The sequence below is a fragment of the Paenibacillus xylanexedens genome (genome assembly GCF_007676705.1).
GTDB lineage: Bacteria > Bacillota > Bacilli > Paenibacillales > Paenibacillaceae > Paenibacillus > Paenibacillus xylanexedens_C.
Window position 1 is genome coordinate 1,499,456 of the sequence record NZ_VEBF01000002.1, and the last position, 57,671, is coordinate 1,557,126.

Below are 57,671 nucleotides of genomic sequence, written 5' to 3' on the forward strand. Positions count from 1 at the left end.
TCCGGGGCAAACTTGCGATCGGCATCAATACCATATCTGATCGTCTGATCCCGCAAGCACTTCAGCAATTTCGCACCACACATCCACAGGTTACCTATAAAATTCAGCAAAATGAGTCTGCACAATTATGCCGATTGTTGGAGGATGGCAAAGTCGAACTTGCCTGTGTACGCATGCCTGTCCAGACAGAACGCTATGAAGTGCTTCACCTGCCACAGGAGCGACTCTTTTATATTTCTTCGACACCGCTGGAACACCCTTCAGAAATGGAGCTAGGAGCGGAGATGGGAACTTATTTCGAACAGCTTACAGGCATCCCTCTACTGCTTCCAAGTACAGAGGGACTCGGCATGTTCGAGCTAATTCTGGACAGGTTTCGGGAGCACCAAGTTACTCCCTCCATCATGGGTGAGTGCTCAGACATTAATATGTTGCTGGAGTTGGTCCGACTTGGCTTCGCCAGTTCCATCGTGCCTCATACGGTACTGCAGCTATACCAAGAGCACCCTTTCCACGTATATCGCATTCAGGATCAGCATTCCACGGTTGGCTCGGCGCTGGTCTGGCTACAGAACCGCTATCTGTCCAAGTCCGCACAACACTTTGTGCAATTGGTGCAGGATATGATTCCCGTGGTGTAGAACTTGATAAGAAAAAAAGCAGCAGCTTTACCGGAATGTATTCCGGTAAAGCTGCTGCTTCATTTTTATAGTTAAGCTTTAGCTGTGAACAACAAGTCTTTTTCTTTGATCGTAGTGCGACCAGCAGATTGAATGGACTCATACTGATGCATATTCGTAATAATAACAGGTGTAATCGTCGTGTAACCGGCTTTTTCGATCTCTTCCCGGTCAAACTCCATCAGTACATCACCTACGGTAACCTTCGCACCTGCTTGAACTTTAGGAGAGAAGAATTGACCTTTCAGCTTAACAGTATCAATCCCGATATGAATCAACATCTCTGCTCCGGTATCACTTACCAGACCAATAGCATGTCCACTCTTCGATAACGAGAATACTGTACCGTTGATTGGAGATACCACACGTCCCTCAGATGGTTGAATCGCGAATCCTTTACCCATAATCTCTTCAGAGAATGCAGGGTCTGGAACTTCGCTCAGCGGTTTAACTTCACCTGTGATCGGGCTGAATACTTGCTCATCTTGTGCTTTTGCTTCTTCAGTTACAACAGAAGTCGTTGCTGCTGATTTTGCAGGCTCAGCTGCTGGTGCTGCTGGCTCAGTTGCATTTTCTTCCTGGAACCCAAGAATGTACGTCAGTACTGCCGCAGCTACGATGGCAATCAAACCACCAGCCAGAGCATAGAGCAGTGTGCTAATTGCTGGACTGATAAATGCTGCCACACTCGGCAGACCTGCAAGTCCTGTAATAACGTACGATTTAACATTGAAGATACCCATGAATCCACCGGCAATCGCTCCCCCGATAAGGGCTGCAATAAACGGTTTTTTGAACTTCATGTTGATACCGTACATCGCTGGTTCCGTAATCCCCATGATAGCCGTAAGACCTGTGGAATAAGCAAGGGATTTGGTTTTGCTATTTCTCGATCTGAGACCTACACCAAATGCCGCGCCACCTTGTGCCAAGTTAGCTGCAAACATCAGTGGAATGATAAAGTCGTAACCCAGTGTTGTCATTGAACCAACAACGATCGGCAACAAAGCATAGTGCATACCTGTAATGATCAGCAGTGACATCGTACCACCAATCAGGATACTTGCGAAGATGGACATGTTATCGAACAACCATGAAATACCACCGGACAAACCATTACCAAGAACCGTACCCAATGGACCTACTGTCATCAACGTCAGTGGAACCATAATTAACAGTGTTACTGTTGGAACAACCAAGAGTTTAAGTGAAGCATGTGTTACACGATCAACGGCCTTCTCTACATAAGAAGCTATCCAAATGGCGAGAATGATCGGAATTACTGTGGAGGAATACGTTGCGGCAATGACTTTAATGCCCGCAAATGTCGAATCCCCTTCAGCAAGTAACGCGGTAATCGTTGGATGCATAATACCTGCTGCAAGTGCCGCGCCAATGTACATATTGCTACCCAGCTTACGTGCAGCACTTATCGCCAGAATGATTGGCAGGAAGTAGAATGCACCGTCACCGATTGCAGACAAAATGATGTATGTCGAGCTGGTATCGGACAACCACCCCAGGGCAACCAGGATAGCCACGATCCCTTTGATCATACCTGCACCTGTAATCGCTGGCAGAATCGGTGTAAATATACCGGAAATGAAGTCGAACAACGCACTTACCGGATTTCTCTTTTTCTTCTCCCCAGTTGAAGCACTTGATGTTGCATTATCTGCGTTTGGAGATTTGGACATGTTGCCAACAAGTGCGTTATACACGACAGGTACATCATTACCGATGATGACCTGGAACTGTCCACCGTTCTCCATAACACCCATAACGCCTGGTGTATTTTTCAGCGTCGCTTTGTCCGCTTTTTGGTTGTCATTGAGGTTGAATCTGAGTCTTGTCATACAGTGTGTGACTTGATCAATGTTCTCTTCGCCACCAACAAGCTTCAAAATATCCTTGGACAATTGTTGTGTATCCATTGTGTTTTGCTCCTTTTATGTGTAATGAAGGTTAAAAAAAAACCTAAACACTGAATAATGACAAAGCAGAAAAGCTTATCATTATTCAACGTTTAGGTTTTGCCTTTTTAGCAGTAACAATCCCAATTTTATTCGATTGTTTGTTCATTTCTGACAACTCGTTCAATATGAATGGTCAGATACAGTATTTCTTCCTTGGACAACACCCGATTATAGATCTTACGAGTATAGTCACTGATCCTTACTGCACATGCATGTGCTTCCGGATACTGCTTGCTCACCAAGTCATGAAGTGGATTATCTTCTTCTTTATCTTCAATCGCCATTCCTTGCAACACACGTTGGGCAAAGAACTTCAGATGAGTTAAAAATCGATAATAACTCAATGAATCTTCATCAAGCTCGATTACAAAACTACGTCTTACAATGTTAAGTATGTCCTTAACGATATTCGTAATGCTGATCGTTTCCCTCATCTCACCGTTCATCTGGGCATTAACCAGATGCATCGCAATGAATGCGCATTCGTCTTCGGGAAGCAGGACACCTAACGTTTCCTCAATAATCTGTAGCGCCTTGAGTCCAATGGCATATTCCTTCCGGTACATGCGCTTGATTTCCCAAAACAGTGCGTTACGGATCTGCAATCCTTGACGATGTCGATCAATGGCAAAATGAATATGATCCGTCAGTGAAATGTAGATGCTTTCATGCAGCTTCTCACCTAACACCGTCTCGGCATAACGGATAATCTCATCCGAGCACTCGACATATTCAACCGGGATATCAGACAGAAGTGTTTTGAGTTTCTGTGATACTTCCTTACTTTCAAGCGAAAATATTTTTTCGACGAGACTCTCGTCTATCGATTCACCAGTATGCTTTTTGAAGGCAATTCCACGTCCCATAACGACCAGTTCGTTTCCTCCCGGATCAATTACGGTAACTACGTTGTTGTTCAGCACCTTCTCAATTTTCATTTCTTCACATCACCTTGCACCGTCAAAGTAGTAAAAGGCAAAACCAAAGCAGGTCACGAGATATGCCCTGCTTCTGGTTTTGCCTGATTGAACAGTAACAATCCAGTTATTCATTAGCCTTAGGCCCATCTTACCATATAATTATCCATATGACAATGTTTTTGTGAAAGCGGTTAATGTGCATTAATGTGACATAAGAAGGTGCATGTACAACCATGCTTTAAGAACTAATATTTACTCGTTGTTGTTCTTAAGACTTGCGCCATTCGTACCAATAACTTCTTTGTACCAGTGGAATGATTTTTTCTTGTAACGATCCAGTGTTCCTGAACCATCATTGTTGCGATCTACATAGATGAAGCCATAACGTTTCTTCATTTCGGCAGTTGAAGCACTCACCAGGTCAATACAGCCCCATGACGTGTAACCCATCACTTCTACGCCATCTTCAAGAGCTTCTCCCACTTGTACTAAGTGATCATTCAAATATTGAATACGGTAATCATCATTCACTGTTTTATTGCCATTTTCGTCCGTAATCAGCTCATCTACTGCTCCTAGACCATTTTCGACAATAAACAATGGTTTTTGATAACGGTCCCAGTATTTGTTCAGGGTTACGCGTAGTCCTTGCGGATCAATCTGCCAGCCCCACTCGCTCGCTTTGAGATAAGGGTTTTGCACACCTGCGAACAGGTTTCCTTTTCCTTCAACCCGTTTCTCCGGATCACCTGTCTCACAGATACTTACATAGTAACTGAACGAGATAAAGTCTACGGTATGCTTCAGAATTTCAGCATCGCCGTCTTCAAACTTGATATTGATATTATTCGCTTTGAAATAACGGTTAATGTATTTCGGATAGTAACCACGTGCATGGATATCAGCAAAGATATCATTGCGCTGTTCAGCATGCATCGCTGCAACCACATCATCCGGATTCGGAGTCAGCGGATACGTAGGCATGCTCAGTACCATACAGCCGATTTTGGCTTCAGGCATAATTTCATGACCCAGTTTAACAGCCAGGGCACTGGCTACCAGTTCGTGATGGATCGCTTGGTACAGATCCTGCTTGGACAGTTCTGCTTTTGGCGTGTAGATCCCGCCGCTCATGAATGGCTCCTCCAGAATGGAGTTAATCTCATTGAATGTCAGCCAGTATTTTACTTTACCTTTGAAACGGTTGAAAAGCACTGTTACATAACGCTCGTAGAACTCGATCATTTTACGGTTAACCCAGCCATCATACGTTTTGGACAAGTGCAGGGGTGTCTCATAGTGAGAAATCGTTACGAGTGGTTCAATACCGTATTTGTGACACTCATCGAACAGGTCATCATAGAATTGCAGACCTTTCTCGTTTGGCTCCAATTCATCACCTTTAGGGAAGATACGGGACCAAGCGATGGATGTACGGAACACTTTGAAGCCCATTTCGGCAAACAGTTTAACATCCTCTTTGTAACGGTTATAAAAATCAATCCCGATCAGTTTCAGGTTGTCCTCTGTAGGACCTTCCGTTCTCGGTGTTGTAATCCCGTGAGGCATGACATCTTGAACAGACAGGCCTTTGCCATCTGTATTATAAGCTCCTTCAAGTTGGTTGGCTGCTACAGCGCCGCCCCATAGGAAATCCTTCGGAAATGGTGTAGTCATATCAATCATTCCTCTCTAAATTAACGATATTTTCATTCTTTGTCTAAATGCAATACTCTATCCTTTGCCGACAGGAAAAAGCGGACAATCTCCAACTAAAAGGGCCATCAGGAATATTAGATTCCTTGAATGCCAACTTTCGTGTTAGGTTTTGCCCGCTTTTTATGCGGTAACAATCCTGAAAACGGGAGAACTACAGTTGCTCACCATTGCTTGCAATCACGTTTTTGTACCAGTCAAAGGAATCTTTCTTGGAACGTTTCAGTGTTCCGTTACCTTCGTCATCCAGATCGACATAGATGAAACCATAACGTTTGGACATTTCGGAAGTCGACATACTCACAAGGTCAATCGGGCCCCATGCTGTGAATCCAATCAGATCCACACCGTCTTTGATAGCTTCTTTCATTTGTTCAATGTGTTTTTTCAGGTAATCCACACGGTACGAGTCATGGATAGAACCATCTTCTTCAACACGGTCATATGCACCCAGACCATTTTCAACGATGAACAATGGTTTCTGGTAACGATCCCAGAAGTTATTCAGGGTTACGCGCAGACCGATCGGATCGATCTCCCAGCCCCAGTCGGACGCTTCCAGATAAGGGTTTTTCACGCCGCCAGTCAGGTTACCCGCTGTTTCTTCCTTGTCTGCGGATGCAGATTTGGTTACGGACATGTAGTAACTGAAGGAGATGAAATCAACGGTATTGTTCAGCAAGATCTCATCATCGCCTGCTTCTTTTTGAATCACGATGTTGTTTTCTTCAAAATAACGAGCCATGTAGTTCGGGTATTTACCACGAGCATGCATATCCGTGAAGAAGAGGTTGATCTGATTCTCATGTTGAGCCAGACGAACATCTACCGGATTACATGTTGCTGCATAAGTTTCCATACGTGCAAGCATACAACCCACTTGGGAACCAGGGATAATTTCGTGTGCAAGCTTCGTTACCAATGCACTTGCTACAAATTGATGATGCAGCGCTTGATAAGTTGTTTGCAGCTTGTTGTCCACTTTATCGATCAGAATGCCGCCACCAGTGTACGGGCTGAACAGCATGACGTTAATTTCATTAAACGTCAGCCAGTATTTCACTTTATTTTTATAACGGTTAAACACCGTTTCTGCATAACGAACGTAGTGCTGGATCACTTCGCGGCCAGCCCAGCCATTATATTTTTGTGTCAAGCCTAGCGGGGTCTCATAGTGAGACAATGTAACGAGTGGCTCAATACCGTATTTCAACAATTCGTCGAAGACTTCATCGTAGAATTTCAAACCAGCTTCATTCGGCTCTTGGTCATAACCGTTCGGGAAAATACGGGCCCAGTGAATGGACAAACGGAAAACTTTGAAGCCCATTTCAGCGAACAACGCAATATCTTCTCTAAAGTGATGATAGAAATCAATACCAAAACGTTTCGGGAAACGTTCTTCAATTTTGCCGGAGAGGATCTCTTCAATTCGGGAAGAGGAAATTTCCATGGCATGTCCGCCTGTACGCTTCTCTTTCGGAACATGAGCGATCATGTCCGCTGTGGAGAGGCCTTTGCCGTCCTTATCGAATGCACCCTCCAATTGATTGGCAGCTGTAGCGCCGCCCCATAGGAAGTTTTCGGGGAATCCTTTTTTTGCCGTGGTCATGAACAACAACCTCTTTTCGAAATTTATTTTGGTTTTTCCAGGTAACGAACTGTAATTCAGAGCAGAAAACAAGAAAAACCTAAACTCAAGGTAAAATAGCACCAAAAAAAGGGGCTTTCATTTCACCATCAGTTTAGGTTTTGCCTGTCTTCACAGTTACAATCCATCAAAAGATGTTATTGCGTATTCTGTTTGTGTTTGCTCTTGTTATGTAAGCGTAACATATCTATTTTGCAAAATCAACTTCACTGGATCTTATGATCGTTCGCACACTCTCTCCATCGGAAAATTAACGCGGCATACGCATAATGGCTGCCCTTAATGCCTGCGCTCCTTCCTCTGTTTCTAGGTAAGCAGCGGGACTTTGGTCCCCTAAAGCCGGGATATCTTTCGCCAGCCATTCAAAAGCGTACTCCCCCATTTCACACCAAAGCACCCGACTTATATCCGCCGGAATCCCTTGTACTCGCGCACGTTCTGCCCAAGTGGGGTCCATCTTCTGTTCAAGTTCTTCAAACCGTTCAGAAAATGAGTCCCATCTTGCCTGCTTAAACTCCCTGAAATAAATACCTTTCATACTCATGTAATTTCACTCCCCATATCGCCATTTGTAACCCTGTGGTCCTATTTAAAACAATTCATCCTAAAGCCGCTTGAAACGACTTCTGTAACAGGTAGACTTAATTTTAAATGTTTTTTCGGGGGAAAGACTAGTACAGGAGGATTCAGAAAATGACTCACGAAGAAAATACATCCGGTTGGGATGCGATTGATAAAGCCATCGGTGATCTATACGGTGAACAAGAGCCAAGACACTACGGCACTGCCCTTCCGTATATGCTCGGCGGACCTGATCCACTTGATGGTATCAGCGTCTATGCTGTCGATAAACCTATGCATCATTGGCATTTTGTCACCTATGGTTTCTCTGAATTATATGAAAAAGAGATGCAGGATTCATCCAAGAGCGGGTATGGATTCGAGCTCACGTTTCGTCTTACACGTAATGAAGAAGAAACCGAACCGCCAGCTTGGGCGCTGAATCTGCTACAGAATGTAGGACGTTACGTGTTCAACAGCGGAAATATATTTCAGCCAGGAGATTATATGGACACCAATGGTCCGATCTGTCTGGAGTCGGATACACTGCTGACAGCTCTCGCTTTTATAGAAGACCCTGATCTGCCCGAGTTATCAACACCTAATGGTTCAGTGAAGTTTATTCAGATCGTGGGTATTTCAGGTCGTGAACTGGAGATGATTCAAACTTGGAATACGCGTGGCTTTCTCTCTGCATGTTCCCATTTCATGCCCAAATATGTAACGGATCTCATGAGAAATTCGTACGCAGATATTCCTTCGGTTATGCAGGCGGTCCAACATGGAATTGAAGAGGACGGGTCCAGCACAGCCTTTTTATTCATACAACAACTGAGTTGGGAGTCCTCACACAAAAAAATACTGCAAAAAACGGTTCCGGCCAAACTCCAGCTTGGAGCCAAACAAGCCGTACTAGTTGGCACCATCCTTCGCAGCCGAATTTCGAAAGGTGCCTCTCTATCCTTGATCGGACCGGATACTAATATTCTGTTCGAAGCAGGAGAACAGCCAGCCGTATTGGAATCGGACAGACAAATTACCCTGACGGTGAACACGCAGATTGTTGAGGAACTGGCACAGAACCTTCGTCCGGTTGAAGGGACATTCGAGATGGTTTCGTTAGATCATATTATCGTTCAGATTGTTAAAACAGAGATTAAGAACCAGGAAGGACACGTCATTCAAACGATTGGGTAAGACACCCTCAGATTCAGTAAAAGAACAACGTTTGTATTCAGCGATTGTGCAGCAAGGAGGAAATAACATGTCTGCCGTTACACTTGCCTCACGGCACAACGAGTCCGTTACTCGCACGCATGTAGCAGGAACGGCTCCGTTCGAATATTCACCAAAATCCAGTCTGGACAGGCTTCGCAAAATCAATCACTTTCTGATTCATGCATTCCAGAACAGTATCTCGGATATCAAAGAGAATTTAACGGGCACCTATCTTTTTCTACTCACAGATACGGACGGTGTGTTACTCTCCATGGATTACAGTTCAGATCTTGAAGCTGTGGTGGAACATTCCCCTATATGTCCGGGTATGATCTTCACTGCAAAGAGCTGTGGAGTTAACGCCATATCAGAAACGATGGATAACAATAAGCCTGTACTGCTGCTGCCCCAGCAGCATGAAAGTCCTTATTTTCAAAGCTGGCATTGTTACGCCGCACCTCTGTTCATGGGATCGCAACATTTCGGTTATCTGGATGTGTCCACCATTAATGCAGATATGCAAGGTGAACTGATCGCCATTGCCAAGCTAATTCCAGCGTACATGCAGAACTGTTATCAGAGCCAACAGACTGCTGAACTGAGCGACAAACCGGCGGTGGAGTTCACCGAGCGTCAGTTAACGATTCTGGAGATGATAGCCGGAGGCCTCACGGTAAAAGCCATTGCTTTGAAATTAAAGATCAAGGAATGCACCGTGAATCATCACAAAAAAGTGATTTTTAACAAATTAGGTGTGCAATCCAGCACAGAAGCTGTTTCAATTGCCAGCCGAATGTCTTATGTATAGAAGACCCCTATAGATTCCTATAGGTAGTAAATGAGAACGTTTGTGCTACAATTTAGGAAACAGCAACATGTAGAGAGAGAAACAAACACACACATTTCAGGAGGGTAATATGACAATTCCAAAAAAAGCTTCTTTATTCGCCATGCTCATTATGATTATGCTGGTAGCAGCCGCTTGCGGTGATAAAGCAGATAACAACGCTGAAACAGATGATTCTACCCCGACAGAAACAACGACTGGCACTGATACTGACACGGCAAGTACGGAAAATACAAAGAACACAGAGAACACAGAGCCAGCTGGCGAAGAGTCCAAAGAAACCGATAATTCCCAAGACGTTGAGCTGGGGACGACGGAAAAAGGTTCTTACTCCAATGACTATTTCGGCGTATCTCTGAAATTCCCGGAAGCATGGGAGTTCCAGGATGCTGCAGGCATGAATGAGCTGACAAGTGCTTCATCCGAAGCGATTGCTGGTGATGATGAAACGAAGAAAAAACAAATTGAACTGTCTCAGACCAAAACATTGAATCTGCTTATGGCTTCTAAGTACCCATTGGACGGAGGTCAAGTTGGCCCTTCCGCTATGGCCATTGCTGAGAAAGTAAGCTTGTTGCAAGGCATTCGTACAGGTAAAGACTACTTGGAAGCAACCAAGAAATTCATGATGGATAGCCAGTTCCCTTACGATTATAAAGAAATGACAACGGAAACCATCGGTGGTAAAGAGATGGATCTGATGCAAATCACGATGGATGCAGGTGACGGTTCAACGATTACTCAGGATTACTATAGTACGATTATTGAAGGCTATGCTTTCAACTTCATCTTCACTTACATTGATGATAAGACCAAAGCCGAGATTGATACCATCAAGAAATCGGTTCAATTCAAATAATCGCTTTCGATTACTGCCATTATACAAAGCACACATAACTCAACCCCGACAATGATCTATGGAGATCATTGTCGTGGTTCTTTTTTTACTGAAAAAAGATGTCCTGCACTAGCTAGATATGGCTACCCAGTGCCCTTCCGTGATCTCTACCCACTTGGAATGTTCGAGATTATAACGGTCCTCTACTTCAATATTTTCTTTTGTTGTTTCTTTTACAACATGTCTCTTTTTCTTCGCTTCTACCGCCGGATCAGGTACAGGAATAGCAGATAGCAATGCCTTGGTGTAGGCATGTTGCGGGTTGGAATAGAGTTCTTCACTCTCTGCCAGCTCAACAATCTTCCCGTTATACATCACCGCCACTCGATCACTGATATGTTTAACCATGGACAAGTCATGGGCGATGAAGAGATACGTCAAGCCTAATCGTTGCTGCAATTCTTCAAGTAGCTGTACGATCTGAGCCTGTATCGATACATCCAGGGCAGACAACGGCTCATCACATACGATGAATTCAGGTTCCACAGCCAGAGCTCGTGCAATACCGATTCGCTGTCTCTGCCCACCCGAGAATTCATGCGGGTAACGTTGCGCATGGGTGGGATCGAGACCTACCATCTCCAGTAATTCCTCCACCCGCTTCTCCCGCTGAGATGCAGTACCTGCAAGTTGATGTATATCAAGCGCTTCTCCAATGATATCCATAATCCTCATTTTGGGATTCAGAGATGCATAGGGGTCTTGGAAGATGATCTGCATATGTCTGCGCATCGTTTTCATCTCCGAAGCTGACAAGCGATTGAGCGGGACTCCTTTAAACAGTACATCTCCACCCGTTGGCTCATGCAACCGCAGAATCGCACGCCCCGTGGTTGATTTTCCGCTGCCGGATTCCCCCACAACGCCAAGTGTCTCTCCTTGACGAATATGGAAGCTGATATCATTCACGGCCTTTAAGGTGTTGCCTTTCCCCAGATTAAAATGTTGTCTGAGCGATTTCACCTCAAGCAACGGCTGATCGTCTTCCAGATCTCTCGGGACCAATGATACAGGTTTCGGCTTTTTCTTTTGATCCAGGCGTGGTAATGCATTCAGAAGTCTGATGGTATACGGGTGTTTGGGATTAGCAAAAATCTCTGTTGTTGTCCCGGTTTCCACAATCTGTCCTTCTTTCATAACAACAACCCGATCACACATGCCTGCTACTACGCCCAGATCATGCGTGATCAGAATAATTGATGTACCCAGTTGGTCCTGCATATCTTTCATCAAATTCAGAATCTGAGCCTGAATGGTAACGTCCAGTGCGGTTGTCGGCTCATCGGCAATGAGCAATTCAGGGCGACAAGCAAGTGCAATACCGATCATGACCCGCTGGCGCATGCCTCCGGAGAATTCATGCGGATATTGGTTGTAGCGTATTTCGCTACGAGTTATCCCCACCCGTTCCATCATCGCAATAGCCTGCTTCTTGGCTTCCCTTTTGGACACTTTCTGATGTTTGATCAGACTCTCGGAGATCTGTTTACCTACTTTAATGGTCGGATTAAGAGAACTCATCGGGTCTTGAAAGATCATGCCAATATCGCGCCCACGGATGCTTTCCATCTCTTTCTGCGTTTTATTGGCCAGGTCGACCCCTTTAAATAGAATCTCTCCATTTTTCATCTGCGAAGGCGGGGAAGCAAGCAGCCTCATAATGGAACGTGCTGTTACACTCTTTCCACTGCCCGATTCGCCTACAATGCCCAGCGTCTCGCCTTTGTGCACTTCAAAACTCACTTCTCGCACTGCCTGAAACTCACTCTCTCCAGAATGAAAAGAGACAGATAGATCGTTAACTTTCAATAAAGGTTCCATGTTATCACCAGCTCTCATCCGTTTTTCACATACACATATGTATACAATTATTACCTTGACAATTGTTTAGACCCTAAATAATATATACTATATCAATCGGAATAATGCAATTTAAACCTGAATGAAAGGAGGCACGCTTGGTTTGAATCTTGCAGAAGGCAGCAGACTCTCGCGGTTGGTGCACAATTTAAGTTTTATTTATGGCAAAATGCTGCTTCATCCTTCCTACCGATATGTTCTGTTCATTCTTGGATTACCGATCAATCTGGTCGTGTTTCTAATATGGCGTTCGAATCGAAAAAATGACGGCTGGGTAGCTGCCAGACAGACGGCTGAGCAAGAACTGCTCGCTTCTTCTTACCGGAACAAGCTGAAGTTGGAAGTGGAAGATCAGCTGCGACGCAAACATCGTTTCTTCCAGCAACAGGTCAGTGAGGAAGAATTCAGACGTCAGACAGAGGAATGGTTGGAAGAGACGGTTCAGAACGAGTTGAGGGAGCGGACTTCTCGCAAACTTCAGGAACAGGGAAGTCACCGTCTAACAATGGCCGATACGTTCCGTTCGCTTTTGGAAAAACCGTGGTTTTTCGCGATATCCATTATTCCCGGCTGTCTGATGTATGGCATCCTGTTTTTGTATGGAAATCCTTATCTAAAGTACATATTTGAAAGAATACTGATGACGGTATTCGTCATTCTGGGCGTAGCAACACTCGTATTTACGATTTTGTATCTGTCTCCGTTCAACCCGGCAGCTAACATTCTCGGAGAGACAGCAACGCAGGAACAGATTGCAGCATTCAATCAGGTGTATGGCTTGGATCAGCCTTATCTTACACAGCTTTGGAACAATATTAAGGGAGTTGCTCTCTTCGATCTTGGCAAGTCTTTTGCGGGAAATGAAGATGTCACAGCAACGATCGCAAGGAAGTTCCCGATTACATTGACCCTCGCGGTCATCTCCCTGCTATTAGCACTTGTCATTGCATTGCCCATCGGTATCATCTCAGCGATTAAGCCTAATTCATGGTTCGATTATACGTTTATGTTTATCGCTCTGATTGGATTATCGATCCCGAATTTCTGGCAAGGACTCATTTTCATTCTGAATTTTTCAATCAAATTGCAGTGGCTTCCCGCTACCTTCAACCCGCAAAATTGGTTGTCGATCATTATGCCAACCATTGTGCTGGGCACGGGACTCACGGCTGCGGTGGCACGGATGACTCGATCTTCTACACTGGAAGTTATTCATGAGGATTATGTGATGACTGCCCGTGCCAAGGGGTTAAGCGAACGTCAGGTCATGCTGAAACACGCTGTACGCAATGCATTGATTCCCATCGTAACTGTGGTTGGACTTCAATTCGGTGCCATGCTGGGCGGGGCAGCAGTGACGGAGAAAGTGTTTAATATCAGCGGTCTCGGCAGCTATATTGTGGATAAGCAATTTATCCCCGATATTCCGAGTATCATGGGCGGAGTAATCTACACAGCAATTACGATCTCCATTATTAATGTAGCGGTTGATCTGCTGTACGCTTTTATTGATCCAAGAGTGCGCTCCAAGATGAAACAATATTAAAGTGTGTGTTGAACTACCTTTTAAAGCAGGTGTACTATGACAAACTCGTCCTTAACACAAGAAATGCGTTTCCGGCTAAAGTCTTCTCGAGAATACAGTCAGGCAAGCTTCGCCTGGATCACGTCCCTTCTCTTGACTGCATTATTGCTGTTCAACAGTTATGACTGGAGCGAGCAGGCGTTCAAACCATTTCTGCTAACGATACTTGGGATCTATGTATTCTTCACACTGGTCCAAAGTATCATCACCTTTCGGATTCGAAGAGACTTGATCCGTACGGGTACGATCTCTACTCTGACCCGCAGGATCGCCTGGATTCAACTGCTTGCCATCATTTCAGGCAATATATTTATCGTAACGGCAGCCTTTCATCTGATTCGAAAAGCCAGGAATGTGGAGTATACCTTTGCAGTGTATATGCTGTTAACCCAGTTGTTCGTGATCGGTGTATCTGCGTTAAATGTTTTCAAACCCTATGTGGCTGACAACTTTCTGCCAGCCATGGCGGTGCTCCTATTTATTCTCGTCATTGACCTGGTCGTACTGATTATCGTATCCCGATATAACGCGACCTCTATCCTCCCTCGCTGGATGATAGGTGTCAGTGTAGTACTGATTCTGACCTCGATCACAGGCAATGTATTTGCACTATTGCTCGGCATTTCCATTATTGGACGAATTCGCAGACAGGGGAAACAAAAATCAAACTTCTGGAATGATCTGTGGGAGCGACTTGCTCCGAATATGACTGCGATGTCCGGTTTGTTTTTCATCATTTTCCTGTTCTCGATATCGATCTGCAGCTTCTTTACCTTTGATTACAGCATGGCTGTGGAAAATAACTACTCGGCTCTGCTTCAATCCCCTTCCCTGGCGTATCCCTTGGGAACGGATGACTTCGGACGATGTTTATTTTCCCGGATTGTATTCGGTGCCCGGATCTCCTTGATCGTAGGCTGCATGTCGACCATCATTCCTGTGTTGATCGGTGGAGTCCTCGGCGCATTCTCCGGCTTCTACGGAAGGCATACGGATAACATCATCATGCGGCTGCTCGATATTCTCTATGCCATTCCGGGAATTCTGCTCGCCATTGCGATTATTGCGGCGTTCGGAGCCAATACGATCAATCTCATTCTGGCGCTAAGTCTGGGATCAATTCCAACGTACGCCCGTACCATGAGAGCCAGTGTACTCTATGTATCTACTTTTGAATTCGTGGAAGCTGCACGTGCACTGGGGTACAACAATCGGACTATTATTTTCAAACACATTATTCCCAACTCACTTGCACCCATGATTATCAAATCCACACTTACAATTGGTGGAGCGGTTATCGCTACCAGCAGTTTGAGTTATCTCGGACTCGGTGTAGAGCCGCATATTCCGGAATGGGGTAACATTCTGAAGCTCGGCAGTACATACCTGGAGACCCACTCTTATCTGGCGATTTATCCAGGCTTGGCTATTATTCTACTGGTTCTTTCGTTTAACTTTCTCGGTGACGGCCTGCGTGATGCGCTTGATCCCAAGCTGGAGAAAGCATAAACGATTCGTTGAACTGATACAGAAAAAAGAATTCACACATCACACATTCAAGATATGGAGGGTAATCCCATGAAAAAACGTACACTGATCTCATTGCTATTAATTCTCGTCATTGTGATATCTGGTTGCAGCGTAAAAACCAAGACGGAATCCCAGGCGGAGACCACACCAGCGGACACAACTGAGACTGCACAAAAACCGGCAGACATTGAACTGCTCGCCATGAGTTCTTCCGAAAATGATGTAAACATTGTCCGCGACCAGCTGACCAAAAACGGCTTCAATGTGAAGCTGAACCTGCAGCCGGATTACGGCAGCTTCAAATCCCAACAGGATGCAGGGAATTATGACGTTGCGTTATCCAGCTGGACAACGGTAACGGGAAATCCCGATTATGCGGTACGTTCCCTTTTCAAAACAGGTGGAGATTACAGTATTCTCGCCGATGGGGAACTTGATAAACTCATCGATCAGGCAGCTACCCAAACGCCAGATCAATACAAGGACACATACAAACAACTGGAAGATCGCTTGGTAACTGACCAGGCTTATATCGCGCCTTTGTACATTTCCCTGAAAAGTCAGGCTGTGAACAAAGACATTCTGAATGTCGACACGGTTCGTCTCTCCAAATCCCGCGCCATGGCTTGGGAACCGATTGAATTCAACGACAGCTCCAAAAATGCCACAGACCCGTTGATTCTGACGCAAAGTGCATCCGTACTGACTTCCCTTGATCCTATCAAAGGTAATGACGGTTCTATCAACCAGTTTAATACCAATATGTACGTACGTCTCGTTAACTTGACGGATGACGATCAGCTGACAGCAGATGGATCACTGTCCCATAACTTCAGTATTGCTGAAGGAAATTCGGACTACTACTTCATTCTCAGAGATGATATCAACTTTGCGAAGATTGATAACAAAAAAGCTGTAGATACAGGAGAACGTGTGGGTGCAGATGATGTCATCTTCTCCCTGGATCGTGCTAAAAATAAAGATTCCGTTCCGGATCACCGGACATACAGTCTGCATGAACACATCAAAGAAGCTGAAGTTGTAACGGATCTGAGTGCATTGCAATCCATCAAACAATCTAGCGGCAACGGTACCATTCTGGAAGCATTGGAACAAGGATTGGGTGGCAAAATTAAAGAACTCGTGACTGACAAAACCAAGGCAGATAATAGTGCAGGTAAATATCAGGTGGTTAAACTGACCACAACTGAACCTTTCCCGCAAGTACTGAACTATCTGGCTCACCAATCTGCTGGCATCGTGTCCAAAAAACAGGTGGAGAGCATCAACACATATGATGTGGCTTCCTTTGATGTCAACAAAGATATTCCTTACGGTGATCAGAACACGGTGACTGAAGGCGCAGCATACAATAACACCCTTTATACTAGCGGACCTTATATTTTGTCTTATAAGAATGACTATGAAGGTGTATTCTTGAAAAACCCGGCCTACCGTAAAGGCACGGAAGATGAGCCGAAAATTGCTCAGGTTAACGTCCGATTCATCGCGGATGCAGACAGCGCCCTCTCTGCTCTTCGCAGCAGTGAAATTCACTTATACTACGGTGTACCTGAAACCAAGTATGACATCATCGAAAATGACAGCAAGCTGAAACTGCAAAGTCTCCCAAGTAACGCTGTCTCCTATCTGTTGTTCAACACGGCCAATCGTGAAGTTGCCAAGAGCAGTGACTTGAGAAAAGCGGTGCTGTACTCCATTAATCAGGATGAGATTTTGAGTTTCTACAAGAACAACAAACTCAAAGCATACTCCACAGTAAGCCCGCTCGTTCAGACCGGGAATGAATTGAAAGCTGATCCTGCAAAAGTAAAAGAATTCTTGAGCAACTACAACGCCTCCAAGTAAACGTACAACAACAAAAAGCTGTCACCAGGATCATGTATTTGATCCTGATGGCAGCCTTTTTTATTCTTCCAGCACACGGCAATCTGCCAGAACATCGGGGTAATTTCGCATGCTGTCCGCTTCAGTAATTTTGCGAATAACTCTGCACGGTACGCCTGCTGCAAAAGAATGCGGTGGAATATCACGAGTCACCACACTACCTGCTCCGATGACACATCCATCTCCAATCGTTACGCCCCCGCACACTGTAACGTTTGCCGAGATCCATACATCGTTTCCAATCGTGACCGGTTTGGCATAACACAGCGACTTCACATCACCGTTCTGGTCCACCATCTGTCTCCGCTCGCTGGCAATGAGGGGGTGGACGGGAGTAACAATGGTGACATTGGGTCCAAAACTGGTATGGTCCCCGATCGTCACTTGAGCGTCATCTTGTATCGTCAGATTGTAATTACCAAAGAAATGATGACCTATCCGGGTGTGCACACCATAATGAAAGAAGATGGGTCCTTGCATAAATCCGCCTTCTCCAATCTCCCCCAGTAGCTGTTGCAATATCTGATTCCTTTCCTCAGTCTGTTCTTCAAAGGTCTGACTGTAACGCTGACTGAGATTATGGGCCCGCCTTTTGATGATCTTTAATTCCGGATCACTTGGACTGAACAACATGCCCTTCATGATTCTCTCTTCTTCACGCATCATGAATCCTCCTCTGCGCTTGTTCCTGCAATTTGTAGAATTAAATCACCAACATGACCTGTGGGTCATAAGGCGTTTGAAAGAATGCCTGACTTCAACGCTTGAAGAACCATTTCTCGTAACCCAGCATCGAAATCATGTTGAAACGAGTCCTGATGTACGATCTCGGGCAACGACGGCATGGGATGATCCTTCCCGTACTGTTTCCATGCCAAGTCCAGCTCTTCTCTCTCCACCCGTTCCTGATAAATGACAATCTGGTGCGGGGCAACGACGGCATTAATCGTTTGCAGGATATGACATACCTGCACTACAAAATCATCTTTGCTCATGTCACGGTGCCAATCAGGTGAATTAGGAAGATATTTGATCTCACCAAACATCCCGTTTTTCCCACGGATCATCTGTCCATTCAACATCATGCCCATACCCGGCGGATATCGGTTCGGAAAATAAATTCCGGCTACATTCTGTTCCTTCATATCAGCATGCTGAGTACAGTATCCGCTAATCGCTGCATTAACATCATTTTCCACGAGAACGTTCAGTTGGAACTCGCTCTCGATCTCCCGTATCAGATGTGAATGGATAAGCTCTTCATGACTGCTCACTGTGATGTCTCCATCCACGGCTTGCCCCGGAATACCGATGCCGATCATATCAATCGACGGATACTCCGCAATGAAACGCGCGATAAGTTGCAGCACATGCTGTTTATCGAAAGCAGGCAAGATACTCTCTTCCTTCAACACAACCTTATTCTCCAGATTCATGACCGTTGCCGAAATTAACTCCTGACCTTTCATCTCTTTGATGTAAAGAACAAGAGCAAGCTTGAAGTTATAATTATATCGATATGCCTGAGCAGGACGACCACCGTTAGACGGAACCACTTTATCCTGGAACAACTCTCCGCCATCACATAATTCCTGAATCAGCGCATTAATGGTAACTACACTAAGATTGGTTAGTAAAGCTAATTGTGGTTTGGTCGCCGTCTCAATCTGCTGCATGACTTTACGCACATTATTCAAATTGATGTATTTCATCATTGTAGCGTTGGCTTTTTTCATAACCCTCTCGTTTCTACTCTGGTTCAATTGAACCAAAGCAATGGTATGCATGTAATTTTACTCCATATCATAACATAATACCTTACTCTGAGTTCCATCGTGATGGCAAAGGATCGAAATCGGCAGAGCTACTTTGTTCACTCAAACAAATCATCCATCGACTTCACAGGCTGCACTTCTATCGGTTGCTTGGACAAGGCCATACTTGCATAGGTACCTGCCCAAATGATAATTGCCATAATAACGTAGACCATCCATACTCACCTCCCTGCTTTCTGCCGATCTTAGTTTTCGGTTGGTCGCTTCTGCAAGCCGGTGAGGAAGCGATGCGGTTGCAGAAGCAGCGACTATCTGATAGCTCAGGAGATTGAGTACATTTCTTTAGCCATACTTAATAAATAAACTTTATAAAGTGTATATCGTAAGTATGCGAGGATGATGTATTTTTGTCAATATGATTTGTCCGAGTCCTTTTCAGTCCAAAAAATAAGCGGAAAGTATGACCACAACACCTATCATCTGGGATACCAATGTAAATAGCTGCCACCACAACCATTCAAGAATCTGACGGCAGCCTTTTGTTCAACATGCGAGCAGTTTATTTCGAGTATTTACGCTGTACCCTGGGCCATAAAGTCACAACCTGAATACCCACTCCCCATGCAAAATAGACCAAGTGAATGATGGAGACATCCTGAATCCAGTACACCTGCACCATAATCCAGATGATGAGAGCAAAACCCGTGTACAAAGAAAATGTCCAAGCCCAGTAGCGGTCAGGATAGAGATTAAGTGTCTCACCCAGCTCCCAATGAACGTATCGCATGAGCGATATACCAATCACTAGAGGCATCACGCCAAGAACCAGCAATAGGATGATTCCCGGAAACAAAAAACTGGTAAAAGGTGATTGCTCCAATATAGAATCGGGCAGATTCACCATACTTCCCGTTGGGTCCATGATTAAAATACTTCCTCCAACGAGCGCCCCCATTCCCAGAAATCCATGCATCACTATAAGTAACCACGACCTGCCTATACTCCGTTTCATCATGAATTGCTCCTTCCGTTCTCTCGTTCTTTATACATTCATGGAGGATTATTCTCAAACCCTCTCGTATCATTCTCACACACAGTACGTTATGTTCCTGTGCTTCTTTTCACTACATAGACTTCGAAAATTATTCAACATGGTAAAACTTGATAAAAGAACGTACGTTCGGTATAATGAGATTATCCTGAACAAGCGAGAGGCAGATATGGACGACAAATTTATTAAGGAATTACGCGAGATTAGTCGGGATGACAGACGAAGATCGGAATTTATGATTCAAGGATTGAAGGAAACACTGCAAGAACGTAAAGGAGAGGGCTTGCTGAAGCGCTGGATACGACGTAAGAAAACGGAGAAGAAAATCTCTCAAAGATTTAATCAAGATCCCTACTCGGATCAAAAGTAACAACATAAAAAGGAGGCGGAATACGCCTCCCTTGCTATTTACATACGTGAATTATTTAGACTTCGTTAGTTGTGACTTAACCCCTAAGTTTGCCAAAATTCTCATTATTCTTCCAATAGGTCAAATCCTAGCTGGACTTGGTTCCTCATATGCTTACTTACCTATTGCCAGTTAGCTAAATGAAAAAAGAGCAGCCTGCCAACCTGCAGTCTGCCCCATGCTTTATGAACTAACGTTTTCCCGTTAGCACATTAAGAAATAACGCGAAGTTGACGAAAACTGTGCGTTAAAACAACCCAACTATATGAGTGAGTGAATTAATTAACTTAACTTCTTTTATCGCCTTTATTTGTTAATATAGTCCAAGGGACTTTCTTAAAAAGGGAGTGAAAATATGACAAATACTTCGGGCTCAATATCAAAAAAGAAGGCGATAATTCTGGTGACAGGGATGTCGGGTACAGGTAAATCAACGGTTCTGGGCGAACTTGCTCATAGGGGGCATAGAGTTATCGACACCGATTATGATGGTTGGAGCAAGAATGTGGATGGTTCTGGGTGGTTATGGCACGAGAATCGAATCGATGAGCTGCTCACTGAACATAGCGAAGGTATTTTATTCATTTCGGGTTGTGTATCAAATCAGGGGAAGTTTTACCCGATGTTCGATGCAGTAGTGTTGTTAAGTGCCCCCCTCGAAGTAATCCTTGAACGTATAGCTTCCCGTAAGACGAACGATTATGGAAAAACTGTCGAACAACGTGAAGAAATTATACAATACGTCGCTAGTGTTGAGACTCTCTTACGTGCTGGAGCTACTGTTGAGATCGACACCAGGAAGCCGCTTGATGAAGTTGTAACCGAGCTTGAGCTCATTGCCAACTCCACTAGCTGATCACTTCTTCGCACTGTACAAAACCGCCCAGTTACACCAATCTAAGTACCTTGTTAAACTAAGCATCCAATCACAATGATCGGCTGCTTTCTTTGTTTTATTGAGCTAACGTTTCCCGTTAGTTTAATGAATTAACGGGGAGGGATACCACCGATTAATTTATTCCTAATCGGTAATAGAAACATGTTCTTGTCCTTGGCTGGGGATAAGAACTTGTACCGATAACATAAAAAAGCCGCTAAAATAGCGACTTCAATGGGGATATATTCTTGTATCTCGACATTTTGACTTTTTTCCATATCTAATCTATTTAATCGTTTGTTAAGTTTGAAGAAGGGATCTGTTGGTTATATAACCAATTTATTGAGTTTGTTTAACGATGGAATGTCACACTGTTCTCGATTGAGTCACGACCCATCCGAAAACTATTTACTGGTGCTTCTTTGTCTGGGTAACCAAATGATATTCCAAATAATAATTTTAGTTCGCCCGATACTCCAAGAACTTCGCGGACAGTATCAGCGAAAAAGCCTAATGCTGTCTGGGGAATACCGCTTATCCCACGTGCCTCGAGCGCTAGTAGAAATGACTGACCATACATGCCAATATCAGATGCGACACGCACATTATCTCCAAATGAAGGCATAAATAATAAAGCAACATGGGGTGCATTGAAAAAATTATAATTTTGCGCTGCTGCCTGCTTGCGACCTTTGTAATCTTCTCGTGCTATTCCTTGTGATTCATAATAAGCTTTTCCATGCGCATTTTTGCGTTCGCCATATCGGCCGTAAAAGGCGTTCATATCAAATGTAAAATCTGGTGTATCATTCCCTTCCTCATTCGCACGTAACAAAGCTTTACTCAATTCATCCTTCTTATCACCTGAAACAATATGAACATTCCAAGGCTGCGTATTGCAATTAGACGGTGTATATTGAGCATCTTCGAGAACCTCACGAATCACTTCTTCCTTAACGGGTGTAGAGAGAAATTGACGCACTGATTGTCGAGAGCGTACAACTTCTTGAAAAGATTTAGCAGTCATTAGTATAACCTCCTCTTGTGTTTCGATGTTTCTTCACATAATGCTTTTGATAAATTCATGCTTATTTGGATATGATTGAATTGTATTGATTATTTTTGTTACATTCATCTTCTAAAATAAAATCATTGCTCATCTTTTGGAAGAGGGCAATTTAAATTGCCTTAGTACACTTTTTTGTACTTATGGATAAATAGAGGTCCCTACCATTTTGTGTGGACGTTCTTCATAGGCACCGATAAGGGATTCGCTGACAAAACATTAATGTTGCGAATGCACCTCTTTGCGGTTGACTGCGCCGCGGCGAATGAAGAACGCTGTGACCAAGCCAATTAGGGCCAGGATAATCATGTACACGAATACGTTGTATGCACCTGCCGACATCGCGTTTGCCATCTCGACCTGTTTGGCAAGAGCAGAGAAACCGTGCAGGTATTTATCCATACCGCCCATAAGGATACTGACAGCTACAGCAATTCCGATTGCCCCCGTAACCTGCGGCAATGTGTTTATGACTGCCGTACCGTGCGGGTACAAGTCTGGCGGCAATTGATTTAGCGCGTGCGTTTGAGCAGGCATTAAGATCAAGGCCGTCCCAATAGAGAGCCCTATATGCACAGCCACCATAAAGGCGATTGAAGAAGCAGGAGATAGCGTAGTGAAGAACCATAACATGACTGAAACGATCACGAATCCGGGGATAACGAGCCATTTTGGCCCATGTTTATCGAACAAGTGCCCTATGCGCGGGGAGAGGAGACCGAAAAGCGCACTACCCGGCAAAAGCATGAGCCCCGCAGTGAACGGAGACAATCCGGCACCCGTCTGCAGAAACATCGGCAGGATAATCAGGGTCGTCATAAAAATCATCGGGCATAACGCTACCAGAATCAGCCCAACAACGTACATCGGATACTTGAACACGCTCAGGTTCATCATCGGACTACTCATAACGTTCTGACGCAGCACGAACAGCACCAGTGCGATGAGGCCGACAATGATTGAAGTGATCACAACCGGATTCCCCCAGCCTTCAGATCCTTCGCCTACCTGACTAAAGCCAAAAACAACTCCGCCGAATCCAATCGTTGACAACAACACAGACAGTAAATCAATCCGCTGCTTTTTGACATCGGTAACGTTCTCCAAATACTTCAACCCCATCAACAATCCTACGACTAAAAATGGAAGAGAGAACCAGAAAATGTACTGCCATGTTAAATATCCGACTACCAGCCCCCCAAAGGTCGGTCCGAGCGCTGGGGCAAACATGGTAACAAGCCCGACTAACCCCATCGCCGCGCCCCGTTTATTCTGCGGATAGATGACGAGAACTGTATTGAACAACAGGGGGATCAAGGTGCTCATGCCTACTGCCTGTAAAATTCGACTGAACATCAACATTTCAAAATTCAACGCCAACGCCGCGATCAATGTACCCACGATTAAACTGATGAGCGAAACTGTGAAGAGCTTTCTTGTAGAAAACATCTGCAACAACATTGCGCTTATTGGCGTTAAAATGCCTATGGTCAACATGTAGCCCGTCGTTAACCACTGTACCGTCGCAGCCGAGATTTGGAATACTTCCATCAAATTAGTCATTGCAATATTGATGGCAGTTTCGCTTAGATAGCCGAAAAAACCACATATAAGCAAAGCTGCCATAATCGCACTCGTATTGTATTTTTTCATCTCCAAAGATTTCAACCTTTATTCCTCCATCATCTATAAAGTATAATTACCATATTGTTTTGCTCCGTAATCTTATTAAAGTATCTTACTTTAAACAAGTACGATCTTTTTTAGAACATACTATAAAAAACAATACTAATGAGTTATTACACGCTTCTAAGAGCCTGTATATTTATTTTGGAGGGGAAAATATGTATCACAACAACAAGTATTCGTCTGATTGCGGACTAAATAAAGTACAAAAAATAGTTGCAGGAAAGTGGAAATTATCGATCTTATGGTATATTGCCGAGGAAACTAGAAGGTTTGGGGAGATAAATCGTGTTTTTCCGGATATTACGCAATCGATGCTAACGAAGCAGCTCAGAGAGTTAGAAAGTGACGGACTCCTACATCGTGAAATTTATAAAGAGGTTCCACCAAGAGTCGAATATTGTTTAACCCCTCTTGGTAAGGGATTTTTACCAATCCTTCAAACTATGTGCAAGTGGGGAGATTACAATTTAGAATAAGAATCGATAACTTTTTATAAAAAAAAGATTAAAGATTTTTTAACAAATAACCTAATCTCACTACCTGACCGTTAGCTTAACTGAAAGACAGCCGACTATTTAGCCGGCTGTCTACTTGAGTCTCATTCTAAGTTCTATGGGGACTCAATACAAACTTATGCTTCCAGTTGAGTTGAAGCAAGGGTACACACACCTTACAATATACGCCACACTTTTGAGTAAATGAATGATCCCTCTATGAGTTAAGTCATAACTGTTAGTGTTTGATTTATCTATTTCAGCTTTTGATCAATAGCTTTTGATCTATCTCGTTTTACGGCAAAATGGCAAAAGACCGGACTGGAAAACCAGAAGCTTTCTCCGCTTTGGGTACAATATTGAAAATAACAGCACCCTTGGCTGGCACCTGATCCAGGTTTGTTAACAGCTCAACTTGATATGTATCCTGGGCAAGTACATAATATTCTGCCAGAAGTGCTCCATTCTTCTGATAATCCACCGCTGAATCCGTGTCAAAGGTTTCATGCCCAATGGCTTGTACCTTTCTTTCCTCAAATAAAAACATAAGTGCACTAACCGACCATCCGGGTGCATGACTGTTGCCCTCATCATCCTTGTTATCAAATGCTTCATGGTTCGGCCAACGTTTGCTCCAATCCGTACGCAAAGCCACGAAGCTACCAGCTTCAATCATGCCATGTTCTCTTTCGAATTCATGAATGTGCTCCACACCCAGTGTGAAATCCGGGTTATTCGCCACTTCAGCGGACTGGTCAATGACTACAAGCGGCAATACGAGCTCTTTCAAGCCCAACTCATCAAGGTACCGGGTATCACGTACAAAGTGGATCGGTGCATCGAGATGTGTGCCGTATTGACCGGGGAACTTAAAGCTCTGGGCAAAGAAACCTTGATCATGATCAAACAATGTATCGAATTTTGCTGCATCAAAAGCTGAAAAATGTGGAGAATCCGGTCCAAAAGTATGGGTCAGATCCACCCACTTCTTTTCTTTTAACAATTGAATGGCTTCAATAAGTTCGTTGGACATCCTTTTATCACCTCATGCACATAATGGAATAAATTTCTCCTATTATATCTTATTGCACCAGAATTGGGGAGCAGGTATTCTTGCTTCTTCCAACCCAGACTCAAATTTCGGAATGAATGTTATAGTAATCTCTGAGGTGAAACTAATGTCTAGACTGGATAACATGATGGCAATCCTATGGATGCTGAATTCAGGCAGAAAAATTACGGCAAAACAAATATCTGAAAAATTAGAAATGAACATACGAACAGTTTACCGTTATATTGATTCACTTTGTGCTAGTGGTGTACCGATTATATCCGACACGGGTCATCATGGAGGGTATACTCTGTTGAATCATTTTATTAAGAGTCCTCTTCTTTTTGATGTAGAGGAGAAAACAACATTACTTCATGCCGCTGTTTTCGCAAAAGAAGCTGGATATTTTTTAGGGGAGGCGTTAGATAGCGCAACTTCAAAGCTTATGATGCACTCAAATCAAGAACAGGAAAGCATGATTAAGCAACATTTCGAAGGGATTGAAGTCATAGGCCCCCTTGAAAAACCAACTATAGTGCCCATATTGAGAAAGTTGGAGCAAAGCGTGTTAAACAAATTGTCTGTAGAAGTGGATTACCACACAAGTCATGAAGAGCAACCCAAACGTAGAATTGTTGACCCCTACGGAATGATCTACTGGAATACTAATTGGTATGTTATAGCCTTTTGTCATTTGCGGAATGAAATTCGCAGTTTTAGGGTGGAGCGAATCATCCGTATTCACCAGACAGAAATAACGTTCAACCCTCCACTGCATTTTTCGGCAAGTGAATTTTTTACTCGTAACCTGCTTCCAGAAGCAGACAATTCGGAATCATTTATTTCTATGGTTCTGGCAGGTAAAACAAGTACGCTCGATAGCCTATGCCAGCATTGGTTTTTGGGAAATCATCTCCAAGAACGGACTTCTAAGGAAGCTATTTTTTTAATAGATCAAGAACATATGCATAAATACGTCCCAAGCTTGCTTTTGCCCTATGGCAGATCTGTTCAAGTCCTAGAACCCCTCAGTTTGAAGCACAAACTGGTTGAAGTTCTATACGACCTCATTGACTATTATCAAGTTTAAAACTTTACTGACCGTAGTTGTCAGTGAAGTTTTTTTATAATACGAGAGTAATCCATTCAATCATGAATAACAGAAGGAGAGTGTATGATGCAAACGAAGAACGTATATCTATATGTATTCGATACGATGGCAGACTGGGAGGTAGGATATCTAACTGCTGAACTGAACTCAGGAAGATATTTCAGGAGAGAGATCGAGCCTTTACAGGTCGTAACGGTAGGCGTAGATAAACATCCGGTAACTACCATGGGAGGATTGAACATCCTTCCTCATATTTCTATTGATGAGTGTGAATTGAACAGTAATGCTGTCATCATTCTTCCAGGAGGAAACACCTGGATGGACACCATCCATGAACCTCTATTGAAAAAAGTTTCTGCATCTATAGAAAAAGGAACTATTATTGCGGCGATTTGCGGTGCAACAATTGGACTTGCAAAAATAGGGATGCTGGATTCCAGACAGCATACAAGCAATGATTTAGAATATCTGAAGATGATATGCCCAGATTATACTGGAGAAAAATATTATGTACCGGAGCCTGCAGTAACCGACGGAAATGTAGTTACTGCATCAGGAATAGCTCCGTTAGAATTTGCGATGCACGTGTTGAAGTTGTTGGATGTCTTTGCACCAGAAACCTTACAGGCCTGGTTCAATCTGTATCGGACTCATGAGTCAAAATACTTCTACGAGTTAATGAACTCTATTCAACCCGAATAACCAGTTTGCCACGGGCATGATGGGTTTCACTTTTCTCGTGTGCTTCACGCACTCCCTGTTCACTTAGCGGATATATTCCATCAATAACCGATTTGAGCTTGCCTTCCGCGGCCAGTTCAGCCAATTGATCCAGTTGATCCCCTTTGGGCTCCATCATGAATACGTTGGCCGTTACTCCGGCCTCCTTGGCAAGCTTCTCATCCGGTTGCTCCACCAGGGATACCAGATGGCCACCAGACTTCAATACCTTGAAGCTGTCGCGCTGAATATCCCCGCCCATCGTGTCCAGTACAACATCATAACCGGAGAGAATCTCCGAGAAATCTTCTTTTTTATAATTGATAAAATGATCCACCCCCAAAGAGCGAAGCAATGCTTCGTTGGATTCACTCGCTGTGGAAGCCACTTCAGCGCCGAGGGACTTGGCAATCTGAATCGCATATGTTCCCACACCACCGGCACCCGCATGAATGAGTACCTTCTGCCCTTTGGCTAATCGTCCATGAACTACAAGCGCTTGCCAGGCTGTCATCGCAGCCAGGGGAATAGCCGCTGCTTCCTCGAAGCTCAGGTTCTCCGGTATACGTGCAATAATGTCCCCATCGACAGCAACATATTCAGCATAGGTTCCGAATTGGCGCGGGCGTGCAAATACCCGATCTCCTTCTCTGAATCGCGTAACATTCGAGCCTGCTTCAGTTACAGTACCAGCCACATCACCGCCCAGAATCAAAGGAAAGTTCTCTGCCGCCTCTTTCATATGTCCTTGTCTGATTTTGAAGTCCACCGGATTCACCGACGTGGCATGCGTTCGGATTAGCACCTGATTCACTCCACATGCTGGCTTGGCTACTTCCTTTTCCTTCAATTGTTCCGCTCCACCAAATTTCTCAATCACAATTGCTTTCATTAGAGATCCCAGCCTTTCCACTAAATTATCGTTATGCTCTCCTCTATCATTACCCTTTCCCGGAGGACACTTGACCTATTCATTCAACAAAACCGTGCTATAATGTCGATTATGTTAAACCTTAACCCAATAACCGAACAAGCGAGGTAACGATATGGAAGTTGAAGTCAGTACATTACATGCATTTTCGGACAAGGCTCTAGGCGGAAACCCCGCAGGGGTTGTATTACAAGCAGCACATTTGTCTGAATTCCAGATGCAAGAGGTTGCCAGACAAGTCGGTTTTTCAGAGACAGCGTTTGTAATGTCGTCCGATCAAGCTGACTTTAAAGTGCGTTACTTCACCCCAAGTGATGAAGTCGATCTATGTGGACATGCCACGATTGCTTTATTTTATCTAATGAAGACACAGCACATCATTGAGGTTGGTACATATACACTGGAGACACTGGCCGGAATTCTTGAGGTCGTTATCGAGGTAAATGGTGAAGTCTATCTGTCACAGACATTACCGAAGTTCGGGGAGATCGTGGACCGGCAGCAGATTGCCGATTCGTTGCGCATTCCTTTGCATGATATACACGCTGAATTGCCTGTACAGATCGTCTCTACCGGGCTACATGATATCTTGATAGCCGTTAAAGATATTGATGTGCTGACCACAATTGATCCTGACTTCCAGCGTATCACTGAAATATGTAAAGCACATCATGCCATAGGTTATCACGTGTTCACACTCGCATCCGATGCAGAGGACGTTCTGGCAGAATGTCGAAATTTCGCTCCACTTTACGATATTGACGAAGAGAGCGCAACGGGTACATCTAATGGCGCACTGCTCTGTTATTTGTATCAATACAACCAGCTCACAGATCCTCATCATCACACGTACACGATCAGACAAGGGTATACCATGAACCGTCCCTCCGAGATCCGAGCCCGATTAACTCTGGGCAGCTCCAATGAAATCACACAGATTCAGGTTGGCGGTAGCGCAGTTCATATCGAAAATATTCAAATACACCTCCCTTAGTGGGAGGTGTTTTACGTACTTAGGATATAAAAACCATCTTATGCGAAACAGTGTAGTTGCCTTTGATTATCATTGAATCTGTTGCAAAAATCGTAGCACTGCCGCCTCCAATTGCTTCAGCCCTGGCTGCTCTATCGGGAAATGGCCTGCACCCTCCAAAATGATGCATTCCTTATCTACCACCAGTCGATCAAAAAAAGATTGGCTGAACCTGATCGGTGTCATGGGGTCCAATTCAGGATGAACCAATAAGACTGGACACTGGCTGAATTGTTCCGGGTTTACCTCCGGCTCCTTATTAAGGAATGTTCTTAATAGTTCCAACGGAATACGTGTGGCTGCCGCTTGTGGATCGTTCATAATGAGCCGAGTTAAGTCCCGGTTATTGGTAATCAGTTGCATCCGGGATACCTGCTTGACCGAAAGCCGCATATGATCCAGCAGACTCGGGAACAGATCCATCATGCGTTTTCCCACCCGGCTCACCAGACGATTGGGGGCAAGCTGATCACGCATATCGGGGTTACTCGTGTCTACAAATGTAGTTGCGATCAGACCCTTAACATGCTCACTGCGGGCGCTGGTATGATAGGCAAGCATGCCTCCAATACTGCTTCCCAATACAACGATCGGCTTGCCGTCTTTCATATTTTCCCGTTCGATAAGTGAAACAAGCAGATCAATCCATAGTTCATAGTTGATCCGTGTGCCAGACAGCGCATAACTTAGCCCATATGGGGGAAGATCTGGCGATACCACCTCGTATCCATGTCGCTGCAACATTCGGGCATAAGGAGCGAGCAACCTGCCATTGCCTCCCGCACCATGAATAAACAAAATTTTGATTGAAGATTGAGGCGCGGGTAATCGATCGATATGAAGATGAACGCCATTCGATACCCACCATTCTTCTTCAGGAGCTGTATCATCGTCCAGCCTCACTTCTTCCGGGAAGTAGTTCTGATACTGTTTCCAATAGGGATGTGTTGTCTGATAGGAAGGCAAACTTTTCTTCATGCAGTACATTCTCCTCTTTTCCTATACCAAAAAAAGCCGTACCGTGTACGACTTTTCGTTAAAAACGTCTATGACCATACTTCTTTTTATAACAACTTCATAATTCTGTCAATCCGGAAACTGTACATTGCCCGGTACGATATATGCCCCGCCTGACCCATCATTAGGGAGAGCTGGAATCGTATCATTCAATACCTGACCGCGAATATCGGTAATGCGAACGTTCAGTTTTTCTTTGCCCAATCCGGTTCCGAGGAAATGATTATAATCTTGTTTTTCGAGATTGAGCCACGTGCCATCCTTTTGTTTCACTTCGAACTTCAGCACCGGATACTTATGGTTGCGAACCTGAATGGCTGCCCACCACTGACTGCTGCCTTCCTTGATCCGATAGGAGACATTGCCTTGTATTGGTGCTTTGACCACTTTCCAGCTGATATTGATTTTGCCTGCCTTCGGGTCACCGATCAGGTTAAAGGCATTCGGTGAAAGATCCAGTGCCCCACTAGCACCCTCTGGATACAGATCTGTTACATAGACCGTTGTTTTGCCCTTAGGTCCCTGTACTTCGAGATAGGCTCCCGCCAAGGCTGCTTTAACCCCGTTATAATTGAGCTGGAACGGATTGAGTGCAGTAATCTTCATGTCTGCCGGGATGGGATCAAGCAACACCGCACCTCCCGAGTAACCTGAACCTGTATACGTCGCATACCCCTGATATGTATCGTTCCATGCAGCTGATGCAGGCAGAGCAAATAATACGAGACTGAGCAACATCCCTGTACCTGCCCATTTTAACCGTTGAAATCTACTTTTCTTATTCATGAACTATTCCTCCTCGGACGTTCTCATATAAATGGTAGTTCAACTACTAGATTCAAATATAACATTATTTTACATAATAACTGTTTATTTTCAACCCATCTCTACCAAATCACATCCAAAGTCCTGACTTCGGACTCGAACATTCATGACCACGCACAAGATATGGATACATACCATAATTTGGTGGAATACATACAATAACAAGGCGGTATTGGATCGGTACCAATAATAAAAAACGCCACACCCTGGAGTGATTTCTCTCTCCAAATGGTGTGACGCTTATTAAACACTACAGTCAGAATTCCCAGTCTGTCCCGAGTCAGCCAGCGTTCGGCTCAGCCCGTTTCCCTTCGTTTCATCCGCTTCCTTAGACGCTCATATTGTGCATAGATCCGCGGAGATTCTTTGGTCAGAATAGGCCCCAGCACAGCCAAGATTAACACATATAATACGGCAAACGATTGGATGGAGGCCATCAGTCCCCCTGCCTTGCCGATGTTAGCCATAATAATAGAGAATTCGCCCCGGGATACCAGGGTAAAACCTACATTCAGTGAAGCCTTTGGGCTCATTCCAGCCAACCTGCCAGCAATCATACCTGCACCATAGTTACTGGCAATCGTCAGAATCACTGCAATAATCGTCATGCCGACAGCTCCGCCGAGTGACGACGGCTCAATGGTCAGTCCAAAGCTAAAGAAGAATATAGCACCAAAAAAGTCTTTGAAAGGCATGATCTGATGCTCAATTCGGCTGACATGCCTTGATTCACCGAGCACAAGCCCCATCATTAGGGCTCCGATTGCTTCCGCTACATGAAGTGTCTCCGAGAAGCCCGCTACCAGGAAGAGCAATGTCATGACAGTTAACAGAAATAGCTCTGACGACTTGATGTTCAGTGCCTTATCAATATATTTGATGCTTTTCCTGCCGATAATCAGGAACAGCACAATGAACAGCAGAGCAGACAGCGATACCAGTAGGACGCTTAAGAATGAAGTTGCCCCGCTAAGCACAAGTCCAGTCAGGATGGAGATATGAATCGCGATGAACAAGTCATCAAACATGATCATACCCATAATAATTTCTGTCTCCGGGTTCGCCGTGCGCTTCAGGTCAACGAGCACTTTAGCGACGATTGCTGTAGAAGAACTGGTCATGATCCCGCAGACAACGAGTGTCTCCTGAAGTGGCAGATTCATGAACCAGCCCAGTAACAGACCAGAGACAAAATTTAGGCCTACATAGAACATGCCCCCGGTCAGAATGGCTTTACCAGACTTCAGTAACCGGGAGACCGAGAACTCCAGACCCAAGTAAAATAGCAAAAACAAAATGCCAAGCCTGCCCATAAATTCAATAAAGGTCGAACTTTCGATAAAACGTAAATCCACAATACCGATCTGTGGTGCATGTGGTCCTACAGCCATACCAATCAGGATATAGAAAGGAATGACCGAAAAACGTAATCGTGAAGATATCAGCCCCGTAAGTGTAATCAGCGCAACGGCAATTCCCACTTCGAATATGAGCATATCCATAGGCTAAGTCCGTCCATCAGTTAACAATTGTTTGAGCTGTTTGATCTGATCCCGTTCACCTGCGACCACGATTGTAGCTCCAGCTGTAAAAACATAGTCTGGACCTGGATTGAATTGCTTCTCCTTGTCCTTGGTCACAACAGCCAAAATAACGGCACCTGTTGCCTGCCGGATATCCATTTCACCAATGGTCATACCTACGCTTGCCGCGTGAGGTTCAATTCGAAGCCATTCGATTAACAGCCCTTCGAGCATGACTTCGCGCTCATTCTGGAACTTCGGTTTATAGGTCATGCCACCGACAATAGCGGCTACTGCCCGCGCTTCATCATCGTCCAGGGTAACCAGAGATACCATATCCCCGAGCTCTTCAGGCGTATCCCCTGATTCCATGTGAAACAGGTCGCGTCGCTCGTCGTTATGAATTACAATGACCAGATGCTCGCCACTACGGGTATGCAGCCAGTATTTACGTCCAATTCCCGGTAAATCGGTCTCCTTAAAGTGCATGATCTGCACCCCCCAGAGTCAATTCGTTCATAGCTTCGCTCTGCAGCTCAATTCCCGTGATGCGTATCCGCATGGAGCCTGATGGCGTCTGAACGGAACGCACTTCCCCTTTACTGCCTAGCAACAATTGACTTCCTACTGGGGAGAGAAAGGAAATACGCCCCTTATCAGGATCCGTATCATCTGGCATAACAATCACGAATGAATCCGATGTGTGAAAATCGATGTATTCAAATTCTATGAGACTACCAATCAGTACAACCGAGTCCAGATCTTCATCCGGGCCTAGGAGCAATTTCTCCACATACTGCGTATATGCCAACAGCTGTTTTTCTAACTGTATTCGCTGCGGATCGCGCACGTCAAAATAAGCGTCGAGAAATGTCCTTTTCTCTTCACCCAATGTAAATAGCTGGCTTACCAGCTTCTCTCTGCAATTTTGGCGGGAAGTCCTATGGTTCATAATAAATTTCACCCCCTATACAAGCCTTGTTCTCCACGTTGATTCGCATGTTTCTATTGATCATCTTGTTTTCCTCCTTGTTATTTCGTATAGACCTCAGAACATGAGACCTTCATACCATCTTACCAAAAGAAAAATATTAATCCAGTGTATTCGGCTAACTTGCTGTTAATGTCAATTAACTCGGTTGTATTATCCATTTAATAATCTAATTCTTTACATTAGATGGTAGATCCATAGAACATTTTAATTACGGTATAAAAAACATTTTATGGATTTCTATCTCGTATTTTTATTTGCTTTCCTGTATATTTAACTACAAACTTTTATGCAATTTATACAAATAAGCATCTACAGACTTTAACACAATAAAGGAGTGCATTGAAAAAGTGTCCACGATAACAAAACAAACTACAGAGTTAGCTCAAGTTACTGCCGCAGAATATGTTCATTCCGTCTATGAGTCGGTTGTCGCCCGAAATCCGCATGAAGACGAGTTCCATCAGGCTGTAAAAGAAATCCTGGATTCCCTTATTCCTGTCATTGAAGCACATCCCAAATACAAGAACCACAGCCTGCTGGAACAGCTTGTTGAACCTGAACGTGTAATTACGTTCCGTGTTCCATGGGTAGATGATCAGGGCAAAGTTCAGGTTAACCGTGGATTCCGGGTACAGTTCAACAGTGCCATTGGCCCTTACAAAGGCGGATTGCGTTTCCATCCATCCGTATACTCGGGCATCATCAAGTTCCTTGGCTTCGAACAGATCTTCAAAAATGCGTTGACCGGCCTGCCTATTGGCGGTGGTAAAGGTGGTTCCGACTTTGATCCCAAAGGAAAATCAGATCTGGAAGTGATGCGTTTCACACAAAGCTTCATGACAGAGCTGTACAAATATATCGGTTCCGATACCGATGTACCTGCTGGCGACATTGGTGTAGGCGCGCGGGAAATTGGTTACATGTTTGGTCAATACAAACGTATTCATGGCGGGCATGAGGCAGGCGTATTAACTGGAAAAGGTCTTCTATACGGGGGAAGCTTGGCACGCAAAGAGGCAACTGGCTTCGGCTGTGTGTACTTTGTGCATGAGATGCTGCAATCCAAAGGACTCAGCTTCAAGGACAGTACGGTCGTTGTCTCTGGCTCTGGTAATGTATCCATCTATGCCATTCAGAAGGCACAGGAGCTTGGAGCTACAGTCGTGGCGTGTAGTGACTCAGGTGGCTACATACACGATCCACAAGGCATCAACCTGGATACCGTGAAACGTCTGAAAGAGGTTGACCGTCTTCGCATCAGCGAATATGTCAAAGAACACCCGCATGCTACATATACCGAAGGCTGTGAAGGAATCTGGTCTATTCCTTGTGATATTGCTCTTCCGTGTGCGACGCAAAACGAGATCGATGAAGAAGCTGCAGCCCTTCTGGTCAAAGGTGGCGTGAAGGCCATTGGCGAAGGTGCGAATATGCCTTCCACTCTGGCTGCCATTGACGTCTTCCATGGTGCTGGCGTGCTGTTTGGTCCAGCCAAAGCAGCGAATGCTGGCGGTGTAGCTGTGTCTGCTCTTGAAATGTCACAGAACAGCATGCGGTTGTCCTGGTCATTTGAAGAAGTAGACGCGAAGCTGCATGACATCATGAAGAACATCTACACCAGCTGTGTAGAAGCTGCTGAAGCGTACGGATGTGAAGGCAACCTCGTAGCTGGAGCAAATATCGCCGGTTTCCTCAAGGTCGCCGATTCCATGATTGCTCAAGGTGTGGTTTAATTCATCTCTCATTAATCTATACGGAATGAATAAGGGCAGTTCCCCGTTAATTCGGAGAACTGCTCTTATTGGTATTGTTACGTAGTTATATTGAAATGCTATTGCTCTGACATATCATACGTTTTTATTTTACAGTGATCAAAGCTTCACCATGTTCGATGTTACCTTGTTGTTTAGCCTGAATGTCTGTGTAAATAGCTGTATTCGATACGATCACAGAGGTCATTATATCCAGCCCTGCGGCTGTAATGCCCTCCAGATCGAACTCTACCAGCTTGTCTCCTTTGCGAACAGTATCGCCATCAGAGACATATGAAGTGAAATGCTTGCCTTTGAGAGTCACGGTATTGATACCCACATGAATCAAAATCTCCACGCCATCCTCAGACAACAGTCCAATGGCATGTTTCGTCTTGAAAATCGTAACCACTACACCATCGAACGGGGCATATGCCACACCCTTTGTCGGAATGATCGCCGCTCCTTGACCCATGGCTCCACTAGAGAACGCCTCATCCCCGACCTCTGTCAACGGAATCAGTTGGCCCGTCAGCGGGCTGGACACGATCTTCTCTCCATACACTTCCGTAGTTGCCTGAACTGGAGTCGTAGCAGAAACATCACCAGCAGATTCTTTGTCATCCGATGATATACGGTTTGGTTGCACCTGTTCTGCTTTTTCCTGCTTCATTGAAGCAGAAGATGTGGCTGCATTTTTGTAACCGAACATGTACGTCAGAATAAAGCCCAATACAAAGGCGATAAGGACAGAAAGGATGAAACCAATGAATCCGGTATCCATTCCATTAGGATTGATGAACAAAGGAATACCGAACACCCCTGCACCAAAGCCATACGCAGTAGAACCCATGAAACCAGCGACAGCTCCTGCGATACCACCTGCAATGGAAGCCATAATAAACGCTTTTTTCGCCGGTAATGTTACACCGTAAATGGCGGGTTCCGTTACACCCATGAGGCCTGAAATTGTCGCAGACATCGCAATCGGCTTCAACTTCTTATCCCGGGTTTTGATCGCAATTGCAAATGCTGCCCCGGTTTGGGCAAACGTAGTAGCATACAACATACCATTGATTGGATCGAATCCGTTTGTTACCAAATTATTGAGCAGGATGGGAATAAATGCCCAGTGTAACCCAAAAATAATAATGGTTTGCCAGAGTCCAGCCAGAAGCAATCCGGCAACAATAGGGCTTAGCCCGTAAGTCCACATTGCTCCTTTTGCCAAATAGTCACTGATTAGCGTTGCTACCGGCCCCACTGCCATAAAAACAACCGGGGTAATTACTGTCAGTGTAATCAGCGGTACGGCAAACATTCTAATGGAAGAAGGAGATATTTTCGTAAGCAATCTCTCGAAATTTGCTGCCAGATAAGAAGCAATAATAATTGGAATAACCGATTGTGTATAGTTGATTAAAATGACCGGAATGCCCAAAAAGGACATACCTGTCCCTGCCGTAGCGGCAGCGGTCATCGTTGGATATACGAGTGCAGCACCAATGGTTGCAGAGATAAATGGATTACCTCCAAACTTTTTCCCTGCAGAGAACCCAAGCAGAATCGGGAAGAAGTAGAACAGTGCATCTGCGGTTGCGAACAATATCTTGTATGTGCTCATGTCTTCCGTAAGCCATTTCAACGTACTGAACAGGGCTAGCAACCCTTTGAGAATACCCGCTGCCGCGAGCACACCGATTACCGGCATAAATACGCCAGATATCACGTCAACAAAGCGATTGAACAGACCATGCTTATCTCCTTGCCCCTTTTGTTCTGAAGTGGCTGACATCGGTTCTTTTCCCATTGTTCCTATCAGGGACTCATAGACTTTGGGAACTTCATTGCCGATGACCACCTGGAACTGGCCACCACTCTCCACAACAGTGAGTACTCCGTCGATCTTCTTGATCTCTTCCTTGTCGGGTGCCTTCATATCTTTCAAGTTGAATCGGAGACGAGTCACACAATGAATGACATTATTGATATTTTCATTGCCACCGACGGCGCTGAGAATTTCCTTTGCTGTTTGATCGTGATTCATGTCATATACTCCTTTACATGGATGCCGTAATATCTTGCAATAATTCTTAATCAGACAAATGAGTATTCAAATACCGTTGTTAAATGATTTATATTTGAATATCGTTCTTGATTGGTGTAGCCCATGCTGCTACAATCGCCGCACTGATGCCCCCTGTCAATTTGCCCACAATCATGGCAGTTACCATAGATTTGTCCATCCCTGCTACGAAACCCAGATGACCCCCAAGCACAAAGGAGCCGCTGACTGCAAAAGCGATACTAATAACTTTTCCCCTTGGATTCATATTTTTGACCATTCGAAAGGTCGGAATATTGTGAGCCAGTGAAGCAACGAGTCCGGCGGTTGTTGGCGCATCCAAATTAAGCAAACGGCCCGCTCGCTCAAGCGGGGTTTGGCAGACTTTATTGATTACCGCTACCATGGGAAAAGCACCCGCCAGCACAATCGCAATTGTACCTACCGTTGTAATGCCTTCCGAAAGCGGTGCCATATTGGGAATTAGTACCCAACCTGTAAGGGTTTTTACAGCTATAGCCACCAGTCCAATCAGGGACAACAAGGTGATACCGCTTCCAAATATTTTAAACAACCTCACGGTCTGATTCGTAAAATAGCGCAAGCCGATCATAATAATTACAGATAACAGAATCGGTATCATCAGATTTCGGTATATCACTGTAAAATTGATGCCCGCTACTAGACCGCCGACTAAACAACCAACGGGAATGGTACTGATGCCGATCAGTACCCCTTTGGCAAAGTACGGATGATCCTTCCGATCCAGAATGCCCAGTGCAACAGGGATGGTAAACACGATAGTTGGCCCAAACATGGTCCCCAGGAACGCCCAGGAGAACAGGCCAGCCTGTTCACTCTGGGCCATCTGTCCAGCCAGAGCGTACCCTCCCATATCTACCGCGAGGATGGTATTGGCGAACGATGCCGGATCGGCACCGATCGCTTCATATAATGGAGATATCAGCGGAATAAGCATATTCGCTAGGAATGGTGCAAGGGATACAATTCCCACCATCACCAGGGCGAGTGTGCCCATCGCCATAATGCCCTCCGTGAATGCTGCTCCAAGGCCCAACTTGTTCCCGAAAGCCTTGTCCACAGCGCCAAGCACCAGAAAAAATGCAATAAGAATCATGACAACATCATTAATGGGCATGATTACTCCTGTACATACCGCTTCACGTGGTGATGGGTTGCGCTGTCATACGTATCGAATACCAAGCGAAGCGTTTTAACATTATCCGAACCGCTGGTCTGGAATTCCGCACCTGTATTCAAACATTCAATAAAGTGGGATTGCAGTTTACGATGACTGTCCTCGTAGTTTAACTCTGTACGTTCAGCATATACCGTCTCCACACCAGCATTATCAATGATGGACAACCTTCCGTCTTTATATAGCTTAATGGAAGCCTTATCCCCTTCAATGATGAGTTGCTCCTTATGATCCGGAAGCACCTGATTCGGTAAAGGTTCACTCAGTTCACGGCGAGTCGCCCAGCTCATATCCATGAGACCGACATAATCCCTGTATCCCAGCATGACCATACCGCTGTCTTCCCCCAACGTATAGTTACTAATCTTTCTGGTCTCGGCATATAGACGTTCAGGCTCACCAAACAAGAACCGCCAGGTGTCAAACCAATGCACACCCATCTCATAGAACAGCAACTGTGGCATGTCTCTGAAAAAAGGCTGTGGCAACTTCTCTTCCGGTGCAAATCTCGGAGAATAATAATCCGTATGAATATACCGAATCGTATTCAATTGTCCCACAGTATTTTCCTCAAGCAGTTGCTTGATCAACTGAAAAGGTTCTAACCAGCGCCAATTCTCCGTCACCATCAGACGTACGCCAGCTTTCTCTGTAATTCGTACCATCTCCTCGGCTTCCTCAATGGAACGGGCAAACGGCTTCTGACACATAATATGTTTCCCTGCTGCTGCAGCCATTTTCACCAGCTCCAGATGAGTTTCCGGTGGCGTGATGATATCGATTACATCTAGATTCGCATTATCTAGCATCACTGTCACATCCGAATAACGAAATGTTGCCGGGATGTTAAATTGTTCTGCTTTTTCATTCAATGTATCTTCGTGCCTGTCGCAAATTCCTGTTATCTCGGCATCAGCAACGAATTGCCAAGCCTTAATGTGTTTTTCTGACCAGTACCCCGTTCCGACAATACCAATTTTCCACATACCTTCACCCCATCTGTAATGTAAATCTCTATTTGTGCCAGCTTTGGCGTCTCTTCTCTCGAGACTCTATTTACGCGTACCGATCACCACCACATCATGTTCAAAAGCATGCATGGGGATTAGACCGTAATCGTTCTCGCGATAAGCTGCTGTCTTGGCAAATCGGCGTTGCACGAGGTCAATGGTCGTGAATTCGTATTCTTCAACAGGGAAGTCCACACGCACCTTGGTGTTTACCGGAACATACAGCAAAATCGTATCTTCCGTGCCTGCCGCACGGATCTCCTTCGTCTTGTTCAATACAATATCCATCGGCTTCACGCCGACCAGCTTGTACTGCTCGAAGAGATACTTGATAAAGGAGTAGTCCCACGCACCTTCGAATCGGAGAGCCGATCTCCAATCATAAGGACTGTCAAAACCTTCCCCCTCCACAATGCCAAAAGACTTGCCTTTCTTATGCCAGCTCCAGATGCCATGGGCTCCATAAGTGACTCCGGCCCCGCCTCCGGCAAGCAAACTCTGCCATGCAGCCTTACGGGCATCGAATGCGGAATATCGTCCATAGACGTTGCGGCTATAACTAATCTGTTCATAACAAGGTTCACCGTTGATCACTGGACGTACAGGTGACTGATAATAGAAATGTTCTGCAATCTCATGCGCGTAGGCTTGGAATTCCGAGTTATGTCCAGACTGATACATGTAAAAGTCTAGCCCTTCATGGTTCGCAAACACTTCAGGAATCTCTCGTAGCCTGCCTTGAATGTGTAACGTTGTCAGACTGGATGGGCTGATGCGTTTTACAGTCTCCAGTGCTGTCTGGTAGTAAGCATTCGCTTCTTCGGAAGGGAAATCCGTATCCCCACTGACCAGATACATTGGATTAAACTCCCCGAAGCGGTTTACAGCATACGTCACATAAGGCTCAACCGCTTCCAATGGCATCTTCCCATCCTTCTGAAACATCGTGGCCCAGGTATCGGATACATAGTTGCACCACAGAAGCACAAGCGCTGGTGTGAATCCACGTTCTGTTGCCATGCGAACCATTTCTTGTGCACGGTCGAAATAAGCTTCATTAAATGAAAAATAGTCCATCGAACCGTCTTCTTGCTGGTTGAAAGGTTCGATATTCAGATCAGAACCGCTGGCATCCCATTGGCGCAAAATATTGATCTGCACAACGTTGAATCCCTGCATGCTGCGATAATCGAGATATTCTTCCCATTCCTCCAATGTAGCATTGGTAAATGCACTCCATACCGTATCCGCCAAATAAAAGAACGGTTTGCCTTCCTTCTCAAACGTCCTGCAGTTGGCTGTAACTTGAACAGACATGATTTCACCTATCCTTCCAACTAAACTAATTATAATATTTTAGTTAATTTAATATAAAACTACATTAAAAATGAATATAAATGCGTTTTCAATTTGAATACTAGCATCTAATTTATAAACAGTCAATCATGATTTTAGTTTTCATGTTTATATTTTAGTTTAGTTTAGTTCACCTATTAACTAAACTTATCACTTAATTCATGGTATACTAATCCTATGTAATCCATTTAGGAGGTTCCATATTGAAGATTGATGATATTGCAAGGCTTGCTGGAGTTTCCAAAGCAGCAGTCTCTCTGGCATTTAACAACAAACCCGGTGTCAGCGAACAGACACGTGAACATATACTAAACATCGCTCAAGTACATGGCTACAAACCGAGAACCGTAAAAATAGGAAAAGAAGTACCGAAAACAAATGCTATTATTCGTTTTGTTGCCTGCAAAAATTCCGATATCGTCACAGAGCATTACGATTCTCTCCCGTTCTTCAATGAATTGATCCACCATATCACGGAAGAGGTCAAGCAACACGGCAGTACACTCGTCATATCGTCCATTGACGTGCAGGATTTGCAACAAGAACTGCAAACGTTGGAGAAGGAACAACCTTCCACAGGCCTGTTGTTGCTCGGGATCAATCTAACTGCGTCCATGATTGAAACCATTCAATCCATTCATGACAATGTCGTCATCCTGGACACATCCTTTGAACATGTGGATGCAAATTTCGTGTCCATTAATAATACATTGGGCGGATATCAGGCAGGTCAACATCTGGTCAAGCTGGGGCACAGCCGCATCGGATATGTGAAATCCGGTACACGAATTCCGAACTTTATCAAACGGGAAGATGGCTTTCGTGTCGCGCTGGCCGAACACCATCTGACCGTTTCTGAGGCACTAACCTTCCATCTGCAGCCCATGCTTGTGATGGCTCAGGAACATTTACAGCAATCAATCCGGCATCTAGAGGAACGACCTACTGCTATTTTCTGCGAGAACGATTATATGGCGATCAGTACGATCAAATCATTGCAAAATATCGGCATCCGGGTGCCCGAAGATATTTCGGTAATGGGTTTTGACAACATTTTCGAAGCCAATGTAATCAGCCCTGAATTAACCACCGTACATGTCAAAAAAGATATGATGGCCAAAACGGCCGTCAATCTGATCATGACTAACCTGGGGAACAATGAGAAAAACGGTACTCACATCTATGTGAATACAGAAATTGTGGAACGCAGATCCTGTATACCTGTCGCCACGCCCGCTGTTGAATAATTGTTAACAATACAATTGATCGCATTCCGGTGGGATGGTAAAGTGATACTGACGTGATTTCATCTATGTGTATTATTATAAGGAAGTGTTTATATTGTCTAACCAACCATTTTCCAGCACTGCGAGTCCTCATCTGAGCGCAGACTGCGAGCAATGTTTTGGCCTGTGCTGTGTTGCCCTGCCCTATGGCAAGTCATCGGATTTTGCTTTTGACAAGGCCAGCGGCACACCCTGTTCCAATCTGCGCAATGACAATCGCTGCGGTATCCATACCCAGCTGCGGCAGAAAGGTTTCAAAGGATGTACCGTATACGACTGTTTTGGAGCTGGACAGAAGCTGTCTCAAGTGACCTACGCAAGCAAAGATTGGCGGGATCATCCGGAGTCTGCAACTGAGATGTTCGATTGTCTGCCTGCCCTGCGGCAACTTCACGAGTTGCTTAGTTATATGAAGGAAATGATGATGCGACCGGAGACATCAACGCTTCACTCGGCATTTGGGGAGTTATATCAAGAGATTGAGCGTCTGAGCAATCTGGAGCCTGCGGCCCTCTTGCGTCTGAATATCGCTGAACATCGGTCCACTGTGAATCAACTCTTGGTCCAGGCAAGTGAAATGGTACGCGCGAATGTACCACCTGCAACTCCTGGACAAGGAAAGTCGAAGAAGGGCAAAAAGCGGACTGGAAGTGACTTTTTTGGCGCCAACTTAAAAGGAGCTGACCTGCGGAGCGCGAGCTTCCGTGGTGCTTTAATGATTGCAGCCGACCTCCAAAATGCAGATGTGAGAAATTCCGATTGGATTGGTGCGGACTTGCGAGATACGAATCTGGGCGGTGCTGACCTGAGAGGTGGCATCTTCCTGACGCAATCCCAGCTTAATGCAGCCAAAGGTGATCTGCATACCAAACTACCGGATCACTTAAGTGCTCCCACGCATTGGACGTAGGGGAACCGTCTCGGTAAGACACAACCACCAGCGGGAAAGTATTATGCTCATGCTTGATTCATGCTAATGTTCGAATCGTATTTCAAATTGTATACGGCAAAAAAAGCTCGTCCTATGCATCATAGGACGAGCTTTTTTGTTATATCAACTACAAGAATGAATTACGAATTACAACAAGTCGCGGCGAAGGTCCTCAGCTGATTTCGGAGACAGGTGACCGAGCGGAATATCAAATACCGTCTTCGCTCCCTTATGTCCTTCCACGCTCAAGCGTTGTGCAGCTCTCGCATACGCCACAAGCACGCTCGCTGTAAATTCAGGATTGCTATCGAGTTTCAGACCGAATTCAATAATTTGCTTTTGACCGGCACCTGTAACCCCACTGCGAATTACAAATCCACCATGCGGCATGCCCTCATGCTCGGATTTCAATTCTTCTTCGCTGATGAATGTTACTGTCGTATCGTAATCTGCAAAGTAGTTAGGCATCGACACAATCGTCTCACGGATCTCATCCTGATTGGCACCATCTTCTGCGACCACATAACATTGACGCAGATGCTTCTCGCGTGTAGACAGTTCTGGCGTCTCCCCTGCACGAATGCGGTTGATGACCTCTTGGGCAGGTACAGTATACTGTACACCCGCCTTAACGCCTGGAACACGACGAATGGCATCCGAGTGACCCTGGCTCACACCTTTGCCCCAGAACGTGTACTCTTTTCCTTCTGGCAGGATGGACTGTGCAAGCAGACGGTTCATGGAGAACAATCCTGGGTCCCAACCTGTGGAAATGACACTCACGTGACCGCCTTGCTCTGCCGCAGCATTAACTTCCTTGTAGAACTCAGGAATCTTCGCATGCGTATCGAAGCTGTCTACCGTATTGAACAACTTGGCGATAGCTGGTGTCTGCTCCGGAAGGTCGGTTGCCGAGCCACCACAGAGGATCATGACATCGATCTTGCCTATGTATTGCTCCGCTGCAGAGATATGCTCAAAACGTACTTCTGTGCTTTCAGCGACCATCTGCTCCGGATTACGACGTGTAAACACAGCAATCAGTTCCAGATCCTCGTTCTGAGAAATGGCTTTCTCCACACCTTTACCCAAGTTACCATACCCTACAATACCTACTCTAATCATGTTCAATCCTCTCCTGTCTTCTTCTATAGTTGTCTATTACTTCTTGTATAATGATATAACATACCATGTAACTTGTCAGGTTTCCAGTTCGAATAAAAAATACCTTACAGCGGTACAGCAATAATGCTGTTCCGCATGCAAGGCATTATGGAATCTATTCGTTAATTTTAAGTAAGCAGAGCAATGGTCCTCATCTGATTCTTAAGATTCTGTCCAGCTCAATGTTAGTTCAATGACGCCTTCTTGCCCCGTCAATATTCCTCCGATCAGAGACCACACATCCTGGGTATCCGGGTCGGTTCCCTGAATAATAATATTTTTGTCATCAATCGTTTGACCTGCATCCGTTAACTTTTTGGCGCTAAAGTATTCCTTATAGAGCTTGGATACCGTTTTCATGTCTTGTTCTGTGGAGAAAATAACCATCGCTGATTGCTTGCCTTCGTTCTCACCCGAATTGGCTAAACGAATGGTTGCATCTTCCGGCAGAGGGAAGTCACTTGGCAAGTTGTCTGGCAACTCATTGGTTCCAGCAGCGGCTTGCTCACCGCTATCTGAATCCGAGTCTGCTGGCGTAGTTGTACCCTCTGTCTCGGTCACTCCACTTGATGTTGCTTCGCTCGTTTCTTCATTCGTGGCTTGTTCAGCTGTCCCGGATGAAACTTCGGTGTCCACCTTCTCAGTATCACCTGTCGGTTCGTCAGCCGCGCTACTGCAAGCACTTAAGGCCACTACCATCGCAAGTGCCGCACAAGCCAATAAAACCTTCTTTTTCTTCATTATCAATTCCCCCTCCTTCTTCTTAGTTTAATAGGCTACTCACGTTCGTACGTCTGGATAACGGGCACCGCATCAACGTTATTCTTGACCCATACTACGGATACGGATAATACACTCAGAGATAATAGACAACTGGCTACGAGTATGGAGAGGAATCGGGTGACAACTCTAATCTTTTTCATTCATCCCTCCTCCTCATCCTGTTCATCATGTGTTTGCGGAATCATGTTACTCATAGGTCACTGGACGGCGTCACTAATTTCATGATTTCGGCGGCTACAATATCCGGCTGACTGTTATGGATGTAATGCTCGGCGTGAGGGACAATCTGCTGGGTTCCTTGTCTGGACCATGAAGCAAATTTCACTTGATCTGCCTGCCATGCCCGACTCCCCTCACTGGGTTGATCTGATCCGGCTGTCAGGATCGTCAGAGGGAAAGGAAACTCCTTTTTGTTCTCCAGCACACGTAATGCGTTGATCTTGGAATGACGAATCTCATCCATCACGTTGTCATTGTATGCATGCTTCAGGGTAGAAATGGTGGCAGCCTTTTTCATCGGCGCAGAAACCAACTCCGGGTCAATGACCAGTGTTGCCATCATCTGATCCGAATGCAGCAATGTACGCGCAATGCCTGTTTTAACCAGGAATCGGACTGAAGTAAAATACCATTCGGGCGTATCCATGTCCACCGTACTGTAATATTCAGGACTGCCTCCATCGATCATGACCATGCCGGCTACCTCATCGGGATACCTTTGCGCATATCGGAGAGTCTCCAGAGCACCAAGGGAGTGGCCTACCATAATGTAAGGTGGACGTTGGCCAGATGTTCGCAGTAACTGATGAATCTCTTCCGAGATGGTATCGACATCACGAGGTTCATCTGTATAGTCACTGTATCCGTACCCAAACCGATCGTATACCGCAATTTTCACCTTTGATTTCAACTTGTCATACAACGGACTGAAATCCACGTACGGATTGGGTGTCCCCCAACCTGAGGCAAAAACCACCGTGACTTCTCCTTTGCCAGCGGTGTAGAGATGCATGTTGCGACCACTCACTTCATAGTACTTGCCTGGCGGAGGATAGGACTTCATATCCTGCGTGGATTGATACGCCTCATAGGCTGCACCTGTCAGCAGTAAAAGTCCTGCAGCCAGCATCAGGCCTCCCAGCACTTTTAACCCTCTCCGTAACCCCTTCTTCATCTTCTCTACCCCTTACTCCAAAGGTTCATCTATATATGTATGCTTCAATCGTACCCAACAAATAGCGGAATTGAAACAATCCGGAGTCCAGTCCTTTCCCCAACCAAAGTCCAGTCTCACTCCCCTACCCGTGACGTAAAAAAACTGCAAATCTCCGATTAAGGAAACTTGCAGTTCATCTATATCTAGAGTTCCAATGTTAGACCGACCGGGCAATGATCACTGCCCATCACGTGGCAGTCGATATGTGCATCAGCAACCTTCGGCGCCAATTGATTGGACACGAGAAAATAATCGATGCGCCAACCCACATTCCGTTCTCTGACCTTCGGCATATAAGACCACCAACTGTATACATCCGTACGATCCGGATACAGGTGGCGGAAGCTGTCCACATAACCAGAAGCAAGCAAATCGGTCATCTTGCCACGCTCTTCAAGGGTAAATCCGGAATTACCCAGATTGGGCTTCGGATTCTTCAGATCGATCTCCTGATGAGCCACATTCAGGTCACCACAGACGATAACGGGCTTGGTCTGCTCCAGTTGCAGAATATAACCTCGGAATCGGTCTTCCCATTCCAGACGGTAAGGCAACCGGGTCAGATCCCGCTTCGCGTTAGGTGTATAGACGTTCACCAGATAAAAATCATCATACTCCAGTGTAATCATCCGGCCTTCCGGTTCGCTGTCTTCCTCCATCCCGTAATGCACAGATAAAGGCTTGATTCGGCTAAATACTGCTGTGCCGGAATATCCTTTTTTGATCGCATAATTCCAATATTGATACACGTCTTCCCCCAGGTCCATCTCAATCTGTCCGGCTTGCAATTTGGTCTCCTGAAGGCAGAAAATATCCGCCTGACTCTCCTGATAATAATCCATAAATCCTTTGGTCACACATGCCCTTAAGCCATTCACATTCCAGGACACCAGCTTCATATCCTCATCTCCTCACATCTCTCCAATATAGCATGGGCGAATTCAGGAGGACAAGGTTCACGGCCTGGAAATGACACCAACTTGCCTAAATATCGCTTCGTAACTTGGAGAACACCGCAAGGTCAATATATCTGCCTTTCTCGAACTCATGCTGTCGAAGTACGCCTTCCTTCTGAAAACCCAGCTTGTGTAACAGGCGAATCGACGCCTCGTTCTCCGGTTCAACCTTCGCTTCGATCTTGTTGAGCTGCATGCTCGTGAATCCAAAATTCAGCACAGCATGGGCCACTTCCGTCATAACACCGCGGCCCCAGAAAGCCGAACACAAGTCGTATCCGATCTCAGCACGGTTATGTACATCTTCGTAGTTCAGGAACCCACAGGTTCCGATCACTTTAAGAGTTTCACGGTCTTCAATCATCCAGCGTAAACCCGTGTGTTCCTTGAAAATCTTCGTATACCAGTTCATCTCACCCTGTGCATCCTCCACGGATTCAAAGGGAGTGAATGGCATATATTGGACCACAGCTTCATCCGAATATAACTCCAACAGGTCTTGGCTGTCCCTAGCCACTGCCGACCGAAGGACGAATCGGTCGGTCTGGATTAGGGGAAACAGGTCAAACGTAAATTGCTCACTCATGCGAGGTCTCCTTTATCACATTCAATATATAAGTCATTTTACTATTAATATGTTCTATTAACATCTCTCTCTCTTCTCTATAAGCTGTTCTATTGACTATTAAAAGTAGGGAGACTACATTATGCTTTAGAAGATTAACATTTGAAATAGACTAGGAGGCGGAACAATGACCACATCATCGTATGACGTTATTATCGTAGGAGCCGGCTCCATGGGCATGAGTGCAGGTTATTATCTATCGCGCAGTGGATGCAAAGTTTTACTAATGGATGCCTTTGATCCTCCGCATACGGAAGGAAGCCATCACGGAGATACCAGACTGATTCGCCATGTGTACAGTGGGGGGCCTGACTATGTTGCCATGGCACTACTTGCACAGAAGTTATGGCATGAGCTGGAGGAAACGACGGGAGACCAACTGTTTGTTCCATCAGGCGTCTTGAATATAGCTGACCCGGAGATTCATTCCTTTCATAACCGATTGAGCCATGCAGATGATGCAGACATTCGTTATGAAACGTTGCATGCAGCCGAGGTGATGAAACGCTGGCCAGGTATTACCGTACCTGAACATTACGAGGCCATGTATGAGCCTGATGCGGGTTATTTGTATAGTGAACCCTGTATTCGTGCCTTCCGCAAAGCAGCCGAGGCTCACGGTGCCACCTTGTTAACGCACACGCTTGTGGAGCATATCGAATACGGACCACATTCCGTTGCAGTTCAGACTTCGGGTGGTGAGACATACCATGCGAATCAAATTATCCTGAGCGCGGGTGCCTGGTTTCAGACGTTAAAACCTTTCGTGGATCTCCCGATCCAGGCTGTACGTAAAACGGTTGGATGGTTTGATTCCCCCGAAGCCCTGTATGGCGAGGCGCACTTCCCCGGATTCACACTGGCAGGAAAAGAAGGAACCTATTATGGATTTCCGAGCATTGGTGGATCAGGTCTGAAGATGGGTCGTCATGATACGGGTCAAGTGTGGACACCAGGAAGTACGATGGCTCCTTTTGGTACGGAAGAAACGGACGAGGGTGATCTGCGCAGGCTGCTCGAACTTCATATGCCTCAGGCAGCTGGAGAATTGAAACGTGGTAGTGTGTGCAAGTATGAATTCACTTCGGATGAAGATTTTATTATCGACCGACACCCTGCCCATGAGCGTGTGTGGCTGGCAGGCGGTTTCTCCGGTCACGGCTTCAAGTTCGCAAGTGCCATTGGGCAGATACTATCCGACTTGGTGCAAACGGGGCACACGGATCAGGATATTAGCAGGTTCGCCCTATCCCGTTTTCGTTAAGTACAGGCCTGCTGAATGAACTTGAACATATGTATGTCTAAAATAGCTACTTTCTTAGAGGGTGCAGTGTTGCTTAGAGCACTGCACCTCCTCCAAGAAAGAAGGACACGTACGAACGTTAATTCATGCCAACTCACACTAATTAACTTTGATTAGGCTCCATTGCTGATTGGCTCCGCCATTGTCGGCCCATTGAATCGTGGAGGCACCCGCGGTCAGAGACCCTTGATTGATGTCAACCGTCAGGCCACTGTTTCGATTCGCAAGTACCACATATCCTCCCACATCAATTGGCAGCCATTGCTGATTGTTGCCCCCGTTATCCTGCCACTGAATCAGAGCGGCTCCGCCTTGTGTAGAACTCGAATTCACATCCAACAAAAGCCCACTGCCCACATTGCGAATGTTGTAATATCCGTTGCCTGTAGACTCCAGCTTCCACTGCTGGTTGGTTGCTCCATTATCATTCCACTGAATGATTGTTGCCCCACCCGTAGAAGAAGCACCGTTAACATCAAGTGCAAGTCCACTGTTACGGTTGATTAATTTGTATATGGCGCCGGATTCATATCCTGTACCACCATTATAAGATGCACCGGAAATGACGTAGGTTGTGACCGAATTGGCCTTGGCCGTAGCGGTAAAGGTTTTGTTTTGCACAGTAATATTGGTCAATTGCTGCAACTTCTCTGTTGAAGAGGTCCGATATACTTGAGCAGACGTACCTGTGTTAGTAAAGCGACTGAGATCATAGGTTACCGTTGTATCTGTCGATTCCGAATTGGTTGTGACCAGTACAACTTTACCGGAAGCTGCATCATAGGCTGCAAGGGTATTGGCATCACTCATGCCGATAATCTTGTATCCGGGACGAATAAATTTGCTGTAATTGCCCATGACATAATATTTTTGGTTCACCGTATAGCTGGTCGTTTGTGTATTGTTCAACACGTTCTTGAAGAATCCCCATCCTTCTGCACTATCCACGGCTTGCCAATACACCCATGCACTCGCTCCCATATTGCGAATATCCTTAAGGATGGTACGTGACATCGTAAGTCCGCTTGCATCTCCGTCTCCATATTCCGAGGTCCACAGATGTTTGCCCGCAGACGTCGCTGTGTTGCGCAAAGCAGTGCGATTGCTTCCGCCATACGTGTGTGTGTTGATCTGACTAATGGATGATTTAACCGCACTGCTGTAGCTGTTAAAAGACACATTGGTATCATCAATACTGTATTCTTCCGGTGCGCTCAGCTTCGTGGACAGGCCCTTCGCATTCAACGAAGTTTGTACCTGACTCAGAATCGTGTTCTGATCCGCCCGGTCAAAGTGCATGCCCTCCTGATCATTGCCCTGCTTCCACCACGTCGAGATCGGTTCATTGAGCGGAGTTACGCTATCGAATGTGATCCCCCAGTTATCCCGGAAATGCTTCACGACCTCAGTCAGATAATCGGCAAAATCATCAACATACTCAGGCTTGAGGTTATTCCCTCCATTCGCCGAACCGGACACATTGCCACTGATCGTCATCCAGTAAGGTGCAGAATTCGCAAAAGCTTCGATGACATTCACGCCTTGAGCTTTGGCGGCTTGCAGCATATAACGCTGGTTCGCATCTGCAGTCCAGTCATACACGCCGGGAGAAGGCTGGTAGCCAGGAACGGCTTTGCGATATTCGAGGATATTGGATGATGGATTATCCCCGCCTCCAATGTTGTACCGCAGGATGTTCAGACCGAGTCCGGTATTTGCGTTAAACATTTTCTCCACATACTCATCCCGGTTGGAGTATTCTCCTACCACTTTGCCCCACCACGCGAGGGATGTTCCCCATCCCTCCATCGTCTGGTATTGCTTCGATGGATCGGCAACAGCCGTGTAAGCTCCCGCAGCAGATACCTCTGTCCCCAGTCCCAAACTGCCTGTTAGCAGACTTCCTGCCAGCAGCAGCGAGCTCATTCGTTTTAACCACTTCATCCGCTTCACTCCTTAGATTTTACACTTGCACTCCGATGTCAGAACAACTTTCCGATCGCTGTTATCCCCAGATTTTTTAATTATTCTTTTAAAGGGAAAATCCGGGGATAGCATATGCTTCCGATGCAGCTTTCTTTCAGAAAGCTTTTAGGCGCACGCTTCGCTTCTTCAAGTTATTTCTGACCTCTACGTTATCGTGTAAAAAGTTTAACTTATTTATATCTTCTTAAACACGAACACCTATTATTGTGCAACCTCTCGGAAGGTCGCGTCTGACTTATCGAGTGCAGTAACGACAACTTCCAATTTCAGTACATTATTGTAATGTCTCAAATACAAGTTAGGGTTACTAAACGAGGCATACGAAGTCCAAGCGGCGTTAGCAAGTCCATTGACACGTTTGAACGTGGCATCATTTCGGAATGTGGCGCTGCCGTCATTTTTCACCAATGTGATGTTTCCATTATTATTGCGCAGGAAATAACCTGGATAGTTCATGGACTCAAACGAAATTCCTGTTGCATTCGACAGCCCGGGAACGATGCGGAACTGTGCATCCTCCGCTGGACTGATATTGGCATCGATTCGCGCCTGATAGTTGGAATGACGAATGAAGCTGCCCGGTACATTGAATGACTCCAACTTGCGGATATCGCCAAGCTGTCCGGATTCTTTCAATACGGTCATATGCCGGACGAGTCCGGTAAGACCCGCAATCTCCTGCTTGGCACCCCAGGTCTGGAAACCGTCAGCAGAGTCGCTGTAATAATATTTTTGTGTTGCATAACCGTCGAAGTAGATTCGCCATGAACCATTATCCAACTGAACAAGCGCCGGACCTTCAACCCAAGAGCCCCAGCCGGCCCAATCCCCTGTGCCTTTAAAGGTATAAGGACCGGTCAGCGAGGTCGCTGTCGCATATTCAATGTATTTGGTGGTTTCGTTCTTGGTAAAGGCATGATAGGTTGAGCCTGTCTGAACAATAAAGGTATCAATATAATTGGGAGCAATGCCTGCCAGTTCAGTAGGCGCGGACCATGAGGTAGACGTCAGATTGCTGCCTGAAGCGGTAATGACATAAGGTTTGAAATTCTCATAGTTGCCTGGAGAAAGGGACACGATAACGTTCAGACTGCCGTTGCTGTCTTTGAACCATTCCGGTGCCCATGTGTGTGCAATCGTGGTAGGAGTGGATAATGTAATGTTACGGACAAACGTCCAGTTCACCTTATCCGGGCTGGAGGCGATACCGATGGTATTACCTGACCAGTTCGTGGTGTAAACGACGTAGTATAGACCATCTGTGTGCTTCATGATGCTGGGATCGCGGATCAGATCGGCCGGAGGTGTATAAGCTGGCCCTTTGAGCAAACCATAGTGGGTCGCATTATAAGATTCGTAGATATACATATTGGACTCACTTGTGTTCGTAAAGGCTGATATCGTATAGACACTTGTTGCTGCTCTGGCTGTATTAGGGAATAACATCGTTAATAGAAGTAATGTTCCGAGGAGCAGAATCATCCCGGACTTGAGACCGCTGGACTTTCCTACTCTTACTCCCTCTTGATTCTTCGTTAACATTGGGTCATCTCCTTATCCCTGAGTGATGAACAGAGGAATACCTTGCTGTATTACCAAATACAAAACGTACCTGAGACTGTCCCTGATGAGCAACACCTCACGACTACCTGTTCGAATTCCAATTACATGAAGCATCACTCCCTTCACAGATCATGGATGAACACTCTCTTTTATGTAAACGGTTACAATAATGAAGTTACGAATGTTACCATTGCTCAAATTACAGACCTGATCACCACAGTCTCCCCATTCCCTTAGCTCAATTTACTCACAAGACTGACTCCAAAGACTCATGAACCCGGGTTATTTAAACTAAGAAAATGAGGTAGTTTGACTGCAGTAAAAGGTAATTTTTTCGTTTGCGTTATAGATGCTATTTCAGAGCGCTACTCCACGGCAACCCATGGATAACGGGATAGTTCATCCAATATGAATCGTACACGTTCTGGCGTTCTGCCTTCTTCATCGAACAAAAGCAATTCATTCTCTTCCTGTAGCCAAGCGACTGGGATCTTGTAATCCTCTTGTGGACCAATCTGCCAATAACGTCCCAGATGATGTCCATTCAGGTGAATGGTTCCTTTACTCATTCCGGTCAGACGAAGCATCAGGTTCACTTTATGATGCTCGGATACTACGGGCTTGGCGAAACGCCAGCGGTACCAGACGGGCTGACCATACGAGCCTTGGACTGGATCATGGTTGGATACAGGGTGAGACTTCTCGTTCAGCGTAGCACGATTGACCGATTCACCCGAGGTATGGGTTACCCGATTGGCACTTGAATTGCCACCTTCGGCGATACCAGGGTGTGCTGCACGCTGAATTGACCCCTGTGCTTCAGGATGGACCGATTTTTGTCCTACCCCCGAGCTCTCCCATTGTTGCGGAAGCAATGCATCTGTCCCTGCCATACGCCAACCCTTCAGTTCTCCCTCACTCGGATACGTGATCAGTTCCAGTCGGTTCAACGGTGAACGGCTATACGGCATTTCCAATGTATTCGTCTCTCCCGGCTTGATGTAGAGGGACAGATCCAGCGTCTGAAAGGCAAACCAGTCCTGATATCCATCCATCGGAACTTCGATGCCGTTGATACAAAGGCCTTTGCTCAGTGCACCCACGAGAATCGCACGATCCATGCCATCCAGCGTAAAGCTTCTGCTTAGAAGTGGAGCCTCTTGTAGAGAATTCACTTCATCGAGGTGAACACTTCCACTCTCCATGCGCCAACCTCGACGAATATCCTGAGCTTTGCCACCCAGATATGCAGGACCAGCCAGACCTTTGCTCTCACCCAGATGTGGAGAGAAATTCAATCTGCCCATATGTTGCACCAGAATCTGAAGTGTATTCTTCCCTTGGTCCACCTGCAACTGCACACCTGCTGCCCCTACCTGACGAACCAGTGCCTGCTGTACTCCATTGACAATAATTCTGGCGGTATCCTGAATGTCCGGCAAAATGAGACTGGTGATTCCTTCGATTGGACTCTCGAAATCGCATTCGTACAATAGATAACCAAAATCTTGTCCATACCGGGAAAAGTCTTCCGGTTGTGCACTCGCCGGACGCTGCTTCGCAGTTAACGTAACACGTGACAACTCGGGATAATCAGATAACGTCGGTGCAATTGGCGATGTCCATGGAAGCTGCTGCTGTATTCCAGCGATGGACTCCTGACTGACGAGAAACTCGTGACCTGTGAACGTCCGTTCTCCATCGGCCCAGTCACCAAGCAACGTAATCGTCCGATCCGGGTCAGAGATCATGCCTTTGACCTGGCCGGATGGCAACACGTCTACATCATCGAAGCCTATTGCATAACGAAGTCCCTTCTGTTCTGTTGCTTCCAATCGCCATGTTCGATTCATCGTTTCTTGATCTAGAATCATGAAACGGATCGGTGTGCCGTTTGCTTCCAGTTGGACTGTTCCCGGCTCTTTGAAATGAAACAGATCGAAGCGGTATACGTTCCTAGCCGAATCGTGTTCGACGAGCACTTGCACTGTGCTGCCCGTGACGTTCAATGCGCCAGCTTCCAGTTCAATAACAGAGCGCTGCCCGGCAGCAGCTACGATGAACAGGGTCAATTCTCCGTTTATCATTTCATTGCCCGTAATCATCGTTCCTGCAGTCAGATATACTTGTTCGGCAATCGGTACCCGATCCAGTAATGGAATAATCTGTCCGGGATTCAGCGCTACGGGAAGAGTGCGGCCTTCTTCAAGCGTAATGTGCATCGTCTCCCGTTCATCCTTGTGACTCTCCAGGAACCAGATCTTCTGGTTACCCGCTTGTCTGCCTCGCACAGACAAGCCTTCAGGATGACGTACATGGTTCTGCTCTGCGGGAATTTCCTCTGTTTGCATGAGAAGTGCCCCGAATGCATGTACGAAATAAGACAGATTCTTGGTTACCGCATATTTCGGCGTCACTCGTCCATATTCATTCAGCGGTGCATCATAGTCATAGGACGTAATCATGAAGATATCACTGCTACCCATCGTTCTGCCGCCATATCCACCGAAGTTCGTGCCGCCGTAGAACATGTAATGGCTGATTCCGGTATATCCGGCTCGCAGAATTTCCATGAATCGTTTCTCCAGCAAAGGTACCGTCTTTTGAATGGCAGAAGGCCCTCCCCAGTTCTCGAACCATCCGGTCCAAAATTCCGTGACCATCTTCGGTGTCTCAGGCTGTTTGGCACGAAGTTTCTCATAATGTCCGTCAGCACCCGACCAGAAATTAGCCCCTTCAATCGTGCCTTCCGCCCCGCCAACGCAAGTGATCAGCGTAGCGTCGATGCCACGTTGCAACAATCCATCTCTCAGCGTATTCATGTGGTCACTTGCCGCTACGTCATCCATCAGGTACCCGTATTCATTCTCCACCTGAACCAGAATGACTCTGCCCCCAGCGGATAGCTGGCGTTCCCGAATGATCGGCACAATCCGGTCAAAGTACAGGTTCACATAGTGCAGATACGTCTCATTATTTTCCCGGAATTTTACGCCGTCCTTCGTACCAAGCCAGTATGGAAAACCGCCAAAATCCCATTCCGCACAGATAAATGGACCCGGACGCGCAATGACCCACATGCCCAGTTCTGCGCACAGATCCAGAAATGCACCGCAATCGTTGTCCCCTTCAAAGGACCACTGTCCTTCTTCCGGTTCATGCACGTTCCACGCAAAGTAAGTGTCGATGCAGTTCATGCCTGCCAGCTTCGCCTTCAACAGAACCTCACGCCATTCCTCCTTCGGCATGCGGAAATAATGGATCGTTGCACTGTTCAGAAATACACGCTCTCCGTTTAGGAAGAAACTGCGTGCATCGTATGTTAATTCGGATTGAACACCGTTCTCAGCCCTGGTGATGTTCTTCTCCTGTTCCTGAAATAAAAGGGATGCTTTCTCTGTCAAAGATGTCCCCTCCTTCTCTGTATTTATATAAATTGAATAAAGAATATTTACACTGCACACTTCGATGACAGAACAACCTTCCGATCGCTGTTATCCCCAGATTTTTTGATTCCCTTTTCTCAAGGGGAAAATCCGGTGATAGCGTATGCTTCCGATTTAGCTTTCTTACAGAAAGCTTGTAGGCACACGCTCCGCTTCTTCAGGTCCTTTCTGTCCTCTCCGTTTGGTGTAAATGTTTAGTTCAATTTATATAGTTCATATGTCCTGTAATCTTTTAAAAATATGAGTTCAACTAATGAATATTTACACTGGCACTCCGATGACAGAATGACCTTCCCATCGCTGTTATCCCCAGATTTTTTTGATTCCCTTTTCTCAAAGGGAAAATCCGGTGATAGCGTATGCTTCCGATGTAGCTTTCTTGCAGAAAGCTTGTAGGCGAACGCTTCGCTTTTTCAGGTTTTTTCTGCCCTCTCCGTTTCTGTGTAAATCTGTAGTTGAACTTATATTCCTTAATCATCAGTTCGCCTGCAACGTTACACCTTCCAGTACAACGGTTGTGATGGAATTATCTGCGGTAGGTACTTCCAGTCCGTTGGCATACACCGGAATGTCTTCAAGCTGTTCCATGTTCCGATCTGGAGAAGTCTGATACACCTGCGCGGTGGATGATTTTCCGTACGCATACCCTTCCAGTTCAAACGCCGTTGTACCCGCTGACAATTCATTACGAATTACCAGCACCAGTCTCTGACGTTCTGCGTCATAGGCAGCCAGCGTGCGTCCACCATCCGTTGGAATAATTGTCGCACCAGGACGAATGAACCTCGTAAACTGGGCCATGCCATAATACTGCTTGGTCATCTCATACTGTTCTTCGCCGTTAAAATTGGCATGAATGAAGCCCCAATTGTTATTGGCCCCTTCATCTTCAACGGCCTGCCAGTATACCCAGGCGGATGGCTGCATGATTTTCAGATCGAACATGATCCGCTCTGCCAGCTCCTGCACCGAGGTCATATCCTCATGACTGTGCGGCTCACTGCCGCCTGTTCCGTACTCGGACATCCACAGCTTCTTGCCATGGCGTTCTGCCAGCGTGCGCAGCTCTTCCATTTTGCTACCATTATAGGAGTG

The 57,671-nt window shown here is 45.6% G+C and carries 49 protein-coding genes (2 of these 49 running past the window's edge); 17 read left to right on the forward strand and 32 right to left on the reverse strand.

Annotated elements, in window-relative coordinates:
• Window positions 1–641, forward strand: the 3' portion of a protein-coding gene (locus FS628_RS16695) for a LysR family transcriptional regulator (RefSeq protein WP_145323604.1). The gene continues 265 nt to the left of window position 1, outside the view; only the last 641 of its 906 coding nucleotides appear in the window; the start codon falls outside the window, past its left edge; its stop codon occupies window positions 639–641.
• A 71-nt stretch (window positions 642–712) separates the two neighbouring features.
• On the opposite strand, the gene FS628_RS16700 is transcribed toward FS628_RS16695, so the two are convergent.
• From FS628_RS16700 to FS628_RS16720, 5 genes are all read right to left on the reverse strand, one after another.
• The gene (locus FS628_RS16700; protein ID WP_145323606.1) at window positions 713–2,614 is read right to left on the reverse strand and encodes a beta-glucoside-specific PTS transporter subunit IIABC; all 1,902 of its coding nucleotides are present in this window, start codon (window positions 2,612–2,614) and stop codon (window positions 713–715) included.
• Window positions 2,615–2,742: 128 nt separating this feature from the next.
• Entirely contained in the window at window positions 2,743–3,594 is an 852-nt protein-coding gene (gene licT, locus FS628_RS16705; protein WP_145323608.1) for a BglG family transcription antiterminator LicT, read from the reverse strand.
• A gap of 234 nt (window positions 3,595–3,828) precedes the next feature.
• Entirely contained in the window at window positions 3,829–5,253 is a 1,425-nt protein-coding gene (locus tag FS628_RS16710) for a glycoside hydrolase family 1 protein (protein WP_145323610.1), read from the reverse strand.
• 193 nt (window positions 5,254–5,446) lie between these two features.
• On the reverse strand, window positions 5,447–6,904 hold the full coding sequence (locus FS628_RS16715) for a glycoside hydrolase family 1 protein (protein ID WP_145323612.1): 1,458 nt from the start codon (window positions 6,902–6,904) through the stop codon (window positions 5,447–5,449).
• 289 nt (window positions 6,905–7,193) lie between these two features.
• Window positions 7,194–7,487 carry an antitoxin Xre/MbcA/ParS toxin-binding domain-containing protein gene (locus tag FS628_RS16720; RefSeq protein ID WP_145323614.1) on the reverse strand — a complete coding sequence of 98 codons (294 nt, stop codon included), beginning with the start codon at window positions 7,485–7,487 and terminating at the stop codon, window positions 7,194–7,196.
• A gap of 149 nt (window positions 7,488–7,636) precedes the next feature.
• Between FS628_RS16720 and FS628_RS16725 the strand changes: the two genes are divergently transcribed.
• The 3 genes from FS628_RS16725 to FS628_RS16735 all read left to right on the forward strand — a co-directional run bounded on the left by FS628_RS16725 (window position 7,637) and on the right by FS628_RS16735 (window position 10,428).
• Window positions 7,637–8,701: a suppressor of fused domain protein gene (locus FS628_RS16725; RefSeq protein WP_145323616.1), complete on the forward strand. Its 1,065-nt coding sequence runs from the start codon at window positions 7,637–7,639 to the stop codon at window positions 8,699–8,701.
• 67 nt (window positions 8,702–8,768) lie between these two features.
• Window positions 8,769–9,530: a LuxR C-terminal-related transcriptional regulator gene (locus FS628_RS16730; RefSeq protein ID WP_145323618.1), complete on the forward strand. Its 762-nt coding sequence runs from the start codon at window positions 8,769–8,771 to the stop codon at window positions 9,528–9,530.
• 109 nt (window positions 9,531–9,639) lie between these two features.
• Window positions 9,640–10,428, forward strand: coding sequence for a hypothetical protein (locus tag FS628_RS16735; protein ID WP_145323620.1), 789 nt, complete (start codon window positions 9,640–9,642; stop codon window positions 10,426–10,428).
• A 108-nt stretch (window positions 10,429–10,536) separates the two neighbouring features.
• On the opposite strand, the gene FS628_RS16740 is transcribed toward FS628_RS16735, so the two are convergent.
• A complete protein-coding gene (locus FS628_RS16740) occupies window positions 10,537–12,288 on the reverse strand; it encodes an ABC transporter ATP-binding protein (protein ID WP_313958614.1) in 1,752 nt (583 codons plus the stop codon).
• 142 nt (window positions 12,289–12,430) lie between these two features.
• Between FS628_RS16740 and FS628_RS16745 the strand changes: the two genes are divergently transcribed.
• The 3 genes from FS628_RS16745 (at window position 12,431) to FS628_RS16755 (ending at window position 17,311) form a co-directional block, all read left to right on the forward strand.
• Window positions 12,431–13,873 carry an ABC transporter permease gene (locus FS628_RS16745; RefSeq protein ID WP_440131286.1) on the forward strand — a complete coding sequence of 481 codons (1,443 nt, stop codon included), beginning with the start codon at window positions 12,431–12,433 and terminating at the stop codon, window positions 13,871–13,873.
• Window positions 13,874–13,909: 36 nt separating this feature from the next.
• A complete protein-coding gene (locus tag FS628_RS16750; RefSeq protein ID WP_145323626.1) occupies window positions 13,910–15,421 on the forward strand; it encodes an ABC transporter permease in 1,512 nt (503 codons plus the stop codon).
• 69 nt (window positions 15,422–15,490) lie between these two features.
• A complete protein-coding gene (locus FS628_RS16755) occupies window positions 15,491–17,311 on the forward strand; it encodes an ABC transporter substrate-binding protein (protein ID WP_145323628.1) in 1,821 nt (606 codons plus the stop codon).
• A gap of 60 nt (window positions 17,312–17,371) precedes the next feature.
• Here FS628_RS16755 and FS628_RS16760 read toward each other — a convergent pair whose 3' ends face one another.
• The 3 genes from FS628_RS16760 to FS628_RS16770 all read right to left on the reverse strand — a co-directional run bounded on the left by FS628_RS16760 (window position 17,372) and on the right by FS628_RS16770 (window position 20,137).
• On the reverse strand, window positions 17,372–18,013 hold the full coding sequence (locus tag FS628_RS16760) for a sugar O-acetyltransferase (protein ID WP_145323630.1): 642 nt from the start codon (window positions 18,011–18,013) through the stop codon (window positions 17,372–17,374).
• A gap of 65 nt (window positions 18,014–18,078) precedes the next feature.
• On the reverse strand, window positions 18,079–19,086 hold the full coding sequence (locus FS628_RS16765) for an ROK family protein (protein ID WP_186327870.1): 1,008 nt from the start codon (window positions 19,084–19,086) through the stop codon (window positions 18,079–18,081).
• A gap of 598 nt (window positions 19,087–19,684) precedes the next feature.
• Window positions 19,685–20,137: a hypothetical protein gene (locus FS628_RS16770; RefSeq protein WP_222125243.1), complete on the reverse strand. Its 453-nt coding sequence runs from the start codon at window positions 20,135–20,137 to the stop codon at window positions 19,685–19,687.
• Window positions 20,138–20,276: 139 nt separating this feature from the next.
• On the opposite strand from FS628_RS16770, the gene FS628_RS16775 reads away from it, so the two are divergent.
• Both FS628_RS16775 and FS628_RS16780 read left to right on the forward strand, forming a co-directional pair.
• Window positions 20,277–20,546: a hypothetical protein gene (locus FS628_RS16775; protein WP_260871066.1), complete on the forward strand. Its 270-nt coding sequence runs from the start codon at window positions 20,277–20,279 to the stop codon at window positions 20,544–20,546.
• A 394-nt stretch (window positions 20,547–20,940) separates the two neighbouring features.
• On the forward strand, window positions 20,941–21,441 hold the full coding sequence (locus FS628_RS16780; RefSeq protein WP_145323639.1) for an AAA family ATPase: 501 nt from the start codon (window positions 20,941–20,943) through the stop codon (window positions 21,439–21,441).
• A 373-nt stretch (window positions 21,442–21,814) separates the two neighbouring features.
• Here FS628_RS16780 and FS628_RS16785 read toward each other — a convergent pair whose 3' ends face one another.
• Together FS628_RS16785 and FS628_RS16790 are read right to left on the reverse strand one after the other, a co-directional pair.
• The gene (locus FS628_RS16785) at window positions 21,815–22,489 is read right to left on the reverse strand and encodes a nitroreductase (protein WP_145323641.1); all 675 of its coding nucleotides are present in this window, start codon (window positions 22,487–22,489) and stop codon (window positions 21,815–21,817) included.
• A 258-nt stretch (window positions 22,490–22,747) separates the two neighbouring features.
• Window positions 22,748–24,181, reverse strand: a complete 1,434-nt coding sequence (locus FS628_RS16790) for a DHA2 family efflux MFS transporter permease subunit (protein WP_186327871.1) — start codon at window positions 24,179–24,181, stop codon at window positions 22,748–22,750.
• Between the two features lie 191 nt (window positions 24,182–24,372).
• Between FS628_RS16790 and FS628_RS16795 the strand changes: the two genes are divergently transcribed.
• Window positions 24,373–24,693 (forward strand): winged helix-turn-helix transcriptional regulator, encoded by a 321-nt coding sequence (locus FS628_RS16795; protein WP_091028020.1) that lies wholly within the window; start codon window positions 24,373–24,375, stop codon window positions 24,691–24,693.
• 313 nt (window positions 24,694–25,006) lie between these two features.
• On the opposite strand, the gene FS628_RS16800 is transcribed toward FS628_RS16795, so the two are convergent.
• Window positions 25,007–25,744: a cyclase family protein gene (locus tag FS628_RS16800; RefSeq protein WP_145323645.1), complete on the reverse strand. Its 738-nt coding sequence runs from the start codon at window positions 25,742–25,744 to the stop codon at window positions 25,007–25,009.
• A 145-nt stretch (window positions 25,745–25,889) separates the two neighbouring features.
• On the opposite strand from FS628_RS16800, the gene FS628_RS16805 reads away from it, so the two are divergent.
• Window positions 25,890–26,852 carry a helix-turn-helix transcriptional regulator gene (locus FS628_RS16805; protein ID WP_145323648.1) on the forward strand — a complete coding sequence of 321 codons (963 nt, stop codon included), beginning with the start codon at window positions 25,890–25,892 and terminating at the stop codon, window positions 26,850–26,852.
• A gap of 87 nt (window positions 26,853–26,939) precedes the next feature.
• Window positions 26,940–27,575: a type 1 glutamine amidotransferase family protein gene (locus FS628_RS16810; RefSeq protein WP_145323650.1), complete on the forward strand. Its 636-nt coding sequence runs from the start codon at window positions 26,940–26,942 to the stop codon at window positions 27,573–27,575.
• Here the strand turns inward: FS628_RS16810 and FS628_RS16815 are convergent.
• Window positions 27,559–28,485 carry an NADP-dependent oxidoreductase gene (locus FS628_RS16815; RefSeq protein WP_186327834.1) on the reverse strand — a complete coding sequence of 309 codons (927 nt, stop codon included), beginning with the start codon at window positions 28,483–28,485 and terminating at the stop codon, window positions 27,559–27,561. The genes FS628_RS16810 and FS628_RS16815 overlap by 17 nt on opposite strands.
• Window positions 28,486–28,639: 154 nt before the next feature.
• On the opposite strand from FS628_RS16815, the gene FS628_RS16820 reads away from it, so the two are divergent.
• Window positions 28,640–29,518, forward strand: a complete 879-nt coding sequence (locus FS628_RS16820) for a PhzF family phenazine biosynthesis protein (RefSeq protein WP_145323654.1) — start codon at window positions 28,640–28,642, stop codon at window positions 29,516–29,518.
• 69 nt (window positions 29,519–29,587) lie between these two features.
• Here FS628_RS16820 and FS628_RS16825 read toward each other — a convergent pair whose 3' ends face one another.
• The 5 genes from FS628_RS16825 to FS628_RS16845 all read right to left on the reverse strand — a co-directional run bounded on the left by FS628_RS16825 (window position 29,588) and on the right by FS628_RS16845 (window position 33,874).
• Complete coding sequence (locus FS628_RS16825; RefSeq protein WP_145323656.1) at window positions 29,588–30,535, reverse strand: alpha/beta hydrolase; 948 nt, start codon at window positions 30,533–30,535, stop codon at window positions 29,588–29,590.
• A 108-nt stretch (window positions 30,536–30,643) separates the two neighbouring features.
• A complete protein-coding gene (locus FS628_RS16830) occupies window positions 30,644–31,360 on the reverse strand; it encodes an expansin EXLX1 family cellulose-binding protein (protein ID WP_017687038.1) in 717 nt (238 codons plus the stop codon).
• 335 nt (window positions 31,361–31,695) lie between these two features.
• Window positions 31,696–32,901, reverse strand: coding sequence for a cation:proton antiporter (locus tag FS628_RS16835; protein WP_145323658.1), 1,206 nt, complete (start codon window positions 32,899–32,901; stop codon window positions 31,696–31,698).
• A gap of 3 nt (window positions 32,902–32,904) precedes the next feature.
• The gene (locus tag FS628_RS16840; protein ID WP_222125244.1) at window positions 32,905–33,411 is read right to left on the reverse strand and encodes a cation:proton antiporter regulatory subunit; all 507 of its coding nucleotides are present in this window, start codon (window positions 33,409–33,411) and stop codon (window positions 32,905–32,907) included.
• Entirely contained in the window at window positions 33,401–33,874 is a 474-nt protein-coding gene (locus FS628_RS16845) for a GreA/GreB family elongation factor (RefSeq protein WP_145323660.1), read from the reverse strand. Before FS628_RS16845 ends, FS628_RS16840 begins: the two co-directional genes overlap by 11 nt.
• Before the next feature lie 389 nt (window positions 33,875–34,263).
• On the opposite strand from FS628_RS16845, the gene gdhA reads away from it, so the two are divergent.
• Window positions 34,264–35,649, forward strand: coding sequence for an NADP-specific glutamate dehydrogenase (gdhA, locus tag FS628_RS16850; protein ID WP_440131287.1), 1,386 nt, complete (start codon window positions 34,264–34,266; stop codon window positions 35,647–35,649).
• A 124-nt stretch (window positions 35,650–35,773) separates the two neighbouring features.
• Here gdhA and FS628_RS16855 read toward each other — a convergent pair whose 3' ends face one another.
• The 4 genes from FS628_RS16855 to FS628_RS16870 all read right to left on the reverse strand — a co-directional run bounded on the left by FS628_RS16855 (window position 35,774) and on the right by FS628_RS16870 (window position 41,278).
• On the reverse strand, window positions 35,774–37,714 hold the full coding sequence (locus FS628_RS16855; protein WP_145323662.1) for a beta-glucoside-specific PTS transporter subunit IIABC: 1,941 nt from the start codon (window positions 37,712–37,714) through the stop codon (window positions 35,774–35,776).
• Between the two features lie 88 nt (window positions 37,715–37,802).
• Entirely contained in the window at window positions 37,803–38,891 is a 1,089-nt protein-coding gene (eutH, locus tag FS628_RS16860) for an ethanolamine utilization protein EutH (RefSeq protein WP_145323664.1), read from the reverse strand.
• A 2-nt stretch (window positions 38,892–38,893) separates the two neighbouring features.
• Entirely contained in the window at window positions 38,894–39,937 is a 1,044-nt protein-coding gene (locus FS628_RS16865) for a Gfo/Idh/MocA family protein (RefSeq protein ID WP_145323666.1), read from the reverse strand.
• A 66-nt stretch (window positions 39,938–40,003) separates the two neighbouring features.
• Window positions 40,004–41,278: an apiosidase-like domain-containing protein gene (locus FS628_RS16870; protein WP_145323668.1), complete on the reverse strand. Its 1,275-nt coding sequence runs from the start codon at window positions 41,276–41,278 to the stop codon at window positions 40,004–40,006.
• 242 nt (window positions 41,279–41,520) lie between these two features.
• On the opposite strand from FS628_RS16870, the gene FS628_RS16875 reads away from it, so the two are divergent.
• Together FS628_RS16875 and FS628_RS16880 are read left to right on the forward strand one after the other, a co-directional pair.
• Complete coding sequence (locus FS628_RS16875) at window positions 41,521–42,564, forward strand: LacI family DNA-binding transcriptional regulator (protein WP_145323670.1); 1,044 nt, start codon at window positions 41,521–41,523, stop codon at window positions 42,562–42,564.
• 94 nt (window positions 42,565–42,658) lie between these two features.
• Complete coding sequence (locus FS628_RS16880; RefSeq protein WP_145323672.1) at window positions 42,659–43,513, forward strand: pentapeptide repeat-containing protein; 855 nt, start codon at window positions 42,659–42,661, stop codon at window positions 43,511–43,513.
• A gap of 168 nt (window positions 43,514–43,681) precedes the next feature.
• On the opposite strand, the gene FS628_RS16885 is transcribed toward FS628_RS16880, so the two are convergent.
• From FS628_RS16885 to FS628_RS16905, 6 genes are all read right to left on the reverse strand, one after another.
• Window positions 43,682–44,659, reverse strand: a complete 978-nt coding sequence (locus FS628_RS16885) for a diaminopimelate dehydrogenase (RefSeq protein WP_440131288.1) — start codon at window positions 44,657–44,659, stop codon at window positions 43,682–43,684.
• 201 nt (window positions 44,660–44,860) lie between these two features.
• The gene (locus FS628_RS16890; RefSeq protein WP_260871067.1) at window positions 44,861–45,439 is read right to left on the reverse strand and encodes a hypothetical protein; all 579 of its coding nucleotides are present in this window, start codon (window positions 45,437–45,439) and stop codon (window positions 44,861–44,863) included.
• A gap of 35 nt (window positions 45,440–45,474) precedes the next feature.
• A complete protein-coding gene (locus FS628_RS31400) occupies window positions 45,475–45,621 on the reverse strand; it encodes a hypothetical protein (RefSeq protein ID WP_186327835.1) in 147 nt (48 codons plus the stop codon).
• Window positions 45,622–45,671: 50 nt separating this feature from the next.
• Complete coding sequence (locus tag FS628_RS16895; protein ID WP_145323676.1) at window positions 45,672–46,655, reverse strand: alpha/beta fold hydrolase; 984 nt, start codon at window positions 46,653–46,655, stop codon at window positions 45,672–45,674.
• Window positions 46,656–46,840: 185 nt separating this feature from the next.
• Entirely contained in the window at window positions 46,841–47,596 is a 756-nt protein-coding gene (locus FS628_RS16900) for an exodeoxyribonuclease III (RefSeq protein ID WP_145323678.1), read from the reverse strand.
• Between the two features lie 85 nt (window positions 47,597–47,681).
• Window positions 47,682–48,239, reverse strand: coding sequence for a GNAT family N-acetyltransferase (locus FS628_RS16905; protein WP_145323680.1), 558 nt, complete (start codon window positions 48,237–48,239; stop codon window positions 47,682–47,684).
• 166 nt (window positions 48,240–48,405) lie between these two features.
• Here FS628_RS16905 and solA point away from each other — a divergent pair, with 166 nt between their 5' ends.
• Window positions 48,406–49,542: an N-methyl-L-tryptophan oxidase gene (solA, locus tag FS628_RS16910; RefSeq protein ID WP_145323682.1), complete on the forward strand. Its 1,137-nt coding sequence runs from the start codon at window positions 48,406–48,408 to the stop codon at window positions 49,540–49,542.
• A 138-nt stretch (window positions 49,543–49,680) separates the two neighbouring features.
• On the opposite strand, the gene FS628_RS16915 is transcribed toward solA, so the two are convergent.
• The 4 genes from FS628_RS16915 to FS628_RS16930 all read right to left on the reverse strand — a co-directional run.
• On the reverse strand, window positions 49,681–51,525 hold the full coding sequence (locus tag FS628_RS16915) for an RICIN domain-containing protein (protein ID WP_145323684.1): 1,845 nt from the start codon (window positions 51,523–51,525) through the stop codon (window positions 49,681–49,683).
• 243 nt (window positions 51,526–51,768) lie between these two features.
• Window positions 51,769–53,109 carry a glycoside hydrolase family 43 protein gene (locus FS628_RS16920; protein ID WP_145323686.1) on the reverse strand — a complete coding sequence of 447 codons (1,341 nt, stop codon included), beginning with the start codon at window positions 53,107–53,109 and terminating at the stop codon, window positions 51,769–51,771.
• A 386-nt stretch (window positions 53,110–53,495) separates the two neighbouring features.
• On the reverse strand, window positions 53,496–56,534 hold the full coding sequence (locus FS628_RS16925) for a beta-galactosidase (protein ID WP_145323688.1): 3,039 nt from the start codon (window positions 56,532–56,534) through the stop codon (window positions 53,496–53,498).
• Window positions 56,535–57,053: 519 nt separating this feature from the next.
• On the reverse strand, window positions 57,054–57,671 hold the end of the coding sequence (locus tag FS628_RS16930; RefSeq protein ID WP_145323690.1) for a glycoside hydrolase family 30 protein. It continues 879 nt past the right edge of the window; the window shows 618 of its 1,497 coding nt (coding positions 880–1,497); its start codon lies off the right edge, out of view; it ends in the stop codon at window positions 57,054–57,056.

Bases quoted from the DNA above. Each gene is read 5' to 3' on its own strand.
- FS628_RS16815 (WP_186327834.1), bottom strand. From the start codon at position 28,485: ATGAAAGCAATTGTGATTGAGAAATTTGGTGGAGCGGAACAATTGAAG.
- FS628_RS16780 (WP_145323639.1), top strand. From the start codon at position 20,941: ATGACAAATACTTCGGGCTCAATATCAAAAAAGAAGGCGATAATTCTG.
- FS628_RS31400 (WP_186327835.1), bottom strand. From the start codon at position 45,621: ATGAAAAAGATTAGAGTTGTCACCCGATTCCTCTCCATACTCGTAGCC.
- FS628_RS16890 (WP_260871067.1), bottom strand. From the start codon at position 45,439: ATGAAGAAAAAGAAGGTTTTATTGGCTTGTGCGGCACTTGCGATGGTA.
- FS628_RS16845 (WP_145323660.1), bottom strand. From the start codon at position 33,874: ATGAACCATAGGACTTCCCGCCAAAATTGCAGAGAGAAGCTGGTAAGC.
- FS628_RS16795 (WP_091028020.1), top strand. From the start codon at position 24,373: ATGTATCACAACAACAAGTATTCGTCTGATTGCGGACTAAATAAAGTA.
- FS628_RS16835 (WP_145323658.1), bottom strand. From the start codon at position 32,901: ATGGATATGCTCATATTCGAAGTGGGAATTGCCGTTGCGCTGATTACA.
- FS628_RS16825 (WP_145323656.1), bottom strand. From the start codon at position 30,535: ATGAAGAAAAGTTTGCCTTCCTATCAGACAACACATCCCTATTGGAAA.
- FS628_RS16810 (WP_145323650.1), top strand. From the start codon at position 26,940: ATGCAAACGAAGAACGTATATCTATATGTATTCGATACGATGGCAGAC.
- FS628_RS16740 (WP_313958614.1), bottom strand. From the start codon at position 12,288: ATGGAACCTTTATTGAAAGTTAACGATCTATCTGTCTCTTTTCATTCT.
- FS628_RS16770 (WP_222125243.1), bottom strand. From the start codon at position 20,137: ATGAAACGGAGTATAGGCAGGTCGTGGTTACTTATAGTGATGCATGGA.
- FS628_RS16805 (WP_145323648.1), top strand. From the start codon at position 25,890: ATGTCTAGACTGGATAACATGATGGCAATCCTATGGATGCTGAATTCA.
- FS628_RS16720 (WP_145323614.1), bottom strand. From the start codon at position 7,487: ATGAGTATGAAAGGTATTTATTTCAGGGAGTTTAAGCAGGCAAGATGG.
- FS628_RS16840 (WP_222125244.1), bottom strand. From the start codon at position 33,411: ATGCACTTTAAGGAGACCGATTTACCGGGAATTGGACGTAAATACTGG.
- FS628_RS16895 (WP_145323676.1), bottom strand. From the start codon at position 46,655: ATGAAGAAGGGGTTACGGAGAGGGTTAAAAGTGCTGGGAGGCCTGATG.
- FS628_RS16715 (WP_145323612.1), bottom strand. From the start codon at position 6,904: ATGACCACGGCAAAAAAAGGATTCCCCGAAAACTTCCTATGGGGCGGC.
- FS628_RS16830 (WP_017687038.1), bottom strand. From the start codon at position 31,360: ATGAATAAGAAAAGTAGATTTCAACGGTTAAAATGGGCAGGTACAGGG.
- FS628_RS16730 (WP_145323618.1), top strand. From the start codon at position 8,769: ATGTCTGCCGTTACACTTGCCTCACGGCACAACGAGTCCGTTACTCGC.
- FS628_RS16800 (WP_145323645.1), bottom strand. From the start codon at position 25,744: ATGTCCAACGAACTTATTGAAGCCATTCAATTGTTAAAAGAAAAGAAG.
- FS628_RS16710 (WP_145323610.1), bottom strand. From the start codon at position 5,253: ATGACTACACCATTTCCGAAGGATTTCCTATGGGGCGGCGCTGTAGCA.
- FS628_RS16920 (WP_145323686.1), bottom strand. From the start codon at position 53,109: ATGTTAACGAAGAATCAAGAGGGAGTAAGAGTAGGAAAGTCCAGCGGT.
- FS628_RS16785 (WP_145323641.1), bottom strand. From the start codon at position 22,489: ATGACTGCTAAATCTTTTCAAGAAGTTGTACGCTCTCGACAATCAGTG.
- FS628_RS16820 (WP_145323654.1), top strand. From the start codon at position 28,640: ATGGAAGTTGAAGTCAGTACATTACATGCATTTTCGGACAAGGCTCTA.
- FS628_RS16700 (WP_145323606.1), bottom strand. From the start codon at position 2,614: ATGGATACACAACAATTGTCCAAGGATATTTTGAAGCTTGTTGGTGGC.
- licT (WP_145323608.1), bottom strand. From the start codon at position 3,594: ATGAAAATTGAGAAGGTGCTGAACAACAACGTAGTTACCGTAATTGAT.
- FS628_RS16905 (WP_145323680.1), bottom strand. From the start codon at position 48,239: ATGAGTGAGCAATTTACGTTTGACCTGTTTCCCCTAATCCAGACCGAC.
- FS628_RS16855 (WP_145323662.1), bottom strand. From the start codon at position 37,714: ATGAATCACGATCAAACAGCAAAGGAAATTCTCAGCGCCGTCGGTGGC.
- FS628_RS16900 (WP_145323678.1), bottom strand. From the start codon at position 47,596: ATGAAGCTGGTGTCCTGGAATGTGAATGGCTTAAGGGCATGTGTGACC.
- FS628_RS16870 (WP_145323668.1), bottom strand. From the start codon at position 41,278: ATGTCTGTTCAAGTTACAGCCAACTGCAGGACGTTTGAGAAGGAAGGC.
- eutH (WP_145323664.1), bottom strand. From the start codon at position 38,891: ATGCCCATTAATGATGTTGTCATGATTCTTATTGCATTTTTTCTGGTG.
- FS628_RS16760 (WP_145323630.1), bottom strand. From the start codon at position 18,013: ATGCGTGAAGAAGAGAGAATCATGAAGGGCATGTTGTTCAGTCCAAGT.
- FS628_RS16865 (WP_145323666.1), bottom strand. From the start codon at position 39,937: ATGTGGAAAATTGGTATTGTCGGAACGGGGTACTGGTCAGAAAAACAC.
- solA (WP_145323682.1), top strand. From the start codon at position 48,406: ATGACCACATCATCGTATGACGTTATTATCGTAGGAGCCGGCTCCATG.
- FS628_RS16735 (WP_145323620.1), top strand. From the start codon at position 9,640: ATGACAATTCCAAAAAAAGCTTCTTTATTCGCCATGCTCATTATGATT.
- FS628_RS16915 (WP_145323684.1), bottom strand. From the start codon at position 51,525: ATGAAGTGGTTAAAACGAATGAGCTCGCTGCTGCTGGCAGGAAGTCTG.
- FS628_RS16790 (WP_186327871.1), bottom strand. From the start codon at position 24,181: ATGAAAAAATACAATACGAGTGCGATTATGGCAGCTTTGCTTATATGT.
- FS628_RS16885 (WP_440131288.1), bottom strand. From the start codon at position 44,659: ATGATTAGAGTAGGTATTGTAGGGTATGGTAACTTGGGTAAAGGTGTG.
- FS628_RS16775 (WP_260871066.1), top strand. From the start codon at position 20,277: ATGGTAAAACTTGATAAAAGAACGTACGTTCGGTATAATGAGATTATC.
- FS628_RS16725 (WP_145323616.1), top strand. From the start codon at position 7,637: ATGACTCACGAAGAAAATACATCCGGTTGGGATGCGATTGATAAAGCC.
- FS628_RS16765 (WP_186327870.1), bottom strand. From the start codon at position 19,086: ATGAAAAAAGCCAACGCTACAATGATGAAATACATCAATTTGAATAAT.
- FS628_RS16750 (WP_145323626.1), top strand. From the start codon at position 13,910: ATGACAAACTCGTCCTTAACACAAGAAATGCGTTTCCGGCTAAAGTCT.
- FS628_RS16755 (WP_145323628.1), top strand. From the start codon at position 15,491: ATGAAAAAACGTACACTGATCTCATTGCTATTAATTCTCGTCATTGTG.